Origin of the sequence: Nostoc sp. DedQUE12b (assembly GCF_034530835.1) — a bacterium.
In the GTDB taxonomy this organism is placed as follows: domain Bacteria; phylum Cyanobacteriota; class Cyanobacteriia; order Cyanobacteriales; family Nostocaceae; genus Nostoc.
The window spans coordinates 57,672-115,342 of record NZ_JAVRCI010000001.1 but is presented as its reverse complement, the minus strand read 5'-3'; the positions used below and the strand labels follow the sequence as shown (position 1 = coordinate 115,342).

Annotated in this window: 27 protein-coding genes and 2 pseudogenes (2 of these 29 cut by a window edge); 18 read left to right on the top strand and 11 right to left on the bottom strand. The window is 41.0% G+C overall.

The annotated features are described in order from the left end of the window. Window positions 1-138, bottom strand: the start of a protein-coding gene (locus RMY16_RS00295) for a hypothetical protein (protein ID WP_322734684.1). Its footprint begins 471 nt before the window's first position; 138 of the gene's 609 nt are visible here — the first part of the coding sequence; its start codon is at window positions 136-138; its stop codon lies beyond the left edge, outside the window. A 97-nt stretch (window positions 139-235) separates the two neighbouring features. On the opposite strand from RMY16_RS00295, the gene bchD reads away from it, so the two are divergent. After that, window positions 236-2,269: a magnesium chelatase ATPase subunit D gene (gene bchD, locus RMY16_RS00290; protein WP_322734683.1), complete on the top strand. Its 2,034-nt coding sequence runs from the start codon at window positions 236-238 to the stop codon at window positions 2,267-2,269. Between the two features lie 50 nt (window positions 2,270-2,319). Here bchD and RMY16_RS00285 read toward each other — a convergent pair whose 3' ends face one another. After that, a complete protein-coding gene (locus tag RMY16_RS00285) occupies window positions 2,320-3,105 on the bottom strand; it encodes an RNA polymerase sigma factor SigF (RefSeq protein ID WP_094329630.1) in 786 nt (261 codons plus the stop codon). Between the two features lie 603 nt (window positions 3,106-3,708). On the opposite strand from RMY16_RS00285, the gene RMY16_RS00280 reads away from it, so the two are divergent. From RMY16_RS00280 to RMY16_RS00225, 13 genes and pseudogenes are all read left to right on the top strand, one after another. Further along, a complete protein-coding gene (locus RMY16_RS00280; protein ID WP_322734682.1) occupies window positions 3,709-5,016 on the top strand; it encodes a Fis family transcriptional regulator in 1,308 nt (435 codons plus the stop codon). Continuing rightward, the gene (locus RMY16_RS00275) at window positions 5,016-8,171 is read left to right on the top strand and encodes a hypothetical protein (protein WP_322734681.1); all 3,156 of its coding nucleotides are present in this window, start codon (window positions 5,016-5,018) and stop codon (window positions 8,169-8,171) included. Before RMY16_RS00280 ends, RMY16_RS00275 begins: the two co-directional genes overlap by 1 nt. Next, window positions 8,159-8,491 (top strand): hypothetical protein, encoded by a 333-nt coding sequence (locus tag RMY16_RS00270; RefSeq protein WP_322734680.1) that lies wholly within the window; start codon window positions 8,159-8,161, stop codon window positions 8,489-8,491. The genes RMY16_RS00275 and RMY16_RS00270 overlap by 13 nt, the downstream gene beginning before the upstream one ends. Further along, window positions 8,484-11,246, top strand: a complete 2,763-nt coding sequence (locus tag RMY16_RS00265) for a pPIWI_RE module domain-containing protein (protein ID WP_322734679.1) — start codon at window positions 8,484-8,486, stop codon at window positions 11,244-11,246. The genes RMY16_RS00270 and RMY16_RS00265 overlap by 8 nt, the downstream gene beginning before the upstream one ends. 113 nt (window positions 11,247-11,359) lie before the next feature. Beyond that, complete coding sequence (locus RMY16_RS00260; RefSeq protein WP_322734678.1) at window positions 11,360-12,088, top strand: Bax inhibitor-1 family protein; 729 nt, start codon at window positions 11,360-11,362, stop codon at window positions 12,086-12,088. A gap of 131 nt (window positions 12,089-12,219) precedes the next feature. Further along, window positions 12,220-13,368 (top strand): annotated as a pseudogene (locus tag RMY16_RS00255) (PCRF domain-containing protein). A 116-nt stretch (window positions 13,369-13,484) separates the two neighbouring features. After that, window positions 13,485-14,607 (top strand): peptide chain release factor 2 gene (prfB, locus tag RMY16_RS00250; RefSeq protein ID WP_322734677.1). Its coding sequence is split into 2 segments (ribosomal slippage): window positions 13,485-13,556 and window positions 13,558-14,607, totalling 1,122 coding nucleotides; the frame shifts between segments, so codons are not numbered across the junction. A gap of 130 nt (window positions 14,608-14,737) precedes the next feature. Beyond that, entirely contained in the window at window positions 14,738-14,893 is a 156-nt protein-coding gene (locus RMY16_RS00245) for a DUF3285 domain-containing protein (protein WP_094350437.1), read from the top strand. Between the two features lie 78 nt (window positions 14,894-14,971). Continuing rightward, complete coding sequence (gene ybeY, locus RMY16_RS00240) at window positions 14,972-15,460, top strand: rRNA maturation RNase YbeY (RefSeq protein ID WP_416211635.1); 489 nt, start codon at window positions 14,972-14,974, stop codon at window positions 15,458-15,460. 153 nt (window positions 15,461-15,613) lie between these two features. Further along, window positions 15,614-16,069: a diacylglycerol kinase family protein gene (locus RMY16_RS00235; RefSeq protein ID WP_094350436.1), complete on the top strand. Its 456-nt coding sequence runs from the start codon at window positions 15,614-15,616 to the stop codon at window positions 16,067-16,069. A gap of 311 nt (window positions 16,070-16,380) precedes the next feature. Continuing rightward, window positions 16,381-16,641, top strand: a complete 261-nt coding sequence (locus RMY16_RS00230) for a hypothetical protein (RefSeq protein WP_322734676.1) — start codon at window positions 16,381-16,383, stop codon at window positions 16,639-16,641. A 215-nt stretch (window positions 16,642-16,856) separates the two neighbouring features. Next, window positions 16,857-16,964: pseudogene (locus RMY16_RS32950) on the top strand (hypothetical protein); the annotation flags it as partial. A 107-nt stretch (window positions 16,965-17,071) separates the two neighbouring features. Continuing rightward, window positions 17,072-19,543, top strand: a complete 2,472-nt coding sequence (locus tag RMY16_RS00225) for a hypothetical protein (RefSeq protein WP_322734675.1) — start codon at window positions 17,072-17,074, stop codon at window positions 19,541-19,543. 238 nt (window positions 19,544-19,781) lie between these two features. Here RMY16_RS00225 and RMY16_RS00220 read toward each other — a convergent pair whose 3' ends face one another. From RMY16_RS00220 to RMY16_RS00180, 9 genes are all read right to left on the bottom strand, one after another. Beyond that, the gene (locus tag RMY16_RS00220) at window positions 19,782-20,192 is read right to left on the bottom strand and encodes a hypothetical protein (RefSeq protein WP_322734674.1); all 411 of its coding nucleotides are present in this window, start codon (window positions 20,190-20,192) and stop codon (window positions 19,782-19,784) included. Between the two features lie 38 nt (window positions 20,193-20,230). Further along, window positions 20,231-21,916: a GUN4 domain-containing protein gene (locus RMY16_RS00215; RefSeq protein WP_322734673.1), complete on the bottom strand. Its 1,686-nt coding sequence runs from the start codon at window positions 21,914-21,916 to the stop codon at window positions 20,231-20,233. A gap of 25 nt (window positions 21,917-21,941) precedes the next feature. Continuing rightward, window positions 21,942-23,963 (bottom strand): ABC transporter ATP-binding protein/permease, encoded by a 2,022-nt coding sequence (locus RMY16_RS00210; RefSeq protein WP_322734672.1) that lies wholly within the window; start codon window positions 23,961-23,963, stop codon window positions 21,942-21,944. Window positions 23,964-24,360: 397 nt separating this feature from the next. After that, window positions 24,361-24,765 carry a hypothetical protein gene (locus RMY16_RS00205; RefSeq protein ID WP_322648170.1) on the bottom strand — a complete coding sequence of 135 codons (405 nt, stop codon included), beginning with the start codon at window positions 24,763-24,765 and terminating at the stop codon, window positions 24,361-24,363. Between the two features lie 128 nt (window positions 24,766-24,893). After that, a complete protein-coding gene (locus tag RMY16_RS00200) occupies window positions 24,894-26,981 on the bottom strand; it encodes a patatin-like phospholipase family protein (RefSeq protein WP_322734671.1) in 2,088 nt (695 codons plus the stop codon). Window positions 26,982-27,112: 131 nt separating this feature from the next. Further along, the gene (locus RMY16_RS00195; protein ID WP_322734670.1) at window positions 27,113-28,090 is read right to left on the bottom strand and encodes an MvdD family ATP-grasp ribosomal peptide maturase; all 978 of its coding nucleotides are present in this window, start codon (window positions 28,088-28,090) and stop codon (window positions 27,113-27,115) included. 78 nt (window positions 28,091-28,168) lie between these two features. After that, window positions 28,169-29,161 carry an MvdC family ATP-grasp ribosomal peptide maturase gene (locus RMY16_RS00190; RefSeq protein WP_322734669.1) on the bottom strand — a complete coding sequence of 331 codons (993 nt, stop codon included), beginning with the start codon at window positions 29,159-29,161 and terminating at the stop codon, window positions 28,169-28,171. Window positions 29,162-29,434: 273 nt separating this feature from the next. Next, window positions 29,435-29,569, bottom strand: coding sequence for a microviridin/marinostatin family tricyclic proteinase inhibitor (locus RMY16_RS00185; RefSeq protein ID WP_322734668.1), 135 nt, complete (start codon window positions 29,567-29,569; stop codon window positions 29,435-29,437). 463 nt (window positions 29,570-30,032) lie between these two features. Beyond that, on the bottom strand, window positions 30,033-30,158 hold the full coding sequence (locus tag RMY16_RS00180) for a hypothetical protein (RefSeq protein ID WP_322734667.1): 126 nt from the start codon (window positions 30,156-30,158) through the stop codon (window positions 30,033-30,035). 228 nt (window positions 30,159-30,386) lie between these two features. Between RMY16_RS00180 and RMY16_RS00175 the strand changes: the two genes are divergently transcribed. The 4 genes from RMY16_RS00175 to RMY16_RS00160 form a co-directional block, all read left to right on the top strand. After that, a complete protein-coding gene (locus tag RMY16_RS00175) occupies window positions 30,387-37,136 on the top strand; it encodes a type I polyketide synthase (protein WP_322734666.1) in 6,750 nt (2,249 codons plus the stop codon). Next, entirely contained in the window at window positions 37,133-47,902 is a 10,770-nt protein-coding gene (locus RMY16_RS00170; protein WP_322734665.1) for a non-ribosomal peptide synthetase, read from the top strand. Before RMY16_RS00175 ends, RMY16_RS00170 begins: the two co-directional genes overlap by 4 nt. 3 nt (window positions 47,903-47,905) lie before the next feature. Next, window positions 47,906-52,171 (top strand): beta-ketoacyl synthase N-terminal-like domain-containing protein, encoded by a 4,266-nt coding sequence (locus RMY16_RS00165; protein ID WP_322734664.1) that lies wholly within the window; start codon window positions 47,906-47,908, stop codon window positions 52,169-52,171. Window positions 52,172-52,307: 136 nt separating this feature from the next. Further along, window positions 52,308-57,671 carry the 5' portion of a non-ribosomal peptide synthetase gene (locus RMY16_RS00160; RefSeq protein WP_322734663.1) on the top strand. 4,695 nt of this gene lie beyond the right edge of the window, so only the first 5,364 of its 10,059 coding nucleotides appear in the window; the start codon lies at window positions 52,308-52,310; its stop codon lies beyond the right edge, outside the window.

Genomic DNA, 57,671 nt, shown 5'->3' with positions numbered 1-57,671 from the left:
AACATTTTCCCTCAAAATAGTAGATAATAAATCACTACAGTCTTGCTCCTGTACATTTGCAAATAGTCCAGACGACTCGTGGATAACTAACTCAAAAGAATCGATAACTTCAATAAGTTTAAAATCACTATAAGCCATAAAACTTACTCTTTTGTCTTATGACTGAATCCTATCTTATTTATAAATGTGTCAGAAATTGGTATGCTAAAGGCCGAGACTCGCTATTGAAAAAACAATGCCTGCGCCTACTATCAACCCCACCATAACTGCCTTTCCCTTGACAGCTGTAGTCGGTCAAGAAGCAATTAAATTAGCCTTGCTATTAGCCGCAGTCGATCCTGGTTTGGGGGGAGTGGCGATCGCAGGTCGTCGCGGTACGGCAAAATCTGTAATGGCTCGTGCTATCCACGCTCTACTACCGCCGATAGAAGTTGTCAAAGGTTCAATCAGTAATTGTGACCCCAACCACCCAGAAGAATGGGACGATCAACTTTTGACGGAGTACGCAGAGAAAGACATTCAAGATGTGCCTGTCGAAATTATCCCTGCACCTTTTTTGCAAATTCCTCTAGGTATCACCGAAGACCGGCTATTAGGTTCAGTAGATGTTGAAAAGTCGGTAAAGCAAGGTGATACGATTTTTCAGCCTGGGTTACTCGCTACAGCAAACCGTGGTGTACTGTACGTAGACGAAATTAATTTATTAGATGACCAAATATCAAATCAACTTTTAACAGTATTATCTGAGGGACGTAACCAGATTGAACGGGAAGGGATTAGTTTTCAACATCCGTGCAAATCCTTATTTATTGCCACCTACAATCCAGAAGAAGGCGGATTACGGGAGCATTTATTAGATAGAATTGCGATCGCACTTTCTGCTGACGGTGTACTCGGCTTAGATCAAAGAGTAGCAGCAGTTGAACAAGCGATCGCTTATTCTAAATCTCCCCAAGACTTTCTCCAACAGTACAACGAAGATTTAGACTCACTCAAAACCCAAATCATCTTGGCGCGGGAATGGTTAAAAGAAGTAATCATCACCCACGAACAAATTGCCTACTTAGTAGATGAGGCAATTCGCGGCGGAGTTCAGGGACATCGCGCCGAGTTATTCGCCACGCGGGTTGCCAAAGCGGCTGCGGCTTTAGAGGGACGAACAACAGTTAATGCCGAAGATTTGCGCCGTGCTGTGGAATTGGTAATTGTACCACGCGCCACAGTTGTGCAGACACCGCCACCAGATCAAGCACCACCTCCGCCTCCACCCCCACCACAACAGAATCAAGAAGAACCCCAAGACGAATCAGAAGAGGAACAAGAAGAACAAGAAGAACAGGAAGAAAATCAAGAGCAAGAACCCCCTAGCATCCCAGAAGAATTTATCTTTGATCCAGAAGGGGTAATTCTTGATGACAGCGTGCTTTACTTTACTCAAACAGCGAAGCGACAAGGTAAATCTGGTAGTCGCAGCGTCATATTCTCCGATGACAGGGGACGCTACATTAAACCAATGTTGCCCAAAGGAAAAGCGCGACGCATTGCAGTAGATGCCACGCTGAGAGCTGCGGCTCCTTATCAAAAAGCGCGAAGAGAAAGACAACCAGATAGAAAAGTGATTGTGGAACAGCCTGATATTCGCTCGAAACGCCTAGTACGCAAAGCTGGGGCGTTAGTAGTATTTGTGGTAGATGCTTCTGGCTCAATGGCCCTGAATCGAATGCAATCGGCTAAAGGTGCGGTGATGCAACTGTTGACGGAAGCTTATCAAAACCGCGACCAAATAGCATTAATTCCCTTCCGGGGAGAACAGGCAGAAGTGTTATTGCCTCCAACACGTTCTATTGCCTTAGCACGTAACCGCTTGGAAAGGTTGCCCTGTGGTGGAGGTTCACCCTTAGCGCATGGTTTAACCCAAGCTGTGCGCGTCGGCTTAAATGCCCAAATGAGTGGAGATATTGGGCAAGTTGTCCTTGTAGCTATCACCGATGGACGGGGTAATATTCCCTTAGCGCGTTCTTTAGGTGAACCGATAGAACCAGGAGAAAAGCCAGATATCAAAGGAGAATTATTAGAAATTGCTGCCAGAATCCGTGGTTTGGGGATGCAACTATTAGTAATTGATACGGAAAGTAAATTTGTGTCTACTGGCTTTGCCAAAGAATTATCGCAAACAGCAGGCGGTAAATATTATCATTTGCCAAAAGCGACAGATCAAGCTATTGCTGCTATGACCAAAGGTGCGATCGCTGATTTAAAATCTAGATAATTAGTCATTAGTCATTAATCATTAGTCATTAGATTTTTGACTCAGTACGACTACGAGCCAGTGGGCATTACCTGTGGTTGTAAATAGCAAATCAAATCTTGAATTCCCTTTTGCAGATACCGTGTTACTGTCATTGGACTAGTACCAATGTTTTTAGCAGCATCCTTGCGAGAAAGTTCCTTTAGAAATACCATTTCAACTGCCATCCGAGGCTTTTCTTCCAACATATTGATTGCGCCTTGGAGTTGTTGGCGTTCTTCTTCTTGTTGCAGAAGCACATGAGAACGAGGACAAGGAAGTGCTTCGCCCAAGGTTATTTGGCAATCAACATAATTAACCGCGGTCGCATCTAAACTCAAAGGCATCCGATTTTGAGCAGCTAACTTGGTTTCTTGCCATTCTTGCACAGATACCCGGAGGTGGCTGGCAATTTCAGCATCCTTGGGCTGGCGACCTAAAGACATTGCCAAGTCCTTGCGAATCTTTTGCCCTTCATTGTATAATTCTTGCCAACGACGGGGAATTTTTAATAGAGTACTGCGATCGCGCAAAAAGTGCAGCATCTCACCGCGAATGTATGGCACAGCAAAGGAACTAAAAGCATATCCTTGGCTAGGGTCGAAACGCTCAATTGCCCTAATTAAACCAAAATAACCGATTTGTTCTAAATCTTCATAAGGTTCATTACATTGATGGCTAAATTTATGAGCCATCTTCCGTACTAAACCAGTATGTAACTGTACAAGTTTATTACGAAGTTTAATAGATGGATTCTGGTGGTACAAGTGTAATAATTCTATACCATCAGTTCGTAAAGAGGACTCACTTGTTGCCATATACATTCCTTTGTTGTAACTCCTATTCCTGGGAAAATGGAGTTGCGTATATTTTCTTTTAAGCTGTCATTATTTTCCTTAGTCAAGCCTGAATAAGCCATCGTCGTTTCACTGAACTTGTCAGGGGTCACACTCCGCAATTCAGTATTTGTACGCATGATTTTGCTAACCTCTCTGTTGCAGGTTATGTTTGTTTTTCAGATAACTCTTGAATGGCACATAATCTTTAGCTTTTGCAACAAAAACTAGCTATTTATGCTGAACAATGCATTACTGATCTAATAGCCATCTGTCATACTGAGCGTAACGTGGAGCGGCACTGAATTCATTGCAAAAGAGACTGTAAAATTTTATCTCTTAATCCACACCGTCATTAATAAAAATCGAAAATCTAAATTTGAAGTTGGGTTGAGCAAGGAAACCCAAGCTATAAAAAACAGAATTCCGACTCATTTTTATGGGAATTTGTACTTAGTTGGGTATAGAGGGAGATTTCAATTCATGTAAAATGGAAACTTCGGAAACTTAGTGGAAACATAGAAACAATTTGTTGACACGCAAGTTTGTTGGGTGTCACACTTCTGCTAAACAGGAGGGTGAGCAATGAAAATCACCAAACACCAGCAAAAAATTCTCGATGCACTTCAGCAATGGTTTAGTATCCATAAACAAGGGCCAACTCTAGAAGAGTTGTGTCAAGAACTCGGAATGCAACCACGTCAGAAAGCAACAGTTCAGAAGTGGTTGCAAACTATGCGCGGTATCGATGTGGAATGGGATGACCACAGCGCCCGCAGTCTTCGCCTCCTCACATTTGAACCGGAAAAACCCTCCTTACAGCTATCTATTACCGATACTCTGCGGTATTTAGCTACTGGTGTGGTGCAGTGGGAAAAACTTGATCTAGAAAAGCGAAGTCAAGTACCAGAAGCCCTTCGTATTGGTATGTCCCGTATGTACTTAACTTCTTTACTACGCGGAGAACAAGCCCCAGAGAACCTACCCCAATTTTTTGATTGGGCGGAAACATCAATTACTTCTTGGAAACCAGCCCAAGAGATTAAATATCTTTCGCCAGATGTCAGCGTTATAGAAGACGGAGTAGTTTCCGATTTTGCTACAGAATGGCAAGTTTCAGGTAATGATGTCGTGGCACAGGTACAAGAGTCAGTACTGAAAGATGTACTGGAATACTGTCGGGGAAATCAGCTAGAAGATGCTTATCGCGCTTTTCGACTACTAATCATTCCTAAACCTACTCTTCATTACTCAGAATATCGGCAACAGCTACGTTTACCTGAACTCAAACCACTGCGTGAGTTATTGTCACGGTTAGAAATCTATGTCGATATGGATAAGTTGGCAGAGGGTAGCGTCTATCATCTGTGTCCGCGCTGCAAGTATGTGCAACGCCAACGCCCTGATGGTACATATACCTGCCGTAACCTTTGGTGTGCAAGACTTTGTGCAATCGGCAACTTTCAACCATTGCCACCTATTTCTAAAGAAAAAGCAGCAGACTGGAAAGCTGTTACCCCTGGCGTGCATTTGTACGGTACGCTTCCAGGAATTTGGGAAATTCAACTTCAAGAAGAACTGACAAAATTGGGTTTGCGCGTTACTCTCTGGCCTTTTGTCGATGAATTTGACTTACTCGTAGAGTTCCCGCGCAAAGTTCGTTGGGCAATTGATTTTAAAGATTGGTCATCCGTGGATGAAGAACGTTTGCGAAAGGTGCAGTATCGGCGTGATGCAACGGAAACCTTTGTAGTTTTTCCAGATGAACGCGAAGACTATTTACGAATAAAGGTAGTGCGCGAACAACTAGAACCTGAACTTGAAGGGGTGCGCTTGCGCTTATTTAGCGAAATCATCACTCAGGCTCAAGCAATTTTAGGGAAGAAAAAATAATGCGTGATACCATTAGCTGGCGCAAGGAGCTGTGTAAAAAACTCCGCAACTCGGATGAATTACAACAGCATATAGTATCTAGTTTAGTTAACGCAGATACTAAGGTACAACAGCGAGAACTTAAGCGTCTTGCCCAACTCATTGCTGATGTGGAATTGGGATTAACCCTACTTAAGGAAGTAGCACCAGAAGAACCTGCTACTTCTGTGGAAGCTTTGCTGAAGGGATATCGCTTTCCAGTTGAACAACTACAAAGCGATCGCAACTGGCAACTTATACAAAATGCTCGTTTCTATTTGATTAAGCGTAAAGGCAGACAATGGCTGCGAGTTCTTCAGGAGTACATCAACTTACCTGAAATTATTAGAATCTACAACCTTGAAGAGGCAAGGAATGTTCCTCAACCTATTCCATCCAGTACCTACCCAACTCGTTTAGAGAAGATATATCTCCCAACCTTATTAAAAACTCCACAGCATAGACAACGAAAAGTCAAATTAGCAGATGAGGGACGGTGGTATGCCAAGATTTCCCAAAAAGGTAACTCTCCAGTTGAGGTTCCGATTGATATTCCCAAGGAAGTTGCTAATATAGCACCTTCATCTGTAGTAACCCTTCGTCGCACACGGACTAAGCAGAATCCACAGTGTAGCGTTACCCGTGAAGAATTAATACTAGCTGCCCAAGAAATGGACGATAAATTGTCCCAGTTTGGGCAACAAGAAAATTATCGTAACCGCTTGGAAAATATCTTCTTCCAGCTATACGATGCTAAATCAGATAATTTCCAGCACGGTAATCAGCTAACTTTAGAGGGTCTTATCCACATTGTTGGGCTTTTGAATGTGGGCAAGTCTACTTTGTTGGAAATTATGATTTACTTCTTCGCTAAACAGGGAGATCGCTGTGGGTTGATGGTGAATGATGTTGCTACAGCAGTGCGTCTCGCTTCCTTGTTCTGCCACAAATTAGGAATTCCTGCTGCACCAGTGTTGGGTAGTAAGCGCCAAGAGCAACTGGCAAAAGTCTACGAACCTATTCTCAAAAGTGAGGGTAAGGAAATTACTAAGGGAGGGATGCACCCAGCTTGGCGTTGGTTCAGCCCAGTCTGCCCACTTTTAGCTTTAGTGCAATCAGAAGATAAGTGGGAATTTGGCAACGAACCTTGTCACAAGCTTTATCAAAAAGTTCTTGTAGCTGATAATGATGATTCTGATGATGAAGACTGGCAGGAAAGCGATAAAAAATACACTTGTCCCTTTTATTACAAATGTCCACGTCACCATTTAGAACACGATATTGCTACAGCTTTTGTTTGGATTTTCACCCCTGCTAGTTTCATTCATACTCGTGTACCCCGCCAAGGATTTGAACAAGACTTGACCTTTGCTGAGGCTGTTTATCGAGAATGTAAGTATCTATTCGTTGACGAAGCCGATCACGTGCAGATTCAGTTTGACGAAGAGTTTGCCCCTGATGAAGTCTTAGTCGATGGTTCTGGAAACTCATTTTTAAATAAACTCGGACTTAACCAGTCCACGATTTACAATTCCGATCGCAGTGATATGGCAGGCGATCGCTTTGTTGCTTGGACAAGCGCACATTACCATACCCAAAATGCTACTAACCGCATCTATCACCTACTCCTCACCCACTCAAAATTGGTTGCGTGGTTGGGGCCACTTCCTTTTACAGGTCGTTCTCTATTTGCTCGGATTATCCGTGACTTAGTTGATCCGCCTGAGATTCCTGTCTTAGCAAAACCGAAACTAACTCGCCAACAAATCATGGAAGAACGACGTAAACGCATCATTGAAGCAGACTTGGCTCCCACAGAGCAACGTCGCCGCCGCAAACAAATGATGGATCAACTAGATGGATTTTTACAACATCCGCTCAATCCCCGTCGTGGTGGTGAACTTTCAGGTTTGGCGCTGACAATACTAACTGCGGAAGATGACCGTCAAGCCTTAGCTGAAATTGCTCCTTGGTGCAAAAGATGGATAGAAATCCATAATCTTTCCCTACCAGATAAGACTCAATTTGAGGAACTAACCCGAAATCTCCAGTTTGCGATTTTAGTCACCATACTCGACAACCGCCTGGGTTTTATAGTTGATAATCTGAGCGACCTCGGCCGAGTAATTAACTTGCACGACTCAAGCCAAGACCTTTTACATCGTCCACCGGATGACTTCCTCCCAGTTTTACCAGAATCGCCAGTGGGAAATATTCTAGGTTTTTTGTATAAGCAAGAACGTAGTGCTAAAAAAGCTGGCAAGTTGGACTATTTCCGCTATGTAGGTGTAGGTCGTGCGTTGCTGTTAAATTTCCCAAAACTGTTTGCAGTTGACGATTGGGAGGGTTCACATACTGTTTTGATATCAGGTACTAGCTACGCTCCAGGTTCGCCTGCCTATCACATCAACATACAACCCACTATATTGTTGCAACCTAGAACTGGTGAGGCAGGTATAGCTGAGAGTCAATTTTTCTTTAGTCCCAAACAGAATCCGCAAGCCAACTATATTGCTTTATCAGGATTACCACCTGCAAAACGCAAACTTGCTGCTAAAGAAATGGTCGAGGCTATGTGCGACTCGGTAAGAGGTGGAGAGAGTTTTCTAGATGGGGTATTTGAGGATTTAGAACAGCGAAAACAACAGCAACCAGAATGGTGGAGCGATCGCGATCGCATCTTGATTGTCGTGGGTAGCTACGATGAATCCGAGTGGGCCATGTCTATCTTACAATCGCGCTACCGTTTCGACGTAAACATTAACGATGACGGTATTGCTACCCTCCGTCGTGACAATGCTCCTACTCATCTTCATGGGATTCTGCGAAGCGAAATCAGGAATTTACAACATTTACGCACCCAGATTGTAGTTGCTCCTTTGATGGCTCTAGAGCGGGGTCACAACATCTTGAATGCTCAAGGTAAAGCTGCATTCGGTGCAGTGCTGTTCCTCAATAGACCTATGCCAGTACCTGATAACTGGCAATCTACTGTTCAGCAACTCAACGCTTGGGCGCTGAAACACGAAAAAGACTCCACTCTTTACGAAGAAGCTCAATCAATATCGGGGAACCTAACCCTAACTCAGGTTGCAGATATTTTCTACCAGAATCTGTTGCCGAAATGGTCAATCTGAACTATACAGCATGGGCTTTTAAGCAACTAACACAAGGAGAGCGATCGGTACTTTGCTGGACTCAGTTAGTGAGTATTTGGCAAATCATCGGGCGTTTGGTGCGTGGTGGTGTACCAGCAGTAGTCCATTTTATAGATGTGAAATTTGCCCCAAATTCAGCCATTGGCGAACAAGACAGCGAAAGTACTTCACTTTTGGTTGCCATCATCAAGGTGCTGGAACCCTATGTAGAAGGTGAGGATGTGCTGGCGCGATCGCTCTATGGAGCTTTTTTAAATGCGTTGAAACAAATGAGGGAAAGAAACTTAAACTATGACTAAAATTATTCTTCCTGGTGCTTGGGAACTTACTGCAACGAATCCAACATGCGAACTTTATGCAATCTATGTCCCTACTACATGGCGACAAGTCGCCAACAACCTTGCTCAACAGCGTGCCAGACTCCAAGGTAAAAGTTATCGGGCCGTACCAGTTTATTCCCTCGATCCCCTGGTAGTTGGTAGTTTTCCCAAAATTATCAAGACTTTGCGTAATGGCTGGCAAAAAGACAATATGCCTTGGTTATTAGCAACAGAAACCATAGACATTTCTGACTTGGGTAACTTGATCAAAGATTGGTTAATAGAAGAATTTAGTTCCTTGGAGGATGTTGAGTCACAGCTTGCAAATTTGAATAATGATGATTGGCAATGGGGAAATTCACAAACCTATGAGTTACTCCATCCTCAAAACAAAGTCGAAACAAGCAACCTTTACCAAGCAATTCCAGATTACCTTGCCGAGAAGTTTCTCCAAAAACCAACAGTTTCCTTTGGCGTTGATGAGCAGTATCAACTGACATTTTACCGAGTGGTCAGCCTCCAAGGTGCTGAGTTGATGTCATGGCCTCCCAGTGAAGTTACGGTAATAAAAGGAAAGGAAACCACAGAAACAGCATACATTTCATTTGTCATTGAGTTTGTTTTGCAAACAGTTCCCTGGCGCGAAAAACCTATTGTTTATCATCATTTATCAATTCGACGTTGGCTGACTAAACCTCTGAAAGTACCTTATCCAGGCGTTAAAGCTCATATTGGTGATAACCGTCGCTGGTTAGATGGACAACGCCAACCCTTTTGCTTTATTCCACTGATGATGAACCGTTATGGAAAGGAAGTAAAGTGGCCTCAAGCCATCAGCAATCTTCTTTCTCTCAATGACTCTCAACTTCCTGACGCAAATAATTTCGTTTCTAACCCAAATTATAACTGGTCAGGTGTAAACACAATTCCTAGTGGTATTCAGGCTGCGATCGCCTACACTTCTAAATTAGGAGAACCACCGTGCTTTGCTGGTGTCAGTCCACAAGATTTGGCTAGTTTAGATCAAGCTATTGAAGCACGTCTCCCTGTTCAGAGAGTGGGTGAGGCTGAAAGGGTGACAGGTAACGTTTATATTTTCTGGCCTTTGGAGAAACCCAAACAGAAAATTGTTCCTCTCCTTGCTGACGAAGATATCCAATCTCCCCAGCCAAAAAAAGCCAAGAAATCTGACAATCCAAATCATTCACACACCCCAATGCTGCGACCAAAACTAGCAGCGCCAGCAGTATTTCGTGAAGCTGAAAATACTCTCCGTACCATACTGATTTTGTGGGAAACTCCACAATGTCGTGATGCACTAATTGCTGAAATTTGCCAGTTACTGTATTTATCACCCACAAGGGTAGAAAACATCTATCAAGGTTTCTACGGTTCTTTATATATCAAGACTCAACATGTTGGCGACCTTACACAAGACCTGGAAATTCAACATTTTTCTGAAGCAAGGAAAACTTATCAACAGCAACGTCCTAATTTATTAGTAGAGCGCATTAATCAAATTATCGCTTTTCTACCCAAAACTAAAGAACTAAGTGGGGCATTAATCGAAATTAGACTGAAACCTCGTATATCCGAGGCTGATCCCAAGTTGGCGTGGCGAATTGGAGCAATGAAGGCAGGCTATCTCAACCAACATATTCATCGGATAACTTATATTACAAAAGCTGGTGAAGAAAAACCGAAAACATCCGGTTTGGAACCAGTAAAACGAGCAGTATCAGACTTACTAAGGCAATTTGGGATTTTACCTGATACTCCTTTAATTAATTCCAAAAAAGATGGCATTGATCCTGATGTCTGGTTAACGTGCTTTTATGTTCTACGCCGTACCCGCAAAACCAATGCTGAAAACATTCCCAAAACTGTTGCTTTAATGATCAGAGTTAATCCAATAACAGCTAAAGTAGAATTAACAACTCCTGATTTATGGAATAAACAAGGTTGGGTGTCATATCCTTTCGGACTTGCACATCTTTTGAATGAAGACTGGAATCCAAACTCTTTTGATGAAAGTAATGAAGAGCTTGATGATGAACAAAAGCGTAAAGAGCAAACGAAAGAACAAAGGCTAATCAATAAGTTTGTTGCTGAATGTTTACAAGAGTGTTTCAATACTCCAATTACTGATAATGAATACCCGCGTGTGCTGTTCATGGCAGAGGCGCAAAATGCCCGCAAAATGCTGAACTGGCTACAAAACCAAAATCTACTTACTAATGACCCACTGCAAGCACTAAAACAGTACCTTTCACAACAAGAAATCAATCGTCTGTGGGTTGTGCGCTTACGAATTGCAGATGGTGGTGAAGTACCAGTTGCTATTGTTAAAGATTCTCCTGGTGAGCGACGCAGTGGTGTTTACCGATGGCGGGGTGTGTGTGATCATGGGGAGCGATCGCTCTACCTAAGCGTTAGAAAGGCGTTGTATACTGAACGAGGCACAACAATATTACAAAAAACTCAGTCTCGCCTTGACAATGGCAGCAGGCAAGCTGGAAAAGCCAGAATCCTAGAAATAGCCTTGATTCATCACCCAGAAATCAAGGGCGACAAGCTAGCTCACTTTGTCCACTCTCTGCGAAGTCGCTGGTCTTATTTTGCAAATGACGTTTCCCTGCCTTTGCCTTTTCCCTTTGCAATCAAGGCTAAAGAGTATGCTATCAGTACTAAAGATCCAGTGGAATCCTCAGAGAGTGACGATTCCAATTTTTAACAACGAAGCTACCTTTCAGATTTTGCAACAATATTAAATCGTTGGCTGTTAACCGCAAAGATTGGTAACAATAGGAATAAGCACAACGTTTTCCTGAAAAACTGTTTTTCAATATGAGCAATACCAGTAATTTTCGTGAAGCTATCCGTGAGGCTAAATCTCAAGCCCTCGTTGGTCCTAACGTAATCGCCAACGCCCTCCCCTACGTCGGTGGTGGATTGGTATTAACCGCATTAGGAACCTACGGCGGTTTGGGAGTTATCCGTACTAACCCCGGAATATTCTTTCCCACATTCATTGGTGCGGTGATTTTGGAGTTGATTTTGTTCTTTGTTGCCCAAAATGTTGCCCAAAAAGGTAATAAGGGGCTTGCACTACCCCTGTTGGCAACCTACAGCCTCTTGTCTGGATATACCCTCAGTGGCTTGGTATTTGTCGCCTTGAGATCCCAAGGTGTTGGCATTCAAGGTATTGGGTTGGCTGCCCTTGGTTGTGGCGTCACCTTTATTGCTGCTCGTCAAATTGGTTCAAATCTTTCTGAACAAGATGGGATGGCTTTGACAAAAACCATCAATCTCGGCGTTATCGCCTTGGTGGTTGTGTGCCTTGCCCAATTCGGCTTTGCCATGTTTGGTGTTTACACGCCAAATTGGTTAGAAATTGCCATCTCCGGTTTAGGAGTATTTTTGTTTGTTGGGGTTTCTGTCGTCGATTTTTACATCTTGCCCCGTACTTACAGCGATGACCAATATCTGCCTGCTGCTTTGTCAATGTATCTCACTTACATAAACTTGTTTGTCTTTATCTTGCGGTTGCTAATTGCCATCAATGGCCGCGATTAGTTGTCTGTAGATACTAACAAAAGTCAAGTCTTATAAAGTTAAAACCGTGGTTGAATTTTTAGCAACCACGGTTTTTACATCGTTTTAATAGTAGAATATGTAGATAAATTCAGCCTCAAGCGAGCAAAACTATGCTAGGACTCTTAAACATCAAAATTGAAGTAGAAAGGTTGTCTAATATCTTGACCAAGGCTGAAGGCTGTCTTTAACCTGACGGAACTGAGTGCAAGAATTCAGGACTTGAATCAATTAGTTTCTCAACCTACTTTCTGGCATAATTCTCTCACTTCCCGTCAGACACTTCAAGAAATTGATTCACTCAACGCTAAAAAGAAACAATATCAGCGATCGCACTTCATTCTAGAAGATATCAAGGCAGCATTAGAACTACTAGAATTATCTGCTGATGAGGAATTATTGCAAGAGGTGCAAACCAACCTAACTCAACTCCAGCAAGAACTCGAAACACTAGAAATAGAACAATTCCTGTCCGATCCCTGCGACCAAAAGGGGGCATTCTTGGCAATTACGGCTGAAGTTGGAGGTATAGATGCCCAAGACTGGGCAGCTATGTTATTGCAGCTATACCATCGTTGGGCAGTAAATCATAATCATAAAGTATATCTAGTCGAAGAGTTAGAAGGTGATTTAGGAGGGTTCAAACATGCCACCCTGGAAATTATAGGGCGTTATGCTTATGGCTGACTAAAATCGGAACAAGGAACTCATGCAAGAATAGAGCGAATTTCTCCTGTTCATGGCAATGGCAAACAGCATACTTGCCTAGCCAGCGTAGAAGTCAGCCCTATTTTAGATGAGTCTGTTGATTTTGAGATTCCAGAGAAGCATTTAGAAATTACTTTGCCGCGGCATCGGGGGAATGTCAACCGCCCAGAAACATGGGTGCGGGTGTTTCATATTCCTACTGGGATTAGTGTATTTTGTAAGGAAGAGCGCAGCCAGATGCAAAACAAAGATAAAGCCCTGGCTATTCTCAAGAGTAAACTGTTTGCGATGCCTACGCCTACGCACTAGCCCAAAATGTCCAGCTTGATGAAATTCAACCCCGACAAATAAAACTTCTATCCAACAAGCTCATCCGGGAATATATCTTGCATCCTTACACCAAGGTGAAAGATTTACGTACCAATGTAGAAACAACTGCTGCGGCAGAGGTTTTGAACGGGAAAATCGATTTGTTTATCAAAGCCTATCTGCAACAGCTTCACACTACTTCAGTGACCCAAGAAGCCCTTGATAATTTCAAGTCACTTTTGTAACTTATATAAGTAGTGCAGAGAAAATTTGCCCAACTACAGCTAAAATCAAGAAACATAAGTAGAATAAAGAGCAATTTTCAAATCCAAAGCGCTCTATCTATCATTCAACAAGCACTATGGAAGTTTTAGAACTCAAACGCGAAATCGAAACGTTGTCTAGCCGCCTGGGTAAAACCCAGGACTATCTTTGACGTACCTGCACTGACAGCCAAAATTCAAGACCTCGAAAAAATATCAGCGCAGCCAGAATTTTGGAATGACCAAACCCAGGCCCAGCAAACCCTGCAAGAACTCAACGACCTGAAAGCTCATCTTCAGCAATACGATCGCTGGCACGCCAATCTGGAAGATACTAAGGCAGTTGTTGAGTTGTTGGAGTTAGAAACCGATGAGGCACTACTCGAAGAAGCAGAATCTACCATTACTAAACTGAATCGTGACCTTGACCAGTGGGAGTTACAACAGTTACTTTCTGGCCCCTATGATGCGGAAGGTGCTGTACTGACGATTAGTGCTGGTGCTGGTGGTACAGATGCTCAAGACTGGGCATTTATGCTGATGCGGATGTACACCCGTTGGGGCGAAGCTCACGGCTATAAGGTAACTTTAGCTGAAGAGTCGGAGGGTGATGAAGCCGGAATTAAATCGGCAACCCTAGAAATTACTGGTCGCTATGCTTATGGTTACTTGCGATCGGAAATGGGTACACATCGCTTAGTACGGATTTCACCTTTTAATGCCAACGGCAAACGCCAAACCAGTTTTGCAGGGGTGGAAGTTATGCCGCAGATTGATAACTCTGTGCAATTGGATATTCCAGACAAGGATTTGGAAATCACCACAACTCGCTCTGGTGGTAAAGGTGGGCAAAACGTTAACAAAGTAGAAACTGCGGTGCGGATTGTTCATCTTCCCACGGGTCTTGCCGTGCGCTGTACAGAAGAGCGATCGCAGCTGCAAAATAAAGAAAAAGCCTTAAATCGCCTCAAAGCAAAGCTGTTGGTCATCGCCAAGGAGCAACGCGCCCAAGAAATTGCTGAAATTCGTGGTGATATGGTGGAAGCCTCTTGGGGAAACCAAATCCGTAACTATGTGTTTCACCCTTACCAAATGGTGAAAGATTTGCGTACAAACACGGAAACAACAGCGATTGGTGATGTGATGAATGGCGAACTTGATACATTCATCCAAGCTTATCTGCGCCAAGAAAATAAACTAGTAGAAAACACTCTGGCATAAAGCCACTTATTACATAACATCCCGATTGCTAAGGCGTTTCACTGAGAAACGCCTTAGCAATATATGGGCGATCGCAATTCTATCCCAGACCAACTGTTACAGTTATAAAAGAGTCTGTAGACAAATAACTATGAGCAACTCACCTTCAACAGAACCTCAACCTAGCTACGTCAAACTCGCCATGCGAAACATGGTGCGGAAGGGTGGAACTTCTTTAAAGCATTTTGGATTGACTGCTGTAGGGCTTTTAGCTCTGCTTGTTGGTCTTGCTTACCTCACTCATTAACGACAAATCGTAAACCTCAGACAAGGAGACTGTGTGCCCCTGAGAGTTGAACTATATGTGGAGGAGTATTTTTATGAGTTGTCCCCGACAACATCTCTAAAGAATGCCGAGACTAATGATCGAATTACCCCTGAAACTTGGGAAAACTGGTTTAATCACTGGTTGGAAATACTTCAGCCTCAGATTCCCCCAGCGCCAAGTTATGAAATCGGGCTGCGTTTGACAGATGATTCCCAAATTCAAGAACTGAATGCTCAATATCGTCAGCAAAATAAGCCGACAGATGTTTTAGCCTTTGCAGCTTTGGAGGTGGATTTTCCTCAAAGCAAAGAAATGCTTGCCTCTATCCCATTATACTTAGGTGATATTATTGTGTCTGTAGATACGGCACAACGCCAAGCTCAACAACAGGAACATAGCTTACCAACTGAGCTAGCCTGGTTAGCTGCTCACGGTTTATTGCATCTGTTAGGCTGGGATCATCCTGATGAAAAAAGTTTGGAGCGAATGTTAAAACAGCAAGTGATATTGCTGAATACAATCGGTATTGCTATTGACATGGAATAGCAGTAGCTTATGTATGCCTTAATGTCAATTTTGGGTAATACTTTTATAATACTTCTGTGGAAAATTGCCTAAAGATTGCCTCAAAGTTAATTCTGCCATTAAGATCGGCGAATATTCCCACTGTAGCAACTCTGTTCTTGTGTTTTTAAGTCTATGTCCCAAAAAATTTCTCCATCACCAACGCCTACCTCGTTACAAACACTGGTGTCTAACGAACGGGAATTCTCCTGGAAAGTAGCCTCTAATTTATTTGTTAGTTTTAAATATGCCTGGGCTGGAATCAGCTATAGTTTTCAAACTCAACGTAATTTTCGCATCCACGTAAGTGTTTGTGCAATGGCGATCGCTTTAAGCGTTTTTTTGCATCTGCAAGCGGTAGAGATCGCGGTAATTGGTATAACTAGTGGTTTAGTTTTGGCATTAGAGTTACTAAATACAGCGATCGAGTCCGTTGTGGACTTAACCGTTAAGCAGACATACCATGATTTGGCAAAAATTGCTAAAGATTGTGCGGCTGGTGCAGTGCTTGTCTCTGCTTTCGTAGCGATGTTAGTGGCAGGTACGCTATTGCTTCCTCCTCTGGTAACGTTAATTATATCGGCTTTGTAGACGTGATTTGCGTAGGCGAGCATTTACCGCAGGCATTGCCAAGTGACTCACTAAGAGAATCACACTCTGTCCGAATCTCCTTTGCAGAATATATTTAAAATTTAAATCGTGCGATGTCTACGACGGGCTACGCCAAGGTGCCAAGCATCCTGGCTAAAGGATTACTTGGTAATCTTTAAAAAGTGGCCGCAGAGTAGCCGCTTTATACTTACGCGTCTACGTCAGCGTTATTTTTATACCTAATACCAATTCAAAAAATGTTTGCGACAGATAAGGCATTTAGGATGAAATCATAACCAGTCAACGATGCAATGGATGAAGCAGAGGTCGTTTACGATTTCGGCGCAAACGTGCCCAGTCTTGTCGGCACTTACCCCATCGCTGATTTTCATACCGAGGATGAAGTGCAAGAACTTGCTGCCGGACGTGCGATCGCCCTTACTGCCTACGCTGGGGATTTTAACCAACAACAGGCACTCTCTGCTGGATTTCAACAGCATGTGTCAAAACCAGTGGAACCAGAGGTGTTAGCCAGAGTGATCGCAAGTTTGCTCAGTCACACCAAGCGTTGAGCAGATGTCTTTTTGTCTAGTACCATCTTTCAACAAAACTTCTTCACACTCATAATAAAGTTGACTAAGATACTCATGGCAAAATTAATTCAGCGGTCTTAAGTCCCGAAGGTCAAGCGATCGCGATCGCCAATGTTAATAAAATTGCTTAGATATGGCAGCGTAATCATCCTGCACCGTAGATTCTGAAAGGAGATTAAGCCAAAGTTTGGCAAGTTACCTTCAGTCCTGACGGTAAAATGGTGGCTTCAGCCAGTAGTGATGATACCGTGAAACTGTGGACGGTTTATGGTAAGTTGCTGATAATCTTAGTTGGACACTGATCGTGAGAAAGAAAAACTTGCCGTCTCCAATAACTATACCAGTAGTTGGCAGCTTTTCTATAAATAACCTCTAAACAATCTGTTAAAAAATTTTCGTCAATTCACTTATGGCTAATAGCATTGATTTAACAGGAATGACCTTGCCTAATGCTATCAAATTAAAACTTGGATTTTCAGATGATGTAAATTTAGTTTCTTCAAGTTCAAGAAGTTATTTAGATTTTGACCATGATTTGCAGTTAGATTTAGACAAAACTTTTAGCATTCATAGTACAGTCCCATACATGAATGTGGCGCTTGATAGAATCATCGTTGAAGTATTTGGCAAACCTGAAATTAGAATATCTACACCAAAATATAAAATTTATAAAACTTCTCAAGAAGTTGAACTCAGCTTTAAAGGATTATTAAATAACCAAGATATTGAATTATTCTTTGGTAAACAAAGCACATTAAGATATAAATTAAATAAAGATTTCATTTTTATCAACTTAGATAGTAAACTTCCTATCATCAACGATTTAAAATTAAGCAACCCAGAGCTAATTCTCACTGATACTGAACATGAGTTTATACATTTAAAATTAGGTTCCATTAACTTAAGCAAAGGATTTAACTTTATTGGAAATATTGATTTCAATAATCTCCAGGCAAATTTCAGCAGTTTTATTCATCGAAGCTTAGGAATTGGGTGCTTAGGAGCGATAATTAGCTTTAATCCGGCAGGACAAGTTAGTTTAACAGGTAATATTGCAGGCGATATTCAGCTATTTTCCCAGCAACAATTTAAAGCTACTTTTAATAACTTGCTCATAGGGTTAAATATTGGGGCTGATTTAGAGCCGAACTTTGGATTAACTGGAAATTTGATTCTGCAAGGCTACGATCCCACCCAAGAAAAAGAACCTAAGTTATTTCTCTCTGGTAGTCTCTCTCTCGAACCCGAATCTTTAACAGCATACTTTTGCCAACAAGGTGAAAAATCTTGGTATAATCCCTATGGATTGGTAGGAACTGAACTTCGCAATATCAGGTTTCAAGGAGGCGGAACGTATTTACCTCCTTACTTTGATAACTTTGGCTTCATTGGTGATTTGAAATGGGAGAAAACAGACCTTGAGGTAGCTTTTTTGATGGACACTAATGATCCTGAAAGATTAGCTTTAATTTTAAATCCCAAGCAATCGGTTAGCTTGATAGATTTGTGGCGGGGGCCAGTCGCTTCCTTTCTTAGCAAACAAGTAGGTTATTCAACCGATTTAGTTAAGAAAGCACTAGGGCTTTTAGAAAGCTTAGTGAACTTAAACATCGAATCAATTGATGGGGATGGAGACGGAAAAATCAATCCTTTAATTAAGTATGTTCCTTTTCCAACAATAATTGCGGCTCAAGCGATATCAGAAGGTTTAGAAATTAATGGCAAAATTAATGCTTGGGGGCATGAGGCAATCTTAATCCTTCAAGGAGATAAAACTTTTAATAATATCTCTGGTTCATTAAAAGTTCTGGAAATTGATTTAGGATTTCTAAAAATTAAGGGAACGGATGACGATAGTTTAGATTTATCTTTAAAGGTAACGCCTAGTGAACAGTATCTTCAGGGAGATGGTTATCTAGAAATTCTTGACAACGAAATTGCGAATGTTGAATTTAAAATTACTCCTAGCAATACTACCTTTAAAAACTTTGATCTGAGTTTAGGCAATCTGTTAAGTATTGATGTTGATGCCCTGAGTATCGATATAAAATCTGGTATTGGTAGTGGTTTAGGAACAATTTCAGTTTTTGGGAATACCCTAGCTGGCATTATGTTTGATGTTACTCAAAATAGTGTCAATCTGAGGGATGTTCGGCTGAGTATAGCAGGTTTTTTGACTTTGACTATTCCGAACCTCACAGTTAATTTGAAGAATCAAAGTGCAACAGGAACAGCAAATATTATTGCTTTTAATCAATCTTTGGGTAGCGGCACTTTATCATTTAACACTCAGAACGTTTCAATTAATGATGTAGCTCTTAATTTAGGCAATATTATAAAGCTCAATGTTCCGAGTTTTAAACTTGATTTAACTAATAAAAAGGTTTTTGGTTTAGGCGATGTTACTCTCTTAGGCAAACAATTCACCGCGTTAGGTATCAGCCTGAACGAGAGCGGATTTCAAGCTACAAGTAATTTCAATTTTGGCATTTTAGCTTTTAACGGCGCTACAGTCACTCTCAGCAAAGAAGCTAATGGTAATATCAATAATTTTGCCAGTATTGCCGGAAGTCTCAAGTTTGTAGGCTACACCTTTGCCAATATCACGGCTAGCGTTAATAGCAGCAAATTAATTGCATCCGGTAGTTTTAATTTTGGTGGTATTTTAATACTTAAAGGAGCAAATAATCGAAGTAATGCGACAATAACGCTTAACAGACCAAAAAATGGACTGTACAATTGGGTTAGTATTATGGGTAGCTTTTACGTGTTGGGTCAAGAGTTAACATCGCTCACTATCCACCATAATAATAGTATTTTAAAAATTTTAGGTATGCACATTATCAGAAAACCAAACCATTCAAAAAGAATACATAAGTGAGCTAAAAACGAGTTAAATTCAAGTTATAGTTAGTCTTAGTTACACTAAACTAGGTTAGCAAAAATAAATTTTGCAAGCTCTAAGCTTTTTATGCATAAGATTAATGTTATTTATATTAATAAATATTGTAAATTAATTTCAATAAGTCTACTACCAAAATACAGAATCGTAATAACTTATACAGACTTAATACTTTATCTAGATTTTTTAAGTTAATATTACAAGCATGAAAAAAGTATTAATTGATTTTTATACCAGCAATTTTCTGATTTTTGTCACTTATTAAAAACTTTAATTTATCAATTTCAATAATTTCATAATTCTCTGTTATAAATATAGAGTATATGCTAGCTATCATATCTGCTAAATCTACTCTAGATAATATCAGTAATTGCAAATTGAAAAATGATTTAGGAACAGTTTTAACAATTAAACATAATCTTCTATCATTTACGTGCCATACACCAGTAAATTTATTACCCGTGATAAATTCGCTAGGTTTAGATAAAAGAAACGTTTGAATTCTAGTTTGCTCATAAGTCATATTATCTTTAAATTCAATAGAAATTTTTTCCCAATTTGTATTAAAACGCCATTTTCCAAAAAGTAAAATTTCTATTTCTGTATCAGATAAATTCATATTATTCATTGGCTTTCTCCCCTATTATTAAATAATGTGCGATTTCTTCATGTTAAAGTTTCATGACAAGTTTTGGCACGAGTAAAAAATAAATGCATCTGCCATACTAGCCAAGATCCAACTCGCCAAGCTGCCATTGACAGGGGGGTTGTAGATGAATGTGGGGGTATGTCTAATATATTTTGGTCATAATGTAACCATTTAACTGGTAGATGTCCCATCGGTGTCGTCGGGGATAATTTAAAAGTTAGCTGGTCGTAATTTAACCAATTTCCCTCTTTTCGCCAACCCAGGCGATCGCCAAGTCTTTTTTCTGTTTCATAATCTATTTGACCGCCTATTTCGTCCCAAATACTTTGCTGAACACTAAAGCCAAAGTAACCATGACTGTATTGTTGCCAAAGTTGATCAATTTTATGAAAAGCTTGACATGAAAAGTTAAGAATATCTTCTTTATAAACTTCATTCCAATCATTCTTGCCCATGACTTGTAGCATTAATTTAGTTGTTTCAATATCAGCTTCTTGCCACTTGTACTGTGTAAGAAGGTTTTGCAATTTACTATAATCAATATTCCAATTACTTTTAAATTCTGTAGCAAACTCAATATCAGTATTATTAGGTTGTTCAGCCAATGCTATTCTTTCGATACAAAGTTGAGCATAAGGAGAAACAATATCTCCTTCTTCTATCCCTAGCACTTTCTTTTGAGCAACCAGTTGAGTAGACATATAATTAGATATTAGGTAAATCGCTTGATTTAAAGTTATCTCATTTTTACTAAAATCAAAGTTATGAACCTGAAAATCTAATAATTGTGACTGAAAAAAAGCATCTTGCAGTCTATCTTTTTTATCATAACTTGCTACTAGTAAATTTAGGATGTCATGAGACATAGTACTAGTGTCTTGTATGCTTAATAAATCAACTTGAGAATTTAAAGTACTACTTGCTAAATTTTGGATTTCTCCTACAATTGCGTAAAAATCTGCATCTACTTTTACGACATCATCTATTAAAGATTGAAACGGACTAAAGTAATCTTGTAGAGACTTTTCTAAATTAATTGCTGTTTCAGCTATTTTTGCGATTTCTTGACGAATTTTTGTAGCTCTGACTTGGTATTCATAAATTTCTTGATACACCTCTATATCTTTAAGTATTTTCTGAATAGCTTGCTTTTGATTTTTGGTATCTTTCGCTAAATTTTTAATCCCTTCACTGAGTAGCTTTACTTTTTCTAATATTAATAAGTTAGTATCACTTAACAGCAATATAGATTTTAAATTTTCTTCTTCTTCCCATTTTAACTTATCAATTATTTGAGGATTTGTATGATTTTTTATCTCTAACTTATTTCTTTCTTCATTTACTTTTCTAACTTCATCATATTTTTGGTTAAATAGATTTTTCCAGTCATCTATAAATTTTAATAAAAAGTTTTGATAACTATTTTTATAATCTTCTAAAAAGTCCAGAAGTTGAATATAGTCTTTAATTAATAATTTAACATCTACTAAAGTTTCTCCTTGACTGATTTCTTTTTTCCATTTGATTATTCCCCAAAAATAAGAATTATATTTAGTACCTTCTTTAATTAAGCTTTGGCATTTTCTAATTTTCCTTTGAACTTTTTTGAGTTTTGGGTTTTTTAAAGTAGGAAATTTGTAATGTGTTTCATAAATCGTAATAGATTCATAAGTAACTAATTGTTTTTGCTTTCTAGTTAGCATCACTTGTTTTTAAATATACAAATAGTTACGAAAGTCTAACCCATTTCAATACCTCTGGGTTTTTATTATAGTGGTAGGTTACACCATTCTTAGTAGTCACAGGCTTTTCTTGACTAGCTTTGCTTCTGATGGTAGTAAGAGAATAGTCTGTTAATGTCTGAAGCTCTTTATGAGAAAGCCCTATAATTGTAGCGTTCACTGCTGATTCTGGTTTGATTTTGAGTTCATTTTTCGGGTAAATATCTATCGTAATTTGCTGCTTTTCAACTGGTTTAACAACAATCCCTTTTTGCAATTGATAATCTGGCATAGAAACAAGTTGCCAATTAGATTCTTGTGAAAGTTCTAACACCCATTGATGATAATTAAATAAGCTTTCTCGATGACCAACGCTGATAAAAGTTGTTTTCGTTGATTGTAACTGTTGATATAGATTACTTTCGTTATTTAAATCTAAAGCACTCGTTGCTTCATCTAAGATAGTGAAACTAGGGTGTGTAATTAATAGTCGTGCAAAAGCGAGGCGTTGTTGTTCTCCTAACGACAATATATTTTCCCAAGGAACTTCAGTATCAAAGCCATTTACGCGGGTAAGTAAGTGTTGCAGGTTAACTTGTTGCAGCATCTGTTCAAGTTCACGATCGCTCATTTTCTTATCTGTGTGAGGATAGAGCAACTGTTGGCGCAAAGACCCTAAAATAATATAAGGGCGTTGGGGTAAGAATAATACTTCTTTTAGGGGAGGACGCACTAGACGACCAGTTCCCGCATTCCACAAACCAGCGATCGCTCTCAACAAAGAACTTTTACCCCTACCACTAGGGCCAACAATCAATAACCCTTCACCTGGCCCAACAGCAACTGACAAATTTTCAACAATCACCTGTTCATAATTTGGTGTTTGTAAAGTGACATTCTCAAAAGCTAAACGTTCTTCTTCTAGAATTTGAATAGTACTGGCGTTCTCTGGTTGTTTACTAGCAGCCTGTAGCGCATCTGAAAACTCTGCTAAACGCTTTACATAACCAGAAAATCGCCCTGAAATCCCAAACTCGGCTATTAGTTCTCCTAAAGCATTAGAAAACATAAAGCAAGCAAAACTAGCTTGGTTAATTTGTCCATAATCAATTTGATCCTGAAGAAATAAAGGTGTAAGAATAAACATCGAGAATACGCTAATGGCAGACTGATATGCTCTACCAAAAGCGTCTTGTCCCCTCTCTAAATTCAGCCTGGTTTCAGCAGTGTTTAAAACATTATTAAATCGGCGCTTAATTATATTGAATTCTTCATCTTCTCCCTGAAAAAAAGCGATCGATTCAGCGTGATTACGAACATGAGTTAAGCAATATGCAAAATCTGCTTTAAATGCAATTTCTTCTTGGTTAACTTTATTTATTCCTTGATTCAAGTAAACAGCTATTAAATTACCTACAAGTGTATAAATAACTAAATAAATTGCGATTTGTGAAGAAACTATCCATATAATTATCAAAGCGCTTCCCATTTCTAAAGATTTTTCTAGTAAAGAAGAAGAGAATCTCAAGCCAATACTAGTAATGGGTTCTATTTCTTGGGATAAGCGTTGGTCTGGATTATCTATATCAGATTTAAAATTGATTTTATAATAAGCTTGATTGCTTAAATATTTTTCTAAAACATGAAGATTGAGCCATTTGTACCAGTCAAGAATTATTTTTTTTCTAACATATCTCAAAAGAGTTACTAACAAGACCATCCCGACAATAATGACACTGGACAGCCATAAAGTAGTATTATATTTTTCAAGGTCTCTCTGTTCAATAACGATATCAATTACATAGCGATTCCAGTAACTATTTGCAGCATTTGCACCGACAATTACGACTATTAATAATACTAAGAGAATGAGCATTACCCATGAGCGAATCACATCTGAAAATGCTCTTCCTTCTGCTTTTGTTGGATACCAATAAGGCCCGGCAACTACTTTCACATCCTGCCAAAATTGAATCAAGGCTGAAAAAGGATTTGTTGTGTTTTGCTCACGCACAGATGGAGTTTGCATATTCTAAAAATGTAGCCGTTACTAATTATGCTAGGAATTTTGAAATGACCTTTGAGAATTAAGTTAAACTCAGAGGCCATTTTTCCTTTTAGAGAATGTCTGAAAACTTTTATGGTGTTGTATTCGAGATTTGTAAATCCCCCTAAATTCCCCTTTTTAAGGCTACGGTGTATACACAAGTCTGAAATAGTTTACTCACCTGGTTTTTCGCGTCAGTTTTACCCCACCCTAACCCTCCCCGTATGTATTGGGGAGGGAACTAGATTTCTTGTTTCCCACCAATGCATCGGGGGGATTAAGGGGGGTAAATTGACTTGTGTGTACACGCCAGCTACTCTGTCAGCATTAAAGCAGGGTAGCGACTGGCGTGGGGCTAGGGGGGATCAAATCGAATCCACTAGGTTAATGGTTCGTCATCAACAATTTCGACTGTTCTCGGAAAAGGGCCTTGGTCAGGCTCAGTAACGACTACTGGGCTAATATGATGTTTCAGTTTGAGTTTTAACTCATCTGAAATGGGCAATTCTTGAATTTCTTTAAGAAGAAATCTGACAGATTCAGTTTTGCTACGTTCTGTATAGACGAGCTTGAGAATGTTTTCAATTCCAAATCCCGCTATATATTCCCCTAGAACGGCTACTAGCCCAAGCAAGCCTAAACCTCCTAAGAGACCTAAAGGCCCGCCCAGCGTTGAAAGCATAGCGACAACGGCAGCGACATTACCCCCTGATGCACCCGTTGCTATCACGAAAAGTATGCCGGGAAGCCCTAAACCAGAAATTTTTTTGACGAGTTCATCCATTGTATTTACCTACAATCCTTATAAAGTGGAAACATGACTAAGAGAGTCATTACTAATTTCTTTTGTGAAGAAATTAAAAATCTTACATCTTGCACCAGTTAGTTGGTGCAAGATGTAAGAAATCTGATTTAGCCCAACAAAAGACTACACAGTTCATCAATTTGTTGACTCTTGTTAGATATTAGTCGATGGCCTATAGCTTGTAACTGACGAGTATTTTGGAGTTTGGTATTATCTATTTCTTCTAGTTCACTATCTAACAATGTTTGAAAGCGAAAATAAAAACTTTGAGCTTCTTGATCGCTAGGTTCAAACAACTGTTCTAATTCTCCAGCTACCACTTCACTACTACCGTCAAATATAATATTTAAAAGTGGTCTTCCCCATTGTAAGAGTCCCCAATTTTTGACTTCTTTATAAGGGTAGACACTCGTCAGCGAACCTGTACCTAAAGAAACTACTAAAATATCTTCTGTATTGAGGACTTTTTGTGATTTTCGTTTACTACTAATTTGTGCTTCTAAAATAGCTAAATGGGCTGGATTATTAGCAAATACTCCACCATCGATTAAAGTATAGGCAATGCCGCTATTATGGGGGTTTACAATCCGATGAGGAGCAAAATAAGTGGGAGTAGCACTAGTTGCCAATGCTGCATCTTGGAGCGAAAAACCCCCACATAACTTACAAAAATTCTTAGATTCTATTTGCTGCTTTTCTATTTTGTTTGTAAAAAATATCGGAATTCGCTGCTCGATATCGTAACTCGTTACAAAAACTTCTTTGAGATTATTTTCTAGAGGGGCGTTACCAAAATATTGCTTTAAAATTTCTTCTTTGCTTTCGGAAGGATATTTGGGCTGGAGAAATATATCCTCTAACGGGCCAAGTAGTCTTTCAAACAACGGCTCATAAAATATTTCCACCCCATACTCAATAAATAGCTGTAGGAGATCCTCAGCAGTGTATTCAGCTACTGGCAAGTTATCAGATACATCGGAACTTAATCGTGGTTTAGTTAGTCCAAGTGCTAAAATTCCGCCGCTTGAAGTGCCAGCAATTAAATCAAACAAACTGAATATAGGCTTTTGTGTCCGCCTTTCAATTTCTGCTAGGAGTAATGCAGGAATAATGCCCCGAATACCGCCTCCATCAATGGAAAGTATTTTATATTTGGGACGGGCTTTTGTATTCATGGTTTCTGGCGATTCCTCCTGAGTTAATATTTGTGCTTGTTGGATATTGACGGGATCTTCAGTTTGGTCTGTTTTGGTTTCCTCGTCATGAGCGATCGCAGTTGGAATAATCTCGGATTCTTCGCTGTTTGTTTCTGTCTGTTGAATTTCCTTTGGTTGGTTTTCGTCGTCGCTTACTAACGATACCGTTGCTGCTAATAAATTTGTAGTTAGTGGTGAGATATTTTCTTCAGGAATAACTGCTATCTCAGTTTGGATCTCTTCTTGAATATCTTCTTGATTGGATGATTCTAGTGCAAATGGAACTGGATTTGATGATTGTGTTGCGAATGGAATTTCTGCTAAAGTCCAAATAGGATTACCACGAAAGTTTCCTTGATAGGACTTTCCAGTTTGGTTTTTGACAGTTGTACCTTGCCCTTCGTCTAATTTCCAGTAAGCCACTAATCCTGATTCATCTCCGGCTATTAGCCCACAACGATGAGTCTGGATTTGTGCTTGAGTACAGGGATAATTCCAAACACTAATGTTTGCTAATTGTCCTTTGAAATAGACTTGTTTGTGTAACGTTGCTCCCAGAGTTGTAGAACTTGTGGCTTTGTTTAAAGATGAACCTCTAAGAGAATCGTTGTATTCGCGATCATCAAGATATACGGTTAGTTTACCACTATTAAAAATAATAGCAAAAAAGTGCCATTCTCCTATAGTTAATTCTCCTTGCCCAAAGGTTTTGATATTTTTGCTAACACTTTCATCAATGTAGACATCTAGGCTTCCTGTTTCACTGATGCCGAATTCAAAATTATCGCTGTATCTCTCTGAAGAACGGGCAAAAAATACATTGCGCGTCCCGTAACTAGTGGCTTTATTTGTTAGTTCATGTGGATTTACCCATCCAGAAACCGTAAAAGCTGAACTCCCTTGAGCGAAAACGCCGCCAATATCATTTCTGCCAAAATCTATATAATCATTTACCCCATCAAATGTTAAAACTGTTTGTGTATTTACTAGGTTTATCACAAGGATTTAATCTCCAAATATCAATAAATCGTACTTTTAAATAAAGAATTTAAGATTAACAAACTTAATAGTGAAATTTTACTAACACCTTTCAAAATAGAAGATAATAAAAATATACAAAACTCAATACCCTAATTTTTATTAGTCAGTAATACTTCTGCGATCGCTTGCGAAATGGGGTAGTGTGGTGGATATATCTCCATCCAAAAAAATTCCCCGACTGGGTTAACTTCGAGGAATACATGGCGACCATCGGGGGTGACAATAATATCAATTGCTCCATAGTTTAAGCCAAAATAAGCCATCAGTTCGAGCAGTTTTTTCTCAATATCTTCTGGCAAATCGTAGGGTTGCCAATTTTTAACTAAGGCTCTCCCCTCTTTGCGCCAATCGTAAGTAGATCCTTCTAAGCTTTGGGAATCTACTGCGGCAGTAAATACGCGGTGTCCAACAATAGTTGTCCGCAATTCCAGCGCCTTAGGTACATTTTCCTGAAAGGTCATCGGACAAAAACGCAGTCCTTCCATATTCTCCAGATCGTCACTTGTAACTGGAGTCGTAAACACAACGTTTTCTCGCCCCTGCTGATCATAAATAGCAAAGGAAGAAAGCATCTTGGTAACTATACCTTGCTTACACTCTTGAGCAAATTGCTTAACTGTTTCTGGATTATTTGAAGTCAGAGTGCGTGGAGTTACAAGACCAACTTCTCGTGCAACTTGCAATTGTAGTTGCTTATTATTAGCCCGATCCACATTGGACATTCGATCGAAGTGGAATCCGTGAAGGCTGGCAATCATTCCCCTGACTGTGGCGCGACATTCGTTAATTGACGCATCTCTGTATTGCTTGTCCATTGAGTCGGGGATTTTTTGTCCGTAGCGCATCCGCCGATACCAAACTGAGGAGACTTCACTCAAATCTAGCTTCTGTTCGCCATCAGTAATAATTACTCGTTCAGTATCGCTGCAGTAAATATCTAGCTTGATTTCAGTGGGATATCTGTCTGTGTCAAACCGAAATGCTTTTTCTCCTCTAGCCTCAATTTCTTTGATGACTAGAGGAATGCTTTCGTTATCTTTACTAAACGTGATTATTAATACGGTCATAAAAAGTATGAAGTGTGAAGTATGTAGACACCTTTTGGGTGGCTTGCCGCAGGCTAATATCAAATATTGAATTTTTGATTATTCATTCTTTCTTTGAAGTAGGGCATCTGCGATCGCACTTGCAATCGGTAAGTCTAAATCCTTTTCGAGCATTCCCCACTCCCCCACAGGGTTGATTTCCAAAAAGACGTATTCGCCTGATGGTGTGACGATGAAATCTAAGGCTCCAAACAACAGCCCAAATTTCCCCATAAAGGCTTTGAGACGACGAATTATTTCATCAGGAAGCTGGTGATGTTGCCATGCGCCAACCTCAACACCAGGTTTACGCCAATCAACTTTGGCTGCTGCATACACATCTGCATTTAGCGCCCCCACAAATACATTACCATTCACATACACTACCCGTAATTCCTGTTGCTTTGGAATTTGCTCTTGAAAAACCATTGGGCAATAACGCAGTGACTCGGCATCTTGTAAGTCTTCTTCTTTGACGATGCTGGTGTACAGAAAAAACGAAGAGTTAGCTTCCATACTGCGAGAAAGAGCAGTTAAGAGCTTGCTTACCATTTTGCCGTTGACTTGCCCGAAAAACTCTCGTGCTGCTTGGGCTTTGTTGGTAACAAGAGTCTGGGGAATAACAAAGCCTACTTCAGACGCAATCCGTAGTTGACGCAGCTTGTTACTTGCATAATCTATCCGCTCTAAATTATCTACCCAACAAGCTCCCTTTAGGCTGTCCCAAAAACTATCTAAAGTTGCAAGTGATTCTCTAATGCAAGCTTCTCGGAACTTTGGCGCTAATTCTTGACTCAGTTGTGGTTCCCAAATGCGGCGCATCCATACAGCTTGAACCTGCTCTGTGCTGATAGATTGGTTGTTATATTCTATAGCGTGGTAGCTTTTAGACTTATCAAAATGTGCTGTTAATTGCACTTCTAGAGGAAATTTATCAGTATCTAGACGAAATGGTTGCACCCCTTTTTTTGATAAGGCTTCTGCCACTCTATCTATTGTAAAGAAATCACCACTGTGGGTGATTAATAAAACAACATCACGAGACAGGTGCATATATTTTTTTGATATTTTTAGGAGGCAGCTATTAAGCAATAGCTAACAAATTGCTTTTTATAACTTAACTTTTTTAAAAAATTTAGTGAGCTAGAAAAAGCAATGACCTCCATGTTATGGATAAGTAATATGAAAACGCCCACCATAGGCGATCGCTCTGCGCCATCACGTTTATATGAGTAGTTGATAACTGCTACTCTATTAAATGATGATTCAGCCAATTACAAGCTATCTTTCCGATTATAAAGGTACTTTCAGATGCAGAAGACTAAATTATTTATCTTCCAAATCCGAAGGATACTTATAAGTCCAAGGAACATCTGTTCCTTCAGTAGCTTGCTCTTCCAAGAAACGCGCAAAGAATGGTACCGCTACAACATCCACTGTTTTGACTGTGTTTATAGGCATAGAGTTTCCTTAAAAAATTTAACTTGTTTTTCAACTTAAATGTATATCATTAATTAAATATATTTTCAAGGTTAGTTAAGACAGTTATGAGATTAAGGCAGTTAGGAAAGTTAAGAAATTTAAGAAAGTTAAGCGGGCAGTTAAGAAAAAATATTTAATAATTAATATTAAATGATCAATATTAAACTATAACTAGAATAAGAGATGAATTCAGCAAAATCTTTATCTGGTATAATTTGCAAGAAACTATTTTTTTAGTAATCTTTTTTTAAATTTCTTAAATTTCTTAAATTTCTTAAATTAATTCTTTTAAAGGTTGTTGCATTTTATCTAGAAAAATGAGATTATGCTCTGATTGAAATTAGAAGTATGCTAATTTAAAGAAAGCAAGTTAGTTTAAATGATAAATTATAAAATAGTCTTTACTCAAAAAAAGTAAAGTCATCGTCATACCAGGAGTTAGTTATGCCGCGATCGCAGCCACTCTTACAGCGTTGGCAACTCCGTTTGGCATCGTAGGAGGTATAAAGATGTTTGGTCTAATAACGGTTGTAGGAAATACTCCAATGGGACACGGAATTAAAGCCATTATTAAGGCTATTTATGCAAATGTAGCAAGACTAAATCAGTAAGGTTTATTATCAAATAAATTAAAAGTTTACTTATTATAGAAGAGCTAAAACCTTGTCATATAAATCAATTCATTTTTATAAAAGGTACAGCAAGGTAATATTGATTTAAAAAAAATATAATATTTAGGAAAATGTAGAAGCTAATACAGTTAAATCATTAGAGTGAGTTTTTAGTGAGTTTAATTATGAACGATGAAGCAGAAATTATTAATATTCAGTCAGAGGCGATCGCCATTATTGGTATAGGGTGTAGATTTCCAGGAGCAAATAATTATAATGAGTTTTGGCAAAATTTAGAGAAAGGACTTAATAGTGTAACGGAGATACCTCAAGAGCGATGGAATATTGATAATTTTTATTCTTCAAATATGGAACTTCCCAATACAAGTACTAGTAAATGGGGAGGGTTTATCGAAGATGTAGATAAATTTGACACAAAATTTTTTCAGATATCAGAACGAGAAGCTCGGCGAACAGATCCTCAACAAAGGATCATGCTAGACCTGAGTTGGTCATGCTTAGAAGATGCTGGATATTCACCATTAGAATTATCAGGAAATAACGTCGGTGTTTTTATTGGTGTTTGTAATTTCGATTACAAAGAATTACAAGATAAGAGCGAAATTATTGAAGGATATAATTCTACAGGTACATATACTTCTATTATTCCAAATCGAATTTCCTACTTTTTCAACTTTCATGGGCCGAGTATTCCTATAGATACTGCTTGTTCTAGCTCACTTGTAGCCATACACCAAGCAGTCAATGCACTCAATCAAAATGAGTGTGAGATGGCATTAGTTGGTGGTGTCAGTGTATTGTGTACGCCGACTAGTTATATCTCTTTTAGTAAGTTGGGTATGCTATCACCTGAAGGTAAATGCAAAACCTTTGATGCTCAAGCAGATGGTTATGTGCGAGGTGAAGGGGCAGGTGTAATTTTATTAAAACCTTTGAAAAAAGCAGTTGAGGATAAAAATTATATTTATGGAATAGTCAAAGGGAGCGCCATAAATCATGGTGGTCATGCCCGTACTTTAACCTCTCCCAATGCTTATTCTCAATCACAAGTTGTAAGGTCTGCATGTATAAAGGCAAATATTACACCTGATACAGTATCTTATATAGAAGCTCATGGAACAGGTACGCCGTTAGGCGATCCAATTGAAATTAATGCTTTAAAACGAGCATATACACAATTATATCAGCACTATGGTATTGAACAAACCGCAGAAAGCTATTGTGGATTAGGTTCAGTAAAAACAAATATTGGACATTTAGAATCAGCAGCAGGTATTGCCGGGATCATAAAAGTATTATTGGCAATGAAATATAAAAAATTGCCACAAGTGAACAACTTTCAGCAATTAAATCCTCGGATCAAGTTAGATGGTAGTCCCTTTTATATAGTTAAAGAAACAAAAGACTGGCAACATTTAAAGACAAAAGAAGGAAAAATTATTCCTAGACGAGCAGGGGTAAGTTCCTTTGGCTTTGGAGGTGTTAATGCCCATGTAATTATAGAAGAGTCGTTAGTGCCAGAAGAAATAGTGGTGACGAACATTGAGCGTCCAAGCCACTTGATGACACTTTCGGCGAAAACTGATAAGGCTCTAGAAGAACTAGCAAAAAGATATCAAATTTATTTAAAATCTGATTTGAAGATATCGCTAGCAGATATTTGTTACACTACCAACACAGGGCGATCGCATTTTGATTATCGCCTTGCTATTGTGGCCGACTCTAAAGAGCAGTTGGTCGATCGACTTACTGCTTTCGCATCTGGGAAAGACACCGCCGGCTTAATTAGCAATCAACCCGGCAAAAAGCCAGCAAAGATAGCCTTTTTATTCACTGGTCAAGGCTCTCAATACATCAATATGGGTCGCCAACTCTACGATAGCCAACCCATCTTCCGCCAAACTATCGAGCAGTGCGATGAAATTCTCCGCCCTTATCTGAAACATTCTTTGTTAGAAGTACTTTATCCTGTCCAAGCAGGGGATAAAGAAGAATTTTCCCCTCTGCCCCTCTGCCCCTCTGCCCCTCTGCCTATTGATCAAACCGCCTATACCCAACCAGCATTGTTTGCTTTTGAATATGCCCTGTATCAACTGTGGAAATCTTGGGGTATTAAACCAAATGTGGTGATGGGTCATAGTGTAGGCGAATATGTTGCGGCAACTGTCGCAGGCATTCTCAGCCTAGAAGATGGACTTAAACTCATCGTCTATCGGGGACAGTTAATGCAGCAACTGCCTTCTGGAGGCGAGATGGTTTCACTGATGGCTTCAGAGTCAAGAGTGCGGGAAGTGATAGCGCCCTTTCATGACACAGTGGCACTAGCAGCCATCAACGGGCCCGAAAGTGTAGTGATTTCGGGAGACAGTAAAGACATTGCTGCTATTTGTCAGCAACTGTCAACACAGGGGGTAAAAACGAAGCGGTTACAAGTATCCCATGCTTTCCATTCTCCATTCATGACACCCATGTTGAAGGAGTTTGAGCAAGTAGCTAGTCAAATAACCTACAACCAACCCCAGATACCATTAGTCTCTAATATCACCGGACAACTTGCTGACGAGAATATAACCAATGCACAATACTGGGTGAATCACATTCGGCAAACAGTGCGGTTTGGCGATAGTATGCAGACATTGCATCAACTTGGGCATGAAGTCTTTTTAGAGGTTGGGCCTAAGCCAATTTTGTTGAGTATGGGTCGTGAGTGCTTGCCTGAGGGTGTGGGTTTGTGGTTGCCTTCTCTGCGTCCGGGAGTGCCAGAATGGCAACAGTTGCTTTCTAGTTTGGGTGAATTATATGTAGGTGGAATGGCAGTAGATTGGTCAGGGTTTGACCGCGACTATTTCCGCAAGAAAGTTACATTACCCACTTATTCGTTTCAACGACAGCGCTATTGGATTGAGAATACACCTCGTAAACCTCAACGCCAACAAAACTCGACAAAACTGCACCCATTATTAGACAAAAAGCTTCAATTGCCCTTAAGCAAAGAAATCTTGTTTGAGTCTGAATTCAGTAGCCAAACCCTACCGTTGTTAGTAGATCATCAAGTTTATAACCAAATTGTTGTGCCTGGAGCCTGTTATCTCTCCTTGCTATTGGGTGCAGCAGGATTGACTTTCGCCAGTGAATCATGTCTGTTAGAGAATATAGTTTTCCCCCAGGCATTGGTTATCCCCGAAGATAAAGCACGCACAGTGCAGCTGGTGCTGTCTTTTGAGGAGAGTAGCGCATCTTTCCAACTCATCAGCTTTGATACAGTTCCAAATGGTAGTACTCAGGTAAGTCAATGGCTAGTCCATGCCACAGGGAAAATCTCACAAGGCGTTAAGATTACACCAGAAACTGTCTTGCTCCAAGAGATACAGACGCGCTGTACTCAACAAATAGCTGCTGTGGAAATTTCCCAAAGTTGGCAAAAGCGGCAGATTCAATTTGGTGCAAGCTTCCAGTGGCTTGATTGTGTCTGGTGTGGAGAAGGAGAAGCCCTAGCCAAGCTCAAATGGCTTGACCAAGTAGATGATTTAGAAGAGTATCAATTATATCCAGGTCTTCTAGATTCCTGCTGGCAACTGACCAGCTTTTTCTTCCCTAGCGAAGACACTTTTGTACCCTTCGCAATTGAGAGTTTCCAATTTTACCAACGTCCCCAAAGTCAGCAGTTATGGTGTCATGCAGTACGATGTCTACAAGGGGCTACGCCTACGCAGTCTCAGAACTCCGATTCGGACAACCTTGTAGCAAATATCAGGCTATTTGACGCTAAGGGGCAGTTGATTGCAGACATCAAAGGTTTTGAGGCTAAAAAAGCGACTCCTAATACTTTGTTGCAAAGTCTCCAGTTAGACTTCAAAGAAAATTCTGTAGAGAATTGGTTGTATGAAGTAGAGTGGCAACCTCAAGTGCGCTTTAGCAATGAGCAACTGTCTCCAAGTTACCTGCCAGCACTTGCAGAAATTAGTCCTAAACTTCAGCCACAATATTCTCAATTGATGGCTGAACCACAGCTAAAAGTTTATGAGGCAGCAGTCAGCCAGTTAGAAGTACTCAGCATTAACTATGTGCTGCAAGCCCTGACAGCAATGGGGTGGAAACTACAACTAGGGCAGCGCTTCACAACAGGTGTGATCGCTAACCAGTTAGGAGTAGTCAGCCAACATCAACGGCTATTCAAGCGACTACTAGAGATGTTAGCAGAAGTAGGGGTGTTAGAGGCAAAAGCTTTGGAATGGCAAGTTATCCGCGAGCCAGAAGACAGCGATCCACAACCTAAATTAAATACCCTCTTAACTCAATATCCAATAGCAAATGCTGAATTAACTCTTCTAGGACGTTGTGGCCCATCATTAGCCCAAGTACTAAGGGGCGAATGCGATCCATTGCAATTGCTTTTCCCCGAAAACGACTCAACTACAGCCCAGTTATATGAGAATTCGCCACTGACAAAAGTGATGAATGTCTTAGCTCAACAAGCCATAATTTCACTTGTCGAGCATTTACCAACTGGACGGGGATTAAGAATATTAGAAATTGGTGCGGGAACTGGTGGAACAACCTCTTACCTGCTACCACATTTGTCCTGTGAGCAAACCGAATACCACTTCAGCGATATTGGAATCTCTTTTACTCAAAAAGCCCAAGAGAAATTCCAGGATTTCCCATTTATAAAATATCAAGTATTAGACATTGAAAAAGACCCCACAAGCCAAGGATTTGAAAAGCAGCAATATGATGTAATTGTTGCTGCCAATGTCTTACACGCTACCCAAGATTTACAACAAACCCTCAAACACACCAAGCAATTATTAGCACCACAGGGCATATTAATTTTATTGGAAACAACTCAGCGTCAGCGTTGGCTGGATTTAATCTTTGGATTAACTCCAGGATGGTGGCGATTTAGTGATTTGCACTTGCGCCCAGACTATCCCTTAATTAGTGCTGCCCAATGGCAAGAAGTGTTGCAAGAAACTGGGTTTACAAGCACAGTCAATATATCATCTACTCAACAGACTCAAAGCATTTTATCAAGAGCAATGGTAATGCTGGCACAAGTACCACCATCACCAAATGAGTCGGTACAAGTTGAGCAAAAACATTGGCTGTTATTCGCAGATCGGCAAGGTATAGCGCAACAGTTAGCTGACAAGCTAGATACTTACTCACAACTTTGTACCTTGGTATTTGTTGGTGAGGAATATGAACAATTAGACCAGCAACAATTCAAAATTAACCCAAGCAACCCAGAACATTATCAAAAGCTATTGCAGGCAATCAATAGCAAACCCTTGAATTTGTATGGTGTAGTTCATTGCTGGAGTTTAGATACAGTTAAAGCAGCAGAACTCACCGCAACCGATTTAACTGCGGCATCTTTACTAGGATGTGGTAGCACCTTGCATTTAGTCCAGGCATTGACAGGGACTAATTTATCTGCCCATCCTCGCCTCTGGTTAGTAACTCAGGGAGCAGTAGCGATCGCCATCGCCAACCTAGAAGGAGTAGCGCAATCAAGCTTGTGGGGAATGGCAAGGGCGATCGCTACCGAACATCCAGAACTCAACTGTGTGCGGGTAGATTTAGCTCCAAAGGCAGATGCAAAAGTCGTGCAAGCCTTATTTGAGGAAATTTGGTTGCCGACTACAGAAGACCAGATTGCCTTTACAGACCAACTGCGTTATGTCGCTAGGTTAGCTCGCTACCAGAAGCCTAAAGATTATCTAGAAACAGTAGCACCCAAACCTCTAAGGTTCCGTGAAGATAGTACCTATCTGATAACTGGCGGTATGGGTGGTTTGGGTTTATTGGTAGCTCGTTGGATGGTGCAACGGGGAGCAAGGCATTTGGTGTTAGTTGGGCGTAGTAGTGCAAGTGTTGCTGTGCATGAGCAACTTCAAGAGTTAGAACAGGCTGGCGCTCAAGTAAATGTTGTTCAGGCCGATGTGTCTGATGTCGAACAAATCACAAAAGTACTCTCAGAAATTGAGCCAATACAACCACTGCGCGGAATTATTCATTCTGTTGGTGTTTTGGATGATGGCGTTCTACAACAACTAAACTGGCAACGCTTTGCAAAAGTTTTGGCTCCAAAAGTAGAAGGAGCTTGGCATCTGCATACTTTAACTCAGAACCAGGCTTTAGACTTTTTTGTGATGTTTTCTTCTATAGCTTCTTTACTTGGTAATGCAGGTCAATCTAACCATGCGGCAGCCAATGCTTTTCTTGATGCTTTAGCCTATCATCGCCAGGCTCAAGGACTAGCAGGTTTGAGCATTAACTGGGGAGCTTGGTCACAAGTAGGAGCCTTCGCAGAGCGTCAACTTGATGAGCAAACAAAAACACGGGGTATTGGAACGTTTGCTCCAGAACAGGGATTAGTTGCTCTGGAGCAATTACTGTGTCAATCCTCTACTCAAGTTGCAGTTATGCCTATGAATTGGGTGCAGTTTTTGGAAAAATCCAATTCAGTTTCGCCGTTGTTCGCTAACTTTTTGCAAACTTCAGTAAAAACTGTGGTTATGCAATCTGAGATAGTTGAACAAATAAAGACAACAAATATTACTAAGCGCCGAAAATTTTTGCAAGATCATATTTTTTCACTAGTGGCTAAAGTCCTCGGTTGGCATCTATCAGAATCCATTGATCTACAGAAAGGCTTTTTCGAGTTAGGGATGGATTCACTAACTTCTTTAGATTTGAAAAATTACCTGCAAAAGAGTTTAAAATGCTCTTTACCGCTAAATTTAGTTTTTAAGTATCCTACTGTAGATTTGCTAACTGATTATCTATTGGAAGAACTTGGCTTAGATTCTGATGAAGAATCAGACAAAGAAGTTCAAGAGGAAATTAATGAGCCATTCCAACTAGTAAGTATCAAAAGTAGTAATAATAGAATTAAGATAGAATTATGAATTTATTAGAATTTTTACAATATATTTCTTTTAAAGGAATTGAGTTAGGGCATGATGGAGAAAAATTGCTAATAGATGGTTCCGAAATTTTATTAACTCCTGATGTCATTGCTCAACTCAAACAGCACAAAACTGAAATTTTACAGTTACTGCGCGATCGCCCAGATATTTTAAATATTTATCCTCTTTCCTACGGTCAACAATCCCTGTGGTTTTTGTGGCAATTAGCACCTAAAAGCGCAGCCTATAATGTAGCTTTTACCTGTCGTATCTGTTCACCTATAAATGTTACGACTTTACAAAAAAGTTTCCAAACTGTTCTTGAGCGTCATCCACAATTACGTAGCAAATTTTTTAAGCAAGATAATAATATTGTTCAACAGATCCATCAAACTCAGTTCACAGATTTTCAGCAGATAAATGCCTCTACCTGGAGAGAGCAGGAGCTTGAGCAAAGAGTTTTTCAGGAATACCAACAACCCTTCAACATCGAAAACGATTCGATAATGCGGGTGCGTTTGTTCAGTTGCTCACAGCAGGAACATATCTTGTTAGTGACCATACACCATATTGCTGTTGATGCTTGGTCTGTACTATTACTAATAGAAGAGTTAATAACGGTCTATCTTGCATTAGAGTTAGGTGTTCAGCCATCTCTAACTCCTCTCAAGCACTCCTATATAGATTACGTTCGTTGGCAAAGAGAATTATTAACTAGTACTCAAGGAGAAAAACTGTGGAACTACTGGCAGCAAAAACTCGCAGGGGAGCTGCCTGTACTTAACTTGCCAACAGATAGACCAAGACCAGCTATACAAACCTACAACGGCGCTTCTTATAATTTCAAAATATCTCAAAAGCTTACAGAACAACTGAAAAAGCTAGCTAAAGCAGAAGGCGTGACCCAATACATAGTTCTGCTAGCTGCATTTCAGGTTCTCTTGTATCGTTACACCGGGCAAGAGGATATTCTGGTTGGTGCGCCCACATCAGGTAGAACTCAACCGGAATTTGTGCCACTAGTTGGCTATTTTGTCGATCCCGTCGTTATGCGGGCGAATCTTTCAGGAAATCCCAGTTTTCAAGAGTTTCTGACTCAAGTTTGCCAAACAGTATCAGAAGCATTAGCACATCAAGATTTTCCCTTTGCTCTACTGGTAGAAAGATTGCAGCCACAGCGCGATCCGAGCCGTTCTCCTATCTTTGGGGCTGTATTCAACTTCCTTTTCCAGAACTTGGGGCAGTTTGAGCATACGCAACAACTGTGGTTAGGGGGTGAAGTAAATAAAGAAGGAATTAAACTCAAACCTTTTGAAATGCCTCAGATGGAAGGTCAGTTTGATCTAAATCTGACGATGCCTTCGGCGGCAAGCTACGCAGAAGCAAGTTCTTCTTTATCTGGGATTTTTAAGTACAACACTGACCTTTTTGATGCCAGCACTATCGAGCGGATGGTGGGGCATTTTGTGACCTTGCTGGAAGCAATTGTAGGGAATCCACAACAAAAGATTTCGCAATTGCCAATGCTTACAGAAGTTGAGCAACACCAGTTATTGGTTGATTGGAACGACACACACGTGGAGTATCGCCAGGATAAGTGTATCCATCAATTGTTTGAAGAACAGGTTGAGCGAACCCCAGATGCAGTAGCAGTTGTATTTGAAAATCAACAATTGACTTACCACCAGTTGAACTGTCGCGCTAACCAGTTAGCACATTACTTGCAGTCTTTGAACGTGGGAGCAGATGTGCTGGTTGGGTTGTGTGTGGAGCGATCGCTAGAAACAATCGTGGGAATATTAGGTATTCTCAAAGCGGGTGGTGCTTATGTGCCACTTGACCCAGAGTATCCGACTGAGCGTTTAAGCTTTATGTTAGAAGATGCTCAAGTTTCGGTGCTGCTGACCCAACAGCAATTAGTAGAGTCTGTTCCCAAACATCAGGCGCATCTTGTCTGCTTAGACAGCGATTGGGAAAAAATTTCTCAAGAGTGCGAGTCAAACCCTTCTTACACCGCCACACCCGATAACCTAGCATACGTCATCTACACTTCTGGTTCCACAGGTAAGCCCAAAGGCGTTTTAGTAAACCATTCAAATGTAGTTCGTCTGTTTGCAGCGACAAACTCTTGGTATAACTTCAACTCTCAAGATGTCTGGACACTGTTCCACTCTTACGCATTCGACTTTTCCGTATGGGAAATTTGGGGTGCTTTGCTTTATGGCGGACGACTGGTAGTAGTGCCTTATTTAGTGACGCGATCGCCCGAATCCTTCTTCGAGTTATTAGCTCAAGAGAAAGTCACCATTCTCAATCAAACACCCTCAGCTTTCCGCCAGTTGATTCAAGCAGAACAGTCAATAGCAATTACTGGCAATTTGAACTTACGCTTGGTAATTTTCGGTGGAGAAGCCTTAGAACTCTTGAGTTTACAGCCTTGGTTTGAGCGTCATGGCGACAAGTCACCCCAGTTAGTGAATATGTACGGGATTACAGAAACTACTGTACATGTAACTTATCGTCCATTGAGTAAAACCGATTTAAATGGCACAGCAAGTGTAATTGGTCGTCCGATTCCCGACTTACAGGTGTATGTGCTGGATGAATATAAACAGCCAGTGCCGATTGGTGTTCCTGGTGAAATGTACGTTGGTGGTGCAGGGGTGGCGCGTGGCTATCTCAATCGTCCGGAACTGACAGCACAGAGGTTTATATCTAGTCCTTTTGAGAATTCAAAATTATATAAAACAGGAGACTTGGCGCGGTATTTGCCCAATGGCGAGTTAGAGTATTTAGGACGAATTGACCAACAAGTGAAAATTCGAGGCTTCCGCATTGAGTTGGGAGAAATTGAGGCACTACTGGCGCAACACCCAGCTGTTTGGGAAAGCGTAGTGGTGATACGAGAGGATGAAATTGACGACAAACGTTTAATAGCTTACGTAGTGCCGAAGACAGAACAATCTCCCACAGCCGCAGAACTACGTCAGTTCCTCGCCAACCAACTCCCCAGCTATATGGTGCCAAACACTTTTATGATGCTGGAATCCTTACCCCTAACATCTAACGGCAAAATAGACCGCCGCGCATTGCCAAAACCGGAGTTAGACAGCACACTGCTAGAAAAATTTGTCGCCCCACGCACCCCAATTGAAGAAATGCTGGCACAAATTTGGGCACAAGTGCTGAAAGTAGAGCAAGTAAGCATTTACGATAACTTCTTTGAACTTGGGGGGCATTCGCTACTAGCAACCCAACTGCTTTCACGCATTCGCAACATTTTCAAAGTAGAACTACCATTGCGTAGTCTGTTTGCCGCAGCAACACTAGCCGAATTGGCACAAGAGATAGAGCAGTTGCAGCAACAAAACTTAGAAAAAACCTCCCTACCCATCTTACCAAGAGCCAGGGATGCAGAATTACCACTGTCCTATGGCCAACAGCGTTTGTGGTTTTTAGACCAGTTCGAGCCGAACAGCGCCATTTACAACATACCTACAGCTTTGCATCTTCAAGGAACTCTCAAGGTTGCAGCCTTAGAACAAAGCTTGCGAGAAATTATTCATCGCCATGAAGCGTTACGCACCAACTTCATCACAGTTGATGGAAAACCTTTTCAAATCATTCAAACACAAACAAATTGGACGTTCTCAGTTGTTGATTATCAGCATTTATCCACAACTGAACAAAAAATTGCCACACAGCAATTAGCGCAAAAACAACTTATTCAACCCTTTGACCTAGCAACTGAAGCATTAATTAGGGCGACATTAGTAGTGCTTAATAAGACAGAACACGTCTTGTTAGTATATATGCATCATGTTGTCAGTGATGGCTGGTCAATGGGTGTATTTGTTCAGGAATTAGCAGCACTGTACAATGCTTATTCAATAGGTCAGCCGTCATCATTAGCACCACTACCGATTCAGTACGCAGATTTTGCAATCTGGCAAAGACAGTGGTTGCAAGGAGATATTCTGCAAAGCCAATTGAGTTACTGGCAACAACAACTAGCAGATGCACCAGGTTTATTGTCGCTTCCCACAGACCGACCAAGACCTGCTGTGCAGAGTTTTGCAGGGGCATATCAACAGTTTGCACTTTCTGGGGAGCTAACTAGTGGGTTAATACAGTTAAGTCAAGAGCAAGGAGTTACCTTGTTCATGACGCTGTTGGCAGCTTATGATACTCTACTTTACCGCTACACAGGTGTGGCAGACATTTTGGTTGGTTCACCGATCGCAAATCGCGATCGCAGTGAAATTGAAGGGTTAATTGGCTTTTTTGTCAATACCTTAGTGATGCGTACCAACTTATCAGGCAATCCTAGTTTTTGTGAGTTACTGGGTCGTGTTCAGGAAATGGCAATGGATGCATACTCTCATCAGGATTTGCCTTTTGAAATGTTAGTAGAAGCATTACAGCCAGAACGGGATCTAAGCCATACACCACTGTTTCAGGTGGCGTTTGTCCTCCAAAATGCTCCCATGTCTCAATTGGAGTTGACTGGGTTAACCGTTAGTCCACTGGTAGTAGAAGGTACAACTTCCAGGTTTGATTTGACTTTATCAATGCAGAACACTGCTGCTGGACTGGTGGGGGTATGGGAGTATAACACTGATTTATTTGATTCTAGTACCATTGAGCGAATAACAGGTCATTTTGTGACATTGCTCGCAGGTATTATTGCTAACCCCAATGAGCGAATTTCGCAATTCCCACTGCTGACAGCAGTTGAGCAGCAGCAGTTACTTGTTGAGTGGAACTCTACTCAAGCTGATTATTCACTAGATAAGTGTATCCATCAGTTATTTGAAGAACAGGTGGAGTGTACACCAGATGCTGTAGCAGTGGTGTTTGAAAATCAACAACTGACTTACCACCAATTGAATGCCAAAGCTAATCAGTTAGCTCATTACTTGCGCTCATTGGGCGTACAAGCAGATGTGCTAGTGGGCATTTATATGGAACGCTCATTGGAAATGATTGTCGGACTGTTAGGGATTCTTAAAGCGGGTGGGGCTTATGTACCACTTGACCCAGACTATCCTCAAGAGCGTTTGAGCTTTATGCTTGAAGATGCTCAATTGAGAGTGCTGCTGACACAACAACAACTTATTGAAAGGCTGCCTGAGCATCAAGCGCAAATTGTATGTTTAGATACTGACTGGCAATCTATTTCTGTGTCAAGTCAGGATAATCCAATTACTGGTGTGCAAGACAGTAACTTGGCTTACGTAATTTACACTTCTGGTTCGACTGGAAAGCCCAAAGGAGCAATGAACACTCATTTAGGGATTTACAATCGCCTGCTGTGGATGCAACAAGCTTATCAATTAACATTAGTAGATTGCATTTTACAGAAAACTCCTTTTAGCTTCGACGTTTCAGTTTGGGAGTTCTTCTGGCCATTAATAACTGGAGCGCGTTCAGTTTTGGTTAAACCAGGTGGACATAAAGATAGTGCTTACTTGACCAACCTAATCCAGGAACAGCAAGTGACTGCACTGCATTTTGTACCTTCTATGCTTCGGGCTTTCGTAGAAGAAGAAAGTGTAAAAAATTGTAGTAGCTTAAAACGAGTTATCTGTAGTGGCGAAGCTCTGCCTTTAGAACTCCAGGAACGCTTTTTCGCTCAGTTAGACTGTGAATTGCACAATCTCTATGGGCCAACAGAAGCGGCAATTGATGTCACTTATTGGCAATGCAAACCAGATACTAATCTTAGGACAGTGCCTATTGGTCGTGCGATCGCCAACACACAAATTTATATTTTAGATTCTCACTTACAACCAGTGCCGATTGGTGTACCAGGAGAATTGCACATCGGTGGTGTGGGGTTAGCACGAGGCTACCTCAATCGCCCCGACTTAACCAATGAGAAATTTATCCCTAGCCCATTTAGCGATGATCTGCATTCACGGCTTTACAAAACTGGCGATCTTGCACGCTACTTAAGCGACGGTAATATTGAGTACCTGGGACGTATCGACAATCAAGTTAAGCTGCGGGGCTTCCGCATTGAGTTGGGAGAAATCGAGGCGGCGCTAACACAACACCTGGCTGTGGGAGAAACTGTAGTCATCACCCGTGAAGACGATCCTGACAATAAGCGTCTGGTAGCTTATATTGTCCCCGATCAAAAGTATGCCTTCCCAGTTCTACAACTACTTCGTTTTAAAAACAAAGGTCTACTTAATGAAGAATTACTCTATGAGTTGCCAAATGGGATGGTAATTGCCCATCTGAATAAAAACGAGACAGAATTCGTCTACAAAGAACTTTGGGAGGAACAAGCTTATTTAAAACATGGCATCACTATCAATGAAGGGGATTGCATATTTGATGTAGGTGCCAATATAGGTCTGTTCGCACTCTTCATGGGTCAAATATGTAAAAATGTTTCTATTTACGCATTTGAGCCAATTCCGCCTGTTTTCGATCTGTTACGCATAAATACTGAGGGCTATGGCTTAAATGTGAAACTGTTTAATCTTGGTCTTTCCAGCGAGATCAAGACTGACACCTTTACATATTATCCTCAGGTTTCTGTAATCTCTGGACGCTTTGCTGATGCCGATCAAGAGCGAGAGGTAATCAAATCCTTTTTGCTCAAACAACAGATCATAGCAAATGAGACAGAAATATCTAGTCAGGCAATTGATGAACTGCTAGCAGAACGATTACAGAGTCAGCAATTCACTTGCCACTTAAGAACAATTTCTGATGTGATTGGTGAGCATGGCGTTGAGAGGATCGATTTGCTGAAAATCGACGTGGAGAAAAGTGAGCAGGATGTGCTTTCTGGGATCCAGCAAGAAGATTGGCAAAAGATCCAGCAGATAGTTGTAGAGGTTCATAACATCAATGGGAGGTTGGAGGAGATTGCAGCGCTGCTAAAAGAACATGGATACGACCTAACTATTGAGCAGGATGCTTTATTAGAAGATACTGTACTCTACAATATCTATGCCAGACGACCATCTATAAAGCAGTACCTCCCAGACGAGGCTAATAGCAGCAGGTTAGTCTGTGATTCTTTAAAACCGATCTGGAGCAATTCGAGTTTATTACTCAGTGAGGTTCGCCGCTTCCTCCAAAAGAAGCTACCCGAATACATGGTGCCAAATGCTTTTGTGCTGCTGGAATCCTTACCCCTGACATCTAACGGCAAAGTAGACCGCCGCGCTTTACCTGCACCAGAATTAGACAGAACACTGCTAGAAAAATTTGTCGCCCCACGCACGCCAATTGAAGAAATGCTGGCACAAATTTGGGCGCAAGTCCTGAAACTAGAGCAGGTAGGCATACATCATAACTTCTTTGAACTTGGAGGACACTCGCTGCTAGCAACCCAGCTGCTTTCACGCATTCGCACCAGCTTGAAAGTAGAACTACCATTGCGTAGTCTGTTTGCCGCCGCGACAGTTGCCGAATTAGCTCATCTTATTGGGCAGTTGCAGCAACAAAAGATAGAACTAATTTCTCCACCCATCTTACCAAGAGCAAAGAATGCAGAATTACCACTGTCTTATGCTCAACAGCGTTTGTGGTTTTTAGACCAGTTACAACCGAACAGTAGCTTCTACAACATACCCATAGCTTTACATCTAGTAGGAACTTTCAATCAAGTAGCTTTAGAACAAAGCTTGCGAGAAATTATTCATCGTCACGAAGCGTTACGCACCAACTTCGTCATAGTTGATGGAAAACCTTCTCAAATCATTCAAATACAAACGAATTGGACAGTCTCAGTTGTTGAATTGCAACATCTGCCAACAAGCGAACAAGAAATTGCAAGACAGCAATTAGCGCAAAAACAGGCTATTCAACCATTTGACTTGGCAAACCAAGCATTAGTCAGGGCAACATTAGTAGTGCTGTCCGAGACAGAATACGTCTTGTTGGTGTGTATGCATCACATTGTCTCTGATGGCTGGTCAATAGGTGTGTTTGTGAAAGAGCTAGCAGCACTGTACAATGCTTACTCTCAAGGTCAGCCCTTACCCTTAGCACCATTGGCAATTCAGTACGCAGATTTCGCCATCTGGCAGCGAAACTGGTTGCAAGGGGATGTACTGCAAACTCAACTCTTGTACTGGCAACAACAACTGGCAAACGCACCAGCTTTATTGTCCCTACCAGCCGACCGACCTAGACCAGCTGTGCAAACCTTTAATGGCGCACATCAAGAATTTACACTTTCAAAGGAGCTAACTGCTAAACTGGCACAACTGAGCCAGCAACAAGGAGTAACGCTATTCATGACGCTGTTGGCAGCGTTTGATACCCTACTTTACCGCTATACAGCACAAGAAGATATTTTGGTGGGGTCTCCTATTGCAAATCGTAATCGCAGTGAAATTGAAGGGTTAATTGGCTTTTTTGTCAATACCTTAGTCATGCGTACAGATTTATCAGGCGATCCTAGCTTTAGCGAATTACTTGGTCGCGTTCGAGAAATGGCAATGGATGCGTACTCTCATCAAGACTTGCCATTTGAAATGCTGGTGGAAGCATTACAGCCAGAACGGGATCTCGGCCACACACCACTGTTCCAAGTGATGTTTGTCCTTGAGAATACGCCCATGCCTCAAATAGAGTTGGCTGGGTTAAATGTCACTCCATTGATGACAGCAAGCACAACGGCAAAGTTTGATTTGACTTTAGCAATGGAGAACACCGCTACTGGACTAGTGGGGTGGTGGGTATATAACACTGACTTGTTTGATGTATCTACCATTGAGCGAATGACGGGTCATTTTTTGAGATTGCTTGAAGGTATTGTTGCTAATCCCAAAAAGCGAATTTCTCAATTGCCTCTGTTGACACAACCTGAGCAACAACAGTTATTAGTTGAATGGAACGATACTCAAGCGGATTATGCCCAGGATAAATGCATCCATCAGTTGTTTGAGGAGCAAGTTCAGCTTACCCCAGATGCGATCGCAGTTGTGTTTGAAAATCAACAACTGACTTACCAGCAGTTGAATGCCAAAGCTAATCAATTGGCGCATTACTTGCGTTCTTTGGGTGTAAAACCAGATGTACTGGTCGGGTTGTGTCTAGAACGCTCACTAGAGATGGTGATAGGACTATTGGGAATTCTTAAAGCGGGTGGGGCTTATGTGCCACTTGATCCTGACTATCCCCAAGAACGTTTGAGCTTTATGTTAGAAGATGCTCAAGTTTCAGTACTGCTGACTCAACAGCGACTTGTTGACAAACTGTCACAGTATCAAGCAAACTTTGTCTGTTTAGATGAAGCTTGGTCACAAATTATCCAAAACAATCAAGATAATCCCGTCAGTGAAGTCAGAGCTTTTCATATAGCTAATGTAATTTACACGTCAGGATCTACAGGTAGACCCAAGGGTGTCATGGTTGAGCATACCGGACTGTGCAACTTAGCTCAAGCTCAAATTAAGACTTTTGGCTTGCAAAACTTCAGTCGTATTCTCCAGTTTGCTTCCCTGAGTTTTGATGCTTCTATCTGGGAAGTCGTGATGGCTTTTGGCTCAGGGGCAACACTTTACTTGGGAACAAAAGACTCTTTATTGCCAGGGAAACCATTAATTGAGCAGTTACGCAATCATGGCATTACCCATATCACGCTTCCACCATCAGCCTTAGCAGTTATGCCAGCAGAGGAACTCCCGGCATTGCAGACAATGATTGTGGCAGGAGAAGCTTGTTCTGCTGAATTAATAAGGCAGTGGTCTGCTGGCAGAAACTTTTTTAACGCTTACGGCCCAACAGAAGCTACTGTCTGTGCCACGATCGCAAAATGCACTGATGGCGACGAGAAAATTTCTATTGGTAGAGCGATCGCCAATACACAAGTCTATATTTTAGACAAAAATTTGCAACCAGTGCCGATTGGTGTGCCTGGAGAGTTATACATCGGTGGTGTGGGGTTAGCCAAAGGCTACCTTAACCGCCCAGAGTTGACACAAGAGAAATTCATCTCCAATCCGTTTGAGGAGATAGGGAGGAGTAAATTATATAAAACTGGAGATTTGGCGCGTTACTTACCAAACGGCAATATCGAATACTTGGGACGAATTGATAACCAAGTAAAAATACGTGGTTTCCGCATTGAGTTAGGCGAGATTGAAGCAGTATTGAGCCAACATGGTGATGTGCAGATATGTTGTGTCATCGCCTGTGAAGAAATTCCAGGTAATAAACGCTTAGTCGCCTACGTAGTACCGCATCCACAAGCGACTTGTACTGAGCGGAGTCGAAGTACACCCACAACCAGCGAACTACGACAGTTCCTTTCCCATAAACTGCCTGCATATATTGTGCCAGCCGCTTTTGTAATGCTGGAGTCTTTACCCCTGACACCTAACGGCAAAGTAGACCGTCGCGCTCTGCCTGACCCAGATTTACATCAGGAACTATTAGATTATGTAATGCCAAATACAGAAGTAGAAAAAATCATTGCTGGCATTTGGCAAAAAGCACTAGAAGTAGAAAAGGTGGGAGTTTACAACAACTTCTTTGAACTAGGAGGGCATTCATTACTACTAGTACAAATTAATCAGCAATTGCAAGAAAAATATGGTTTACAACTGTCAATAGTTGATATGTTTAATTACCCAACGATACATACTTTAAGCCAATACTTGAATACTAAATTCAATCAAGAAGCTACGTTTACAGAAAAGAGTTCTCGGACTCAAGCTCATAGTGATAGTAAATCTTTAAGAAACCAACAATTACAACTTAGACAACAGCATCGTTCTCAGAAAAAAAGGTAAAAAATGAAAGTAAATTCAGCTAATAACAATAATGATTTAAACAATTCTGAGATAGCAATAATTGCTACTGCTGGGCGGTTTCCAGGAGCAAAAGATATTGAATCTTTTTGGCAAAATATACATGATGGTGTAGAGTCTATCTCCTGTTTGACAGATGAAGAATTGATAAAATCTGGTATTTCTCTAGATTTACTGAGTAATTCTAATTATGTGAAAGCTAGTGCTGCTTTACCAGAGATTGAATTGTTTGATGCAAATTTCTTTACTTATAGTGCGAAAGAAGCTGAGTTAATAGATCCACAACAACGCCTATTTTTAGAATTAGCTTGGGAAGCTATAGAAAAAGCTGGTTATGACCCACAAACTTACAACGGTTTAATCGGGGTTTATGGTGGTGTGGGGATAAATAGTTATTTACTCAATAATCTCTATCCTCATCATCAATTATTAGAGACATTTAGCCTTCTCCAATTGGGAATTTCCAACGATAAAGATTTTTTGCCGTCACGAGTTGCTTATAAACTCAACTTGACAGGGCCAGCCGTGAATGTGCAAACTGCCTGTTCTACTTCTTTAGTTGCTATTCATTTAGCTTGTCAAAGTCTATTAAATGGTGAATGTGATATGGCTTTAGCTGGTGGAGTTTCTATCAGCATTCCCCAAAAAAGAGGTTACTTATATCAAGAGGAAATGATTCTTTCTCCTGATGGACACTGCCGTGTTTTTGATGCTCAAGCACAAGGAACTGTTGCCGGTAGCGGTGCAGGTATTGTGGTATTGAAAAGATTAAAGGATGCAATAAGCGATCGCGACCACATCCATGCAATTATTAAAGGCTCGGCGATCAATAATGATGGTGCAATGAAAGTCGGCTACACTGCTCCTAGTGTCAGTGGTCAAGCAGCAGTCATTAGCGAGGCTCAAGCTATAGCTGGTGTAGATGCCGAAACAATTTCCTATATTGAAGCTCATGGCACCGCTACACCTTTAGGAGATCCGATTGAAATTGCAGCTTTAACTCAAGCTTTTAGTCAAACTACCGATAAAAAAGGCTTCTGTGCTATTGGTTCAGTAAAAACCAACTTTGGACATTTGGATACAGCAGCAGGTGTCACAGGTTTGATTAAGACTGCATTAGCACTGCAACATCAAATGCTGCCTCCTAGTTTGCACTACCAGACACCTAATCCCAAAATAGATTTTGCTAACAGTCCTTTTTACGTCAATACAACCCTGACTGAATGGAAAACAAATGACACCCCTCGCCGTGCTGGAGTTAGTTCTTTTGGTATGGGGGGGACGAATGCTCATGTCATTTTGGAAGAAACTCCTTTGTTAGAGCAGGGGAGCAGGGGAGCAGGGGAGCAGGGGAGAAATTATCAACTTTTGGTACTTTCTGCTAAGACTGCAACTGCACTGGAGAAGGCGACAAATAATTTAATCACGCATTTAAAAGAGCATCCAGAACTCAATTTAGGCGATGTAGCTTATACCCTCAATAGTGGTCGCCGGGGTTTTAATCATCGACGGATGTTAATTTGTCAAGATTTAGAAGATGCCGTCAAAAATCTCAGTAGTTTAGCAGTTCAACAAGTTTTTACCAATTATACAGAGATTACAGAACGGTCTGTTGTCTTTATGTTTCCTGGTCAAGGTTCTCAATATGTCAACATGGCACGGGAAATTTACGAAACTGAGACAGTATTTAAAGAACAAGTTGATTATTGCTCAGAAATTCTTAAACCCTTACTAGGGCAAGATTTACGTCATATTCTTTACCCCAGTGACGAAAAGATTGATGAGGCATCGCAGCAACTTCAACAAACAGCGATCGCTCAACCTGCTATTTTTGTAATTGAATACGCCCTAGCTAAATTATGGCAGTCATGGGGAGTGGAGCCACAAGCTGCGATCGGTCATAGTATTGGCGAGTATGTAGCAGCAACTCTAGCAGAAGTTCTTTCCCTAGAAGATGCCTTATCTCTGGTAGCAGCACGCGGACAGATGATGCAGCAACTTCCTAGTGGGGCAATGCTTTCTATCCCCCTGCCCGTAGACAAAGTAAAATCCCTATTAGGATCAGAACTTTCTGTTGCAGCGATTAATCAACCCTCACAGTGCGTGGTTTCCGGTTCTATAGCAGCAATAGAGGCACTACAAAATCAGCTAGCTACTCAAGGGATTGAATGTCGCCGTCTGCATACTTCCCATGCTTTCCATTCGCAAATGATGGAACCAATCTTAGAAGCATTTAGAGAGCAAGTTAAAAAAGTAACTTTAAATCCCCCAAAACTTCCTTATATCTCCAACCTGACTGGTACATGGATTACAGTCACCCAAGCCACAAATCCTGACTATTACGCTCAACATCTGCGTTCCACAGTGCTTTTTGCCCAAGGTGTAGAGAAATTATTGGCAACACCTGAGCAAGTTTTACTAGAAGTGGGGCCAGGACACACACTGACTACATTAGCTAAAAAGCATCCAGACAAAGCAGCCGCACAAACGGTGTTAACTTCGGTGCGCCATCCTCAAGAAAAGCAATCCGATACTCGTGTTTTATTCAATACATTAGGTCAACTCTGGCTGGCTGGAGTCAATATAGATTGGTTTGGATTCTATAGTCAGGAGGAATATTATCGTCTTCCCTTACCGACTTATCCCTTTGAGCGCCAACGTTATTGGATTGACCCCCCACAAAAAACAGCTGGGGGGCAGTTACAAACCTTACCTACAACATCACAATTGTGGACATCGCTCATAGAAGCAGGCCAGAATCAAGCAAGTGTTAGAGATGGAGAACTCAACGAGTTAACATATCGAGAAAACAGACACTGGTTGGATCGTTTATGTACAGCCTACATCAATTCTGCATTCAAGCAATTAGGGGCTTTTAAGAATTCCGAAGAAAAGTATTCTTTGGAGAATTTGTTAACGCAATGCCATATAACTCCTCGTTATCAACAATTAGTGTGTAGATGGTTGCAAATATTAGTAGAGCAAGGACAACTACAGCAACAAGAGGGGTTATTTACTGGACTAGTGCCATGTTCGCAAGATTTGATTCATGAACTTTTAGAAGAAGGCAGAGTGAGAATGGCTGCTAAATCTCTAACAGTAGATTTAGTACAGCGTTGTGGTGAAAATTTAGCTGCCGTTGTTGTTGGTGAACAAGAACCCTTAGAGTTTTTCAATGAACTGATTTATCAAGAAGAAAACAACGGTTCAAATTCAGAATTGGCATTACTAAATTACTACAACTCTATCTTGCGCTCAAGCCTGGAACAAGTGGTCAAGTCATTGTCATCATCGGTTCACCTGAGAGTTCTGGAAATCGGCGCGGGTACTGGTATGTCTACGCAAGCATTACTACCTGTGTTGCCTTCAAAACAAACCAACTATACTTTTACTGATATTGGTAGCGGCTTCCTGACTAAAGCGCAACAGAAGTTTAACGAATACCCATTTGTTGAATATCGCTTACTAGACATAGACAATTCGCCAACTGAGCAAGGGTTTGAGAAGCATAGCTTTGATGTAGTCATCGCTTCTAATGTGTTGCACGCAACTCGGAACATAGATCAAACCCTCCAAAATGTGCGCTCTTTATTAGCTCCTGGGGGCTTCCTCTTATTGTGGGAAATAACTCAGCCGAAAATAGACTTTGATATCAGTTGGGGTCTGCTGTTAAAACTTTTAGACGATGAAAGACGCAGCCCAGGTCAGCCTTTTATCACCAAAGACCAGTGGTTTGAAGCACTACGCGATCGCGATTTTGTCCAAGTTGCTGCTTTTCCAGAAACTGAAGCGTTTGAGCATAAGGTTATTATGGCTCAAGCTTCTGTACCAGTCGCGTTTAGCACAAAGTTTGGACAAAAAGAGGCTGACCAAAAATCACAGCTTTCATTACAAAGAAAGCCGGATAATTTTCAGCCAGAAAACTTATCTGCACTCCACTCAAGACCCGATTTGCCAAATTCATATATAGCTCCTCGCGATGAGCTTGAGCAAAAAATTGCCGATATATGGCAAGAATTCTTGGGAATTAAACAAGTGGGAATCAATGACAACTTTTTTGAATTGGGAGGAGATTCGCTAATAGCTGTTCAGGTTTTGTCCCGATTACGAAATATTTTTTATATCAAATTATCTCTAGCAATTTTGTTTGAGTCTCCCACAATAGCTGAAATAGCACTAAAGCTAGAGAAACAACATCCAGAACCAGATATTAGCTTAGATGCAATTGATAGAGAAGAAATAGCGATATGAACCGTATCCAAGAATTTTCTATTTTAGATTAAGAAATATTTTCAATCTAAAATAGAAAATTCAAAATCTAAAATTGAAAGACCTTTTTTAATCTTTAAATCCAAAATCAAAAATTCGGTATGAAGGTAATAATTATATGAATATTAAGCAATTTGTAGCTGAACTTTCCCAGCAAGGTGTGAAATTGTGGGTTGAAGATGAACAGTTACGTGCTAATGCTCCAAAGGGAGTATTGACAGCAGAAACTCGTGACTTATTAGTTAAGAATAAAGCAGAACTTATTTTGTGGTTGCACCAGAAAAATGAGTTAGCGTACCCCAACGGGGAAGCAAGCTACACGCAGCGTCCCGTTGGCGCAGCCTCTCGTAGAGAAGGGAAGCTCACCGGAGGTATCGCCACTGATACTGATTTACCCCTGATCAAAGGCGATCGCACTCAGAACTTACCTCTGTCTTTTGGCCAAGAACAAATCTGGTTATTGAACCAGTTGGAACCAAATAACCCCTTCTACAACGAACAAGCAGCTCTACGACTTCGTGGTAATCTAAACGTCGTGGCACTAGAGCAAAGCCTCAACAAAATTATTGCTCGCCACGAATCCTTACGTACCAACTTCCGAACCTTTAACGAGCAGCCAATTCAGGTAATTGCTGAAAGCTTAACCTTAAATTTGTCAGTAGTAGATCTAACAGAGCTACCTAAAAGTGAAAGAGAAATCGCTTGCCAGCAATTAGCCACAGCAGAAGCTATTCGACCCTTTGACCTCGCTAACTCTGGTTTAATCCGAGCTTCTGTGCTTCAACTCACAGAGCTAGAACACGTGTTGTTACTAACATTACACCACATTGTCTTCGATGCTTGGTCAGTGGGTGTATTGATGCGGGAGTTAGCAACCATTTACTCAGGTCTGTGCAATAATTTGTCCCCAGAACTACCTGAGCTACAAATTCAGTATGCCGACTTTGCTATTTGGCAACGGCAGTGGTTGCAAACAGAAGTACTCCAAAGGCAGCTTAACTACTGGCAGCAACTACTCAAAAACGCTCCTAGCTTACTAGAATTACCCACAGACCGACCTAGACCAGCGATTCAAACTTTCCGAGGAGCGCGTCAACATATAAAACTTTCAATTGAACTGAGTGAAGCACTTGCCAATTTTAGTAAGCAAGAGAAAGCCACCCTGTTCACGACGCTGTTTACAGCATTTGTTACCTTACTTTATCGCTATACAGGCTCTGATGACATTTTAGTGGGTACGCCTATTGCTAACCGCGATCGCTTTGAAACTGAAGACTTGATTGGCTTTTTTGTCAATACCTTAGTGCTACGTACCGATTTGTCAGGTAATCCCAGTTTTAAGCAGTTGCTGAGTCGAGTGCGTCAACTGATGTCGCAAGCTTACGCTCATTCAGACCTGCCCTTTGAGGAGTTGGTAAAAGCATTGCAGCCAGAACGGGATCTCAGTCATACACCGTTGTTTCAGGTAATGTTTCTCCTCCAGAATGCTTCCGTATCTCAAGTGGATTTGACTGGGTTAACTGTCAGTCCATTAGTGACAGAAAGGACAACTGCCAAGTTTGATTTGACTTTATTCATGGAAAACACTACCACTGGACTAGTGAGTACGTGGGAATACAACACTGACTTGTTTGATGCAAGTACCATCGAGCGGATGGCGGGTCATTTTGTAACTTTGCTATCAGGCATTGTTGCTAATCCCAAAGAGCAAATTTCGCAATTGCCCCTGCTGACAAAACCGGAACAACGACAGTTACTTGTCGAATGGAACGATACTCAAGCTGAGTATCCCCTTGATAAGTGTATCCATCAGTTGTTTGAGGAGCAGGTGGAGCGTACACCAGATGCTATAGCAGTGGTGTTTGAAAATCAACAACTGACTTACCAGCAATTGAACTGTCGCGCTAACCAGTTGGCACATTACTTGCAGTCTTTGGGTGTGAAAGCCGATGTGCTGGTCGGTTTATGTGTGGAGCGTTCTTTAGAAATGGTCGTGGCACTACTAGGTATTCTTAAGGCGGGTGGGGCATACCTGCCACTTGACCCAGAGTATCCAACTGAGCGCCTGAGTTTCATGCTTGAAGATGCTCAAGTTTCAGTGCTACTAACCCAGCAGCCACTGCTTGAGAGACTGCCTGAGCATCAAGCACATCTTGCTTGCTTAGATACTGACTGGCAGGCAATTTCTCTTTCAAGCCAGAATAATACCATTACTGATGTACAAGCAAATAACTTAGCTTATATAATTTACACCTCTGGTTCTACAGGTAAACCTAAAGGTGTAGCTCTTAATCAGCTTGCTCTTTGCAATCTTATTCTGTGGCAACTTCAAAATAATACAATTTCTACTGAAGCAAGAACCTTGCAATTTGCCCCTATTAGCTTTGATGTCTCCTTCCAAGAAATATTTACTACCTGGTTTTCGGGAGGCACATTGTTCTTAATTGGGGAGGAACTACGCCGAGATCCAGTAGCTTTGTTAGGTTTCCTCAAAGAAAAAGCTGTTGAGAGACTGTTTGTTCCCTTTGTTGTCTTACAGCAACTAGCTGAAGTCGCTATTGATAGTGAGTTAGTTAATAGTCATCTGAGGGAAATTATTACTGCTGGGGAACAGTTGCAGATTACTCCGGCGATTTCTCAATGGTTGGGCAAACTTAGTGATTGCACATTGCACAATCATTATGGGCCATCGGAAAGTCATGTGGTTACTACTTTTAGACTGCCTGATCCAGTGGAAAATTGGCCGTTACTTCCTCCCATTGGAAAGCCAATTGCAAATACACAAATTTATATTTTAGATAAATATTTACAGCCTGTACCTATTGGTGTCCCAGGAGAGTTGTACATCGGTGGTGTCTCCCTAGCTAGGGGCTACCTCAATCGTCCAGAGTTGACACAAGATAAATTCATCTTAAACCCGTTTGATGAAACAGGAGAGAGTAGATTATATAAAACTGGGGATTTAGTACGCTATTTTACAGATGGCAATATTGAATACTTGAGTCGTATCGATAACCAAGTAAAAATACGTGGTTTTCGCATCGAGTTAGGCGAAATTGAAGCAGCATTAAGCCAATATAGTGATGTACAAGCAGCTTGCGTCATTCCCCGCGAAGATACCCCAGGTGATACTTGTACTGAGCGGAGTCGAAGTAAGCGCTTAGTCGCCTACGTAGTGCCGCATCAGCACTGTCTACTCTCAATCAGTGAACTGCGGCAATTTCTCAAAGCAAAGCTGCCAGAGTACATGGTGCCAAATGGTTTTGTGATATTGGAGTCGTTGCCATTAACTCCTAGCGGCAAGGTAGACCGCCGCGTTCTACCCGCACCAGATTTACACAGCGAACTCAAAGACAAATATATAGCCCCGCGCACCCCAATTGAAGAAATGCTGGCACAAATTTGGGCGCAAGTGCTGAAAGTAAAGCAAGTCGGTATTCATGATAACTTCTTTGAAGTTGGAGGACACTCGCTGCTAGCAACGCAACTGGTTTCACGCATCCGCAACATTTTCAAAGTGGAACTACCATTGCGTGAGTTGTTTGTCGCTGCGACAGTAGCTGAATTGGCGCATTTTATTGGGCAGTTGCAGCAACAAAACTTTGAACTAACTTCCACGCCCATTTTACCAAGAGCAAAGAATGCAGAGCTACCGCTATCTTATGCTCAACAGCGTCTGTGGTTTTTAGACCAGTTAGAGCCAAACAGTGCCATATACAACATATCTTTAGCTTTGCGTCTAGTCGGAACTCTCAATCAAACAGTCTTAGAACAAAGCTTGCATGAAATCATTGCTCGCCACGAAGCTTTACACACTAACTTCGTCATAGTTGATGGACAACCAACTCAAATTATTCACACAGAAACTGCTTGGAGGATGTCAGTAATTGACTGTGAAGGGTTATCGACAACTGAGCAAGAAATTGCTAGTCAGCAATTAGCAATCACCCAAGCTATTCAACCTTTTGACCTGGCAAGTGAAGCATTAGTCAGGGCAACATTAATTGTGCTGTCTGAGACAGAACACGTCTTGAGTATATGTATGCACCATGTTGTCTCTGATGCCTGGTCAATGGGTGTGTTTGTTCAGGAACTAGCAGCACTGTACAATGCTTACTCTCAAGATCAGCCCTCTGGTGCGTCTGCTAGCCGTAGCTTGCTTTCCGAAAGAGGTACACCCTTAGCGCCACTGCCGATTCAGTACGCAGATTTCGCCATCTGGCAAAGACAGTGGTTGCAAGGAGATGTACTAGAAAGGCAATTGGTTTATTGGCAGCAACAATTAAAAGATGCACCAGCTTTATTGTCGTTACCAACTGACCGACCCAGACCAGCTGTGCAGAGTTTTGCTGGGGCATATCAAAAGTTTGCACTTTCCAGAGAACTAACTAGTGGGTTAATACAGCTAAGTCAAAAGCAAGGGGTTACCTTGTTCATGACGTTGTTAGCAGCGTTTGATACCTTACTTTACCGCTATACAGGATCTGATGACATTTTGGTTGGTTCACCGATCGCCAATCGCGATCGCAGTGAAATCGAAGGGTTAATTGGCTTTTTTGTCAATACCTTAGTGATGCGTACCAACTTATCAGGCAACCCCAGTTTTAGCGAATTGCTCAATCGCGTTCGAGAAATGGCAATGGATGCATACTCTCATCAGAATTTGCCATTTGAAATGCTAGTGGAAGCATTGCAGCCCCAACGTGATCTCAGTCATACACCACTGTTCCAGATGATGTTTGCACTCCAGAATGCGCCCATATCTGAAGTAGAGCTTACCGGCTTAACTATCAGCTCTTTACCGGCAGCAGGCACAACTTCCAAGTTTGATTTGTCTTTGTTAATGGAGAACACTGCTACTTCGACTACGCTCAGTACAGGTACTGGACTAGTGGGTGTATGGGAATATAGCACTAATTTGTTTGATGCCAGCACAATCGAGCGGATGACTGGGCATTTTGTGACCTTGCTTGAAGGTATTGTTGCTAACCCACAGCAGAAGATTTCACAGTTACCTCTGCTGACAGAAGTTGAGCAACAACAGTTATTAGTTGAGTGGAATGATACTCAGGCGGATTATCTCCAGCATAAGTGTATCCATCAGTTGTTTGAGGAACAGGTAGAGCGTATCCCTGATGCTGTAGCTGTAGTGTTTGGAAATCAACAACTGACTTATTGTGAGTTGAATAGTCGTGCTAACCAGTTGGCGCATTACCTGAAGTCTTTGGGTGTGGGAGCCGATGTACTGGTTGGGTTGTATGTGGAGCGATCGCTAGAAACAATCGTGGGAATATTAGGTATTCTCAAGGCGGGCGGTGCTTATGTGCCACTTGACCCAGACTATCCTCAAGAGCGTTTGGCATATATGCTAAATGATTCACAGGTATCAGTCCTGTTGACTCAAGAGAAATTGCTGACTAGCCTACCGGAACATGGGGCACATGTACTGTGCTTAGATAAAGACTGGGAAGACATATCTACC

What these genes read in the sequence shown, in the direction of transcription:
- bchD (WP_322734683.1), top strand. Translation starts at nt 236, where the DNA reads ATGCCTGCGCCTACTATCAACCCCACCATAACTGCCTTTCCCTTGACA.
- RMY16_RS00285 (WP_094329630.1), bottom strand. Translation starts at nt 3,105, where the DNA reads ATGGCAACAAGTGAGTCCTCTTTACGAACTGATGGTATAGAATTATTA.
- RMY16_RS00280 (WP_322734682.1), top strand. Translation starts at nt 3,709, where the DNA reads ATGAAAATCACCAAACACCAGCAAAAAATTCTCGATGCACTTCAGCAA.
- RMY16_RS00275 (WP_322734681.1), top strand. Translation starts at nt 5,016, where the DNA reads ATGCGTGATACCATTAGCTGGCGCAAGGAGCTGTGTAAAAAACTCCGC.
- RMY16_RS00270 (WP_322734680.1), top strand. Translation starts at nt 8,159, where the DNA reads ATGGTCAATCTGAACTATACAGCATGGGCTTTTAAGCAACTAACACAA.
- RMY16_RS00265 (WP_322734679.1), top strand. Translation starts at nt 8,484, where the DNA reads ATGACTAAAATTATTCTTCCTGGTGCTTGGGAACTTACTGCAACGAAT.
- RMY16_RS00260 (WP_322734678.1), top strand. Translation starts at nt 11,360, where the DNA reads ATGAGCAATACCAGTAATTTTCGTGAAGCTATCCGTGAGGCTAAATCT.
- RMY16_RS00245 (WP_094350437.1), top strand. Translation starts at nt 14,738, where the DNA reads ATGAGCAACTCACCTTCAACAGAACCTCAACCTAGCTACGTCAAACTC.
- RMY16_RS00235 (WP_094350436.1), top strand. Translation starts at nt 15,614, where the DNA reads ATGTCCCAAAAAATTTCTCCATCACCAACGCCTACCTCGTTACAAACA.
- RMY16_RS00230 (WP_322734676.1), top strand. Translation starts at nt 16,381, where the DNA reads ATGGATGAAGCAGAGGTCGTTTACGATTTCGGCGCAAACGTGCCCAGT.
- RMY16_RS00225 (WP_322734675.1), top strand. Translation starts at nt 17,072, where the DNA reads ATGGCTAATAGCATTGATTTAACAGGAATGACCTTGCCTAATGCTATC.
- RMY16_RS00220 (WP_322734674.1), bottom strand. Translation starts at nt 20,192, where the DNA reads ATGAATAATATGAATTTATCTGATACAGAAATAGAAATTTTACTTTTT.
- RMY16_RS00215 (WP_322734673.1), bottom strand. Translation starts at nt 21,916, where the DNA reads ATGCTAACTAGAAAGCAAAAACAATTAGTTACTTATGAATCTATTACG.
- RMY16_RS00210 (WP_322734672.1), bottom strand. Translation starts at nt 23,963, where the DNA reads ATGCAAACTCCATCTGTGCGTGAGCAAAACACAACAAATCCTTTTTCA.
- RMY16_RS00205 (WP_322648170.1), bottom strand. Translation starts at nt 24,765, where the DNA reads ATGGATGAACTCGTCAAAAAAATTTCTGGTTTAGGGCTTCCCGGCATA.
- RMY16_RS00195 (WP_322734670.1), bottom strand. Translation starts at nt 28,090, where the DNA reads ATGACCGTATTAATAATCACGTTTAGTAAAGATAACGAAAGCATTCCT.
- RMY16_RS00190 (WP_322734669.1), bottom strand. Translation starts at nt 29,161, where the DNA reads ATGCACCTGTCTCGTGATGTTGTTTTATTAATCACCCACAGTGGTGAT.
- RMY16_RS00185 (WP_322734668.1), bottom strand. Translation starts at nt 29,569, where the DNA reads ATGCCTATAAACACAGTCAAAACAGTGGATGTTGTAGCGGTACCATTC.
- RMY16_RS00180 (WP_322734667.1), bottom strand. Translation starts at nt 30,158, where the DNA reads ATGGCTTTAATTCCGTGTCCCATTGGAGTATTTCCTACAACCGTTATT.
- RMY16_RS00175 (WP_322734666.1), top strand. Translation starts at nt 30,387, where the DNA reads ATGAACGATGAAGCAGAAATTATTAATATTCAGTCAGAGGCGATCGCC.
- RMY16_RS00170 (WP_322734665.1), top strand. Translation starts at nt 37,133, where the DNA reads ATGAATTTATTAGAATTTTTACAATATATTTCTTTTAAAGGAATTGAG.
- RMY16_RS00165 (WP_322734664.1), top strand. Translation starts at nt 47,906, where the DNA reads ATGAAAGTAAATTCAGCTAATAACAATAATGATTTAAACAATTCTGAG.